Source organism: Flavobacterium chungangense LMG 26729, assembly GCF_000735715.2.
Lineage (GTDB): Bacteria > Bacteroidota > Bacteroidia > Flavobacteriales > Flavobacteriaceae > Flavobacterium > Flavobacterium chungangense.
Map to the genome: position 1 here is coordinate 1 of NZ_JASY01000016.1, position 57,671 is coordinate 57,671.

The window sequence follows — 57,671 nt, forward strand, 5'->3', positions numbered from 1 at the left end:
TAGTACATCGTATATGTGCCTGTATTAGAGATAACAAAACATTTGAGGTTAGAAAATCAGCATAAATCTTATCAGGGACAACCCTTATTATCAACGAGTAAGATATAAAACCTTTTGTTGAATTCTTATTCGCAAACTTGCTGTGTCTTAAAATAAAACTAATTTAAATTTAAAAAAAAAGATTTATTAACTTGTTTATGTCATAGTAATCGGGGCTAAGACATTAGGTTTTATAAGAAGTTTACGTTTATTCTCCATATATCAGGCTGAGCGGATTCGAAGCCCCTTTTAAACGACTAAGTCCTCGACTCTGATGGGTCAAAGTAAGGTTGAATTTCATTTTATTCTTCCAATATAATCGAAGGCAAATTCTCATTAAGCCATTTGTATTTATTCAGAATCATAATATGAGTTCCGCCTTTTACAACAATACAGCTATTGATATATTTTATTGGAAAAACATCATCCTGATCGCCGTGAATATGAATTACTTTTTCATCAATCTCATTCCGGTTCCAACATATAACAGATTCTACAGCCCATTGCAGGTAATTCAAATCTCTAACAGCAAGAAATTTTTCATACAACTTAATCCGCTTATTGATTTTTTCACCAAAAGAAAACTTAGCCAGATTCTCTATATTCAAAATCAACTTCATCGGAATCAGCTTGTACGCTTTTGTGGTCTTACCAATTTTCATTCTTCTAGGAAATTCCATACTACTTCTCACACTCGAAATAATAATCACTTTTCGGGCATCGATATGTTTTGCCATTTCCTGAACCAGAATTCCCCCAAAAGAAACACCAATTAAAACAGGATTTTCATGTTTAATTTTTTTTGTAATTCGAAGCGCATAATCAGATAACGATTCTTTTAACTGAGGGATTTCCCATTCCAGCAAACAAACTTCAAAAACAGCTTCATCTAACTGGATTCTTTCAAAAATGGCCGGACTAGCAGCCAAACCAGGCATAAAATAAACAGGAATTTTACTCATTGCTAGAAAAGGAATTTAATTACAAAAGCTAAAATTACTTTTTTTACCAATATACACAGCAAATCTTACGCTTTAAATTGAATATCAAAATAAACAAAAACATAAAATCATTTCTAAGTTAACTTTAGAGCAGTCATTAAAAAATAATTTCATATTGAAAATCAAATGATTAACTTTACAGTCCAAATCATTCGTGTTTACTATTTTCCTATGATTTTTTTAAACCGAATCATCACCCTAAATCTATATTATATTTTTAAACCTGCTAAAAAATGATAAATTATGGAACCTATTGAAACTATTATGGCGGTCAAAGACAACACTTTTGCAAGACAATTTGAAACCATAGTTCCGGAAGGAATGCTTTCAGTTGAATATTCATTTCAGGAGAAAAAGATTTTCCTAACAAAAATAAACACTCCGGAAGATTTTAAAAATCAACTGCTAATAGACACATTACTTAAAAACATCATGGAGATTGTCATTGAAAAAAAAATGAAAGTAATGCCAATCCATCCGAAAATTGTATTGTTCATTAAAAAAAATCCGGAATATAAAGAATTGCTTCCACCTGGAATTCGAATTTAGAATTGTATTTATAAGAAAAAGAGATGTTCAATTTTGAACATCTCTTTTTCTTACTTCTCCTATATCAGGAATTATTTCTCAATCTCCCTCATAGAATCCATTTTTTTATGCGCCAGAAAACCTGCTACATCTTCAAAATGTTCTTTCACACGTTTATTTCCAAATTCAAAAACTTTAGTTGCCAATCCGTCAAGGAAATCACGATCATGAGAAACCAGAATCAATGTTCCGTCAAAATCACGCAAAGCATCCTTTATAATATCTTTGGTTTTCATATCCAGGTGATTTGAAGGCTCATCCAGAATCAACAAGTTTACCGGCTCAAGCAATAATTTGATCATTGCCAAACGGGTTTTTTCTCCACCCGAAAGCACTTTTACTTTTTTGGTAATGTCATCCCCCTGAAACATAAACGCCCCTAATATATTTTTAATCTGCGTACGAATATCTCCGACCGCAATAGCATCAATAGTTTCAAAAATTGTTGCATTTTCATCTAACAAAGAAGCCTGATTCTGAGCAAAATACCCAATTTGCGAGTTATGACCAATTTCTACACTTCCTTCATCAATACCAATTTCCTTCATAATGGCTTTGATCATAGTTGATTTTCCTTCACCATTCTTTCCAACAAAAGCAACTTTCTGACCGCGTTCGATTACAATATTAGCATCTTTAAAAACGACATGATCGCCGTAAGATTTAGAAAGATCTTTTACCACAACAGGATATTGTCCTGAACGTGCAGCCGGCGGAAATTTTAATTTTAGCGCAGAATTATCAACCTCATCAACCTGAACAATAACTAATTTTTCCAACATCTTAACACGCGACTGAACCGCATCTGTTTTAGAAAACGTTCCTTTAAAACGATCAATGAAAGCTCTGTTATCTGCAATCATTTTTTGCTGTTCGTCGTATGCTTTTTGCTGATGAACGCGACGGTCTTTTCTCAACTCTAAATAATGAGAATATTTGGCTTTATAATCGTAAATTCTTCCCATTGTCACTTCAATGGTACGATTTGTAATATTATCTACAAAAGCTCTGTCATGGGAAATCACCACAACTGCTTTAGCCTGATTAATTAAAAACTCTTCTAACCACTGAATACTTTCAATATCCATATGATTGGTAGGCTCATCCAACAAAATCAAATCAGGTTTTTGTAATAAAATTTTAGCCAATTCAATACGCATTCGCCATCCTCCTGAAAACTCAGAAGTTTGTCTTGCGAAATCTTCACGTTCAAAACCTAAACCAACTAAAATTTTCTCAACTTCAGCCTCATAATTTACCTCTTCAATTGCATAATACTTCTCACTTAAATCCGAAACCCTTTCGATCAGCTTCATGTAAGCATCACTTTCATAATCGGTACGAACGGTCAACTGCTCATTGATTTCATCAATCTCAGCTTTCATTTTAAAAACTTCACCAAATGCTTTTGACGCCTCTTCCATTACTGTTGAACCATCCTGAGTCAATAAATGCTGAGGCAGATAAGCTACAACAGCATCTTTTGGAGTTGAGATACTTCCGGTTGAAGGTTTGCTTTGACCTGCAATTATTTTTAAAAGTGTCGATTTTCCCGCGCCATTTTTACCCATAAGGGCAATTTTGTCATTTTCATTTATAGCAAAAGAAACATCGCTAAAAAGTGTAGTTCCACCAAACTGAACCGAAATATCGTTAACTGTAATCATTTAGATTTTTAGATTTTAGACTGCTTAGATTATTAGACATCTTAGCAAGTATTTTTTGAAGGTGCAAAGATAGATTTAATTAGAGAATGTGGCAATTAGATAATTAGATAATTTTTAAATTCACAAAAAGCAAAACCCGACAGTTTTTTTGAAACTTATCGGGTTTGCTAAAATTGTCTCATTGACTAATTATATTATTGACACATTAATCCTTTCGCCATTTTTTAGTTTCTTCAAAAACATGTTCTAAGATTGCGGCTTCAGTCTCATCAAACTCAATATTTCTTCTACCCATAACCAGCTTAGCAGTTTCAAAAGCTTTTTTGGTAATGTATGTCGTAAAACCGGCAGCTCCTCCCCAGGAGAAACTCGGAACAAAATTACGAGGAAAACCGCTTCCAAAAATATTAGCACTCACTCCTACTACCGTTCCGGTGTTAAACATCGTATTGATTCCGCATTTACTGTGATCCCCCATCATCAAACCGCAAAACTGAAGCCCTGTTTTTGCAAAACCTTCTGTTTCATAGCTCCATAATTTAACTTCTTCATAGTTATTTTTCAGATTCGAATTATTACTATCTGCACCAATATTACACCATTCACCCAAAACAGAATCACCTAAAAATCCGTCATGCCCTTTATTTGAATTAGCAAAAAGAACAGCACTCTTCACCTCTCCTCCTATCCTTGACCCCGGACCAACGGTTGTAGGACCGTACACTTTTGCATTTAGTTTTACCTGCGCATTTTCGCATAAAGCAAAAGGGCCACGAATTACGGTTCCTTCCATAATTTCGGCATTCTTACCTATATATATAGGACCAGTCGATGCATTCAGGGTAACAAACTCTAATTTAGCTCCCTCTTCAATAAAAATATTTTCTGGCGCAATAACATTTACACTTTTCGGAATTGGCTGTGATTTTCTGTCTTCTGTCAAATATGCAAAATCAGCACGAATAGCAGCATCATTTTTTGAGAAAATATCCCAGGTATGCTCAACTGTTAAACAATCATCGTTGTACTGAATAATTTCATACAAATCAAAATCAACTTCTTCCTGATTTTCAGTCGTAAAAAAGGCAATTACATCCTCGCCTTTAAAAATGGCCTGATTTTCCTTTAAATCAGAAACCATTTCGACAAGTGTATCATTTGGTAAATACGCAGCATTTATCATAACATTCTCTTCCATTTCCACCATCGGAAATTTAGCAGATAAATAATCTTCGGTAATGGTAGTAATAGTAGAGCCTAAACGAGCTTCCCACTTTTGACGAATCGTCATGATTCCGATTAGAATATCAGCCACAGGCCTTGTAAAAGTAAAAGGTAATAAAGCATTTCGAACGGGCCCGTCAAAAAGAATATAGTTCATAAAAAATAAATTTGGCGCTTGTTAAAATCTTGATTTGGTTATCAGGTTCAAAGTTACAAATATTTTATTTGTATCAGTAAACATGTTTTTCCGCGAAAGACACAGCCCTTTTCTATTCAAAATTAAGAACCAAATTTAGTTCCTATACCGCTCTTTAAGAGCGGGTTGTTTAAAATATTGAATCATTTCTAACGAATAAATTACACTTGTAATTTTCCATTTCCCATCTCTTTTTATGAGATTTAAATACTTGCTGCCCCAATTTGTCATTTTACCATCTGCCCAAAAACTGTAATCCATTGTTACAGAAGCCACAGTTCCATCTTCGATAACTTTAATATTATCAAACTTATCTTCAGTAGATTGGTGCCTGAACAAACTTCTCATAAAGCCTTTATACGATCCGGAGAAATAATTACTACCTGCTTTCACCTTCCCTTTTGCTTCAATTTCTTTGGCCTGAGTCCGATCTTTATAGCCTGCGCACCAGGTTACATTTCCATCATTAAATAAACCATAAAACACAACTGAATCTTTTGCAATGACACTTTTCGAATAGTCGTCAATCATGGCAAATATTATTTTTTTATCGTCTGTTTTTTGCTGCCCATAAAATGGCAAGATTACCAAAAGTAAAATCGCCGTTATTTTCAATTTTTCCATTTCTGTTTTATTTAAAGGTTATCTTCTTTTTTGAAATTTGAAATTTTATTGCTGATAATTTTATACTCAATAGTAAGACCTTCATAACCGTAAGCATCAGCTTTCATTTCTTCGATTGCTGAATAACTTACCGGATGAACATTTCCAAGTAGCTCTGACAGCAAATTATGCAAAGCCTCTATATATTTTGCCTTGTCGTCTTTGAGGTTGGTTGAGTCTGAAATTTTGATCGTCAAAAAGAAACTGTTCTTTTTTAATTCAGCTAAAGATTCTGAATTTACAAACCATAAATAATCCGGAATAAAAGATACGGTTACAACTGTAACTTCAGGCTTTTTATGCAGGATTTGATTTGTGAGACTACTAATCGTTTTTACGAGTTCTTTTGCTAAAGCAGGATTTTCTTTACCGCTGACTTTAAGATGAATTGCTGGCATACTTCAAATATTTATTGATTATTGAAGTACAAAATTCAATCTAAAAACACACTTATTTATTGATGTATGTTAAGAGTTTAATGCGGCTTAAAGATTCCGGTTTTATTCCTAAATAAGATGCAATATGGTATTGCGAAATTTCCTGTTCAATTCCGGGATAGGCTTTACAAAGGAGCTCAAACCTTTCTGTTGCAGAGTTTTTCAAAAATGAAGTTTCGCGTTTACATTTTTTAATGAAAAAAACATCTGAGATGTATTTTGCTAATTTCAAAAAATGGACATCTTCTTCAATCAACGCATTAAATTTTTCATAAGTAATACAGATGATTTCTGTATCAGCCAAAGCTTCAATATTGCAATTTGTTGGATTCTGGGTTAGATAGCTTGTATAGGCCGTAACCAGACTATTCTGCAGATAAAAATCATTATTGAATTCTACACTATCATTTTGAACATAAGACCTAAGTTTCCCGGAAACAACAAATCCTATGAATTCACAAACAGTTCCTTCCTGAATCAGAAATTCTTTTTTCTTTAAGGTTTTAATTTTAGTTAAGCTAATAAACTTTTCAAGATGGTGAATTTCCAGTCCGAGTTTATCTATAAAAATATCTTTAAGAAATTCCATTGCATTTTGATTTAGATAATTCTTTCAAAGATAAAGATTATTTGCATAGTCAAAACAGACAATTGGCTTTGAAGAATTTTAAAATTACGGCATAAAAAAACCTTCCGATTGGAAGGCTTTATATATAATTTAAAACAGCTATTATTTTTTAGCGTGTTTTGCATATTTAGTTTTGAACTTGTCAATACGTCCTGCAGTATCAATAAGTTTAGATTTACCAGTATAAAAAGGGTGAGATGTTCTTGAAATCTCCATTTTTACAACAGGATACTCAACTCCGTCAACTTCAATTGTTTCTCTTGTATCTGCAGTAGATTTAGTAATAAAAACGTCATCATTTGACATGTCTTTAAATGCAACTAATCTGTAATTTTCCGGGTGGATTCCTTTTTTCATCTTTTCTTTTTATTTATTGTTTCAGAGCACTTTTATTTTGAAGCTTTTTCATGGCTAGAAAAAGGTGTAAACAAAGGATACTCTTTTTTGTTTAAAACTTTTAATTATTTTGAGTTTGCAAATTTACAATTATTTTTTAATAAACAAATCTTTGTGTCTCTTTTTTTATATAATTGTAAAAACCAATTTTAATAGGGGAATAATATGGGAATTGTTATATTTGTAGATTATTTCGAAATCACCTCTAATGACAGGCATAATTAAAAAGACAGGATTTAAAATTGGCATTTATTTGGGCTTCCTTTTAATCCTTTTTATAAGTTACATTTATTTTCAGAATTTACAATTAATAACAAATGTCTGGGCAGGTGTTTTTACATTGGCTATTACAGTCTTTTTCGGAATAATTTCGATTGGATATACAAAAAAGAAATTAAACGGCTTTATTACTTTTAAAGAAGCATTTTCAGCTTATTTTTTCGCAATATTAATAGGAAGCATTATTTCTTGCCTCTACCTAATCTTGCTTTATAATTTTGTTCTTCCTCCAGAAACAAAAGAAATTATTCGACAAACAATGATTGATTTCAATATTAAACTAATGAAACAAGACCCCTCAGCAACTCAGAAAAAAATTGAGGAGGCCTTAAAATCATATAAAACATTTAATCCATTCAATCCTGTAGAAGTTATAACAACCTCAACAAAATACCTTTTAAGAGACTCTCTAATTGGTTTTTTAGTTGCTTTAATTTTTAGAAATAAGAGAATACAATAAAATGAATTTATCTATACTTATACCGCTTCTAAACGAGGAGGAATCACTGAAAGAACTCTACTCATGGATTATTAAAGTGATGCAGTCTAACAATTATTCTTATGAAATCATTTTTGTGGATGATGGCAGTACAGATGATTCGTGGAACATTATCGAAAGCTTTTCTAACAAAAATCCGAATGTAAAAGGAATTCGTTTTATGAAAAACTTTGGAAAATCGCAGGCACTACATGCTGGTTTTGCAAAAGCACAAGGTGATGTTATTATTACTATGGATGCCGATTTACAAGATAGTCCTGATGAAATTCCGGGACTGTACGAAATGATCACGACTCAGAAATATGATTTGGTTTCGGGCTGGAAAAAGAAACGTTACGACTCTGTTGTAGCCAAAAACCTTCCCTCTAAATTGTTTAACTGGGCAGCAAGAAAGACTTCCGGAGTTGAATTAAATGATTTTAACTGTGGATTAAAGGCTTACAAAAATGCCGTCGTAAAAAACGTTGAAGTTTCGGGCGAAATGCACAGATACATTCCGGTTTTGGCGAAAAATGCCGGATTTAACAAAATTGGCGAAAAAGTCGTAATTCACCAAGCCAGAAAATACGGTCAAACAAAATTTGGAATGGAGCGTTTCGTTAACGGATTCCTTGATTTGATTACGATTTGGTTTTTGTCACGATTCGGAAAAAGACCTATGCATTTGTTTGGCGCAATTGGCTCTTTAATGTTTATCATCGGATTTTTATTGGCCGGTTATATAGGGATCTCTAAATTATACCATATGTATAATGGAATGAAATATAGTTTAATTACCAGTAATCCCTGGTTTTTTATTGCGCTGACAACAATGATTTTAGGAACACAGTTATTTTTGGCAGGTTTTCTGGGAGAAATTATTTTGCGGACTAAAAACAACGAATCACGTTATAAAGTAGCACGGGAAGTTAATTTTTAACCTGAAGTCATAGCCCTGATGGGAACGGCATCCTTTTGTGGTTCCGTTTGTAACGGGATCACAAAAGATATAGTGTACAGCAGGATTAGCTCCTAAAAAAAATTATCTTTAATTTAAACATTAAAAAAAATTACATGAATATAGCTCCTAACATATTGAATGCTGTAAACGAATGGCTAACACCTACGTTTGATAAAGAAACACAAGCTTCCGTTAAGGAATTAATGACAACATCGCCGAAAGAACTTGAGGAAAGTTTTTATAAAAACCTGGAATTTGGAACTGGAGGAATGCGTGGTGTTATGGGGGTTGGAAACAACCGAATCAATAAATATACTCTTGGAAAAAACACGCAGGGACTTTCAGATTATTTGCATACAGTTTTTCCAAATCAGCCTATAAAAGTAGTAATTGCTTATGATTGTCGTCATAACAGTAATACTCTGGCCAAAGTTGTTGCCGATGTTTTTTCTGCAAACGGAATTCAGGTTTATTTGTTTTCAGATTTACGACCTACTCCTGAGTTGTCTTTTGCCCTTAAGTATTTAGGCTGTCAATGCGGAATCGTCCTTACTGCTTCGCACAATCCACCGGAATATAACGGATATAAAGTATATTGGGAAGATGGCGGACAAATTGTTCCCCCGGAAGATACTGCTATCATTAGCGTTATTGAAAGTTTAGATTATGACAAAATCAAATTCAACGCAAACGAAAGCCTGATTCAGTATATCGATACCGAAATCGACAAAGCTTTTGTAAAATCATCTATCGAAAATGCCAGTTTTAATACTCCGGCGGCTGCCAAAGATAATTTACAAATTGTTTTTACCTCTTTGCACGGAACTTCTATAAAATCAGTACCTGATACTTTATCACAAGCAGGCTACACAAATGTTCATATTGTTCCTGAACAAGCGATTCCTGATGGAAATTTCCCTACTGTAAAATCTCCAAATCCGGAAGAACCCGAAGCATTAACTATGGCTTTGGCATTGGCAGACAAAACCAATTCAGATATTGTAGTCGGAACAGATCCTGATTGTGATCGTTTGGGTGTTGCTGTTAGAAATAATGATGGAAAAATGATTTTGCTTAACGGAAATCAGACTATGGTTTTGATGACTTCTTTCCTTTTGAAACAATGGAAAAAAGCAGGCAAAATTAACGGAAAACAATTTGTGGGATCCACTATTGTTTCAACTCCGATGATTATGGAACTGGCAACTAATTATGGCGTAGAATGTAAAGTTGGTCTGACTGGCTTTAAATGGATTGCCAAAATGATTAAAGATTTTCCTGAACTTCAATTTATTGGTGGAGGAGAAGAAAGTTTTGGTTTTATGGTTGGAGATGCCGTTAGGGATAAAGATGCTGTTGCTGCTACTTTATTAATATGTGAAGTTGCCGCTCAGGCAAAAGCTGCCGGCAGTTCTGTCTATAAAGAACTTTTACAGTTGTATGTCGAAAATGGCTTTTATAAAGAATATTTAGTTTCATTAACCAAAAAAGGAATTGAAGGCTTAGAAGAAATTAATCAGATGATGATTAATTTAAGAGAAAATCCATTGAAAGAAATCAACGGGCAAAGAGTAATCATGGTTGAAGATTATCAATCATCTGTTGCTTTGAATTTATTGAGTGGTGAAGAATCTGTAATGGACATGCCAAAATCAAACGTTTTGATTTATTATACCGAAGATGGTTCTAAAATCTGTGCAAGACCAAGCGGAACAGAACCAAAAATTAAATTCTATATAAGTGTGAATGCACAAATTGAATCGGTTTTGGATTTTGATGAAGCAGAAAAATTCTTAGATCAAAAAATACAAAATATCATTGCAGACATGCAATTGAATTAATAAATATACATTTTTTTCAAAACCCGGTAGTTTCATAAACTGTCGGGTTTTAATGGTAAAAAACACCTAAATGAGTAATTTCAAAAAAATACTTCCTTTTTTATATCCGTATAAAAGATATGCTTACTTAAATATCTTTTTTAATGTTTTGTATGCTTTATTTGGAACACTTTCGTTTGTTTCTTTAATGCCTATGATGGATGTATTGTTCGGGCAATCCAAGAAAACTTATATTATTCCGGTTTACAAAGGAATTTGGAAACTAAAAAAATATTTATCAGATTATCTAAGTTATTATTTAACTTCAATTACTGATACCAACGGCATTGGATACACGTTATCAATATTGGTAACCGGAATTATCGTAATCTTTTTATTAAAAAACATCTCTGATTATCTTGCCATGTTTTTTATTACACATTTAAGAAATGGTATCCTAAGAGATATTCGAAATGCAATGTATAAAAAAACATTAGAATTACCATTAGCATTTTTCTCAGAAAAAAGAAAAGGTGATGTAATTTCGAGAATCTCTGCAGATGTAAATGAGGTGCAATCATCCTTTTTAGCCATTCTTGAACTTATTGTAAAAGAGCCGCTAACTATTATTTTTACTATAGTTGCCATGTTTACAATAAGTGTAAAACTGACTATTTTTGTATTTGTTTTTATTCCTATTTCAGGATATATAATCTCTTTAATAGGGAAACAATTAAAAAGAAAATCCACCAAAGCACAACAAGAACAAGGCACCTTTCTATCCACTATCGAGGAAACGCTTGGAGGACTAAAAGTAGTAAAAGGGTATAACTCTGAAAATTACTTTAATCGTGTATTCCAAAATTCAACTGATCGCTTTTTTAAATTATCAAACAGTATTGGAAATCGCCAAAACCTGGCTTCTCCCGCGAGCGAATTTATGGGTATTATGGTTATCGCCATTTTGCTTTGGTATGGAGGACAAATGGTTTTGATTGAACACACTTTAAAAGGTGCTGAATTTATTACCTATATGGGATTAGCATATAACATCCTTACACCTGCAAAATCAATATCTAAAGCCTCTTACGCTGTAAAAAGAGGAAATGCTGCTGCTGAACGTGTTTTAGAAATCCTGGACCAGGAAAACCCAATTACATCTAAACCGAAAGCTTTTGAAAAAGAAACCTTTGACAATAATATAAACATTGAGCATATTAACTTTAAATATGAAAATGAAACGGTTTTAAAAGACTTTTCGCTTCAAATTAAAAAAGGCCAGACTGTCGCGCTTGTGGGGCAATCCGGAAGTGGAAAAAGTACAATTGCAAATTTACTGACACGCTTTTATGATGTAACTGACGGAACAATTTCTATTGATGGGGTAAATATTAAAGAAATGAATCTACAATCTCTTCGAAGCCTAATGGGATTGGTAACTCAGGACAGTATTTTATTTAATGACACCATTAAGGCTAATATTGCACTAGGAAAATTAGATGCAACAGATGATGAAATTATTGAAGCCCTTAAAATCGCAAATGCATATGAATTTATAAAAGAACTACCTTTAGGAATTTACACAAACATTGGTGATAGCGGAAATAAATTATCCGGAGGCCAAAAACAACGCTTATCGATTGCACGTGCAGTGCTTAAAAATCCTCCAATTATGATTTTGGACGAAGCAACATCAGCATTAGATACCGAAAGCGAAAAATTTGTTCAGGTTGCCCTTGAGAACATGATGCAAAACAGAACTTCGATTGTGATCGCACACCGTCTTTCTACGATACAAAAAGCTGATGTAATTGTTGTGATGCAAAAAGGAAAAATTGTAGAACAAGGAACTCACGACGAATTAATTTCTCACAACGGAACTTATAATAAGCTTGTAACTATGCAGTCATTCGAATCTTAAGATTTACTTGTTCTAACAGCAAACATTTACACAGATTAAGGAAATATTAAAACTGCATTTAATTTTCTTTAATCTGTGTTTATTTTTATAACTTTAGGTTAGTTAAAGACAATCCTTTAATTCTTCCTGAAAATGTATCTTAACAACACAAACATAAAACTGCCGGAAGATCCTGATACTGTTGTTTGGAAATATCTTGATTTATCTAAATTTCTTGATTTACTGCTTTCAAACAAACTATTCATGTCCAGATCTGACAAGTTTGAAGATCAGTATGAAGGTACTTTCAGCGAACCTACTTTTGAGGAAATTAAAAAATTGGCTATTGACAATCCGGAGTTTTTAAATTATTACAAAACACATAGGGAAAAAGTCGCTGTCAGCAGCTGGCATATCAACGAGTATGAATCGTTTGCGATGTGGCAGATATTTACCCAAAACAGCGAAGGACTCGCTATTCAGTCTACAATTGGGAGGTTGCAAAAAGCAGTTAACCCTGAGAAAAATTTTGATCAATATATTGGCGAAGTAAATTACATTGATTACAAAAAAGAATACATACCCTTTGATGATTCATTTTTTCCTTTTTTATTCAAACGAAAAAGCTTTCAGTACGAGCGAGAGGTCCGAATCATTACAGACACTTCTCAAAGTAATTTAAAATTGAATGAAGGATTAAAAATTAACGTTGACATCAATGAGTTAATTGAAAAGATTTACATTCATCCCAAATCAGAAAACTGGTACAAAAAACTCATAATTGAATTGGTAGAACGTTTAGGTTTTGGATTAGAAATAGAAAAATCAGATTTAGAAAGTGATATTTTAATTTAAATTTTTTCTTTCCGCAGACAAAAAAAATGATATCCAAATAACACTAAACGCATTTAAAAAAAATAATTTTTTAAATGCGTTTAGTGTTAAATTGTTAATCTATTGCTAATCATTTTTAAATAGGCTTATAACTTACAGCTTCCCATTTTTTAGAAGTCAAATCAATATAATAATAATGCAAAACATCATTTTTATCAAACTGTCCATTTTGATTAGTATCTTCAATTGTTCTAAAATACAAACGCTTTTTGGATTCAATTAAACTCCAGTCAACCAACTCCTGCATATCTGTTGAAACTTTAGTGAAATTTTCTCCGCTAATATCACTTAAGTAAAGAGTCTTAATATCTCCAGTATCAATTTTCCCGTCTTTATTCGTATCTGAATCTGTCAAAGTATAAACCATAATTTGACTAAGGTTTTTATCTGCAAGTGCCTTTAAATAAGTCGCTGTTAAAATTAAAACTGGCTTATCAGATAATGGTCGGATAGAATCTGAATCTATTTTTTGAAATTTCAAATTTTGCAGATAACCTGTGATTTCAAATTCGCCTAAATTAGAAATTGTAAAACTTACATCATTTACACTCGATGATCCGTAACGTACCTTAGTTCCTTTTTCAAAGACTCTTAAATCTCCAACAGGATGAATCAAATAATCTGTACCTTCCATTTGGATAGGCAAATCAGCTATTTCAATTTGAGTTGAATCTGTTTTAGTTAAAGCACTTGTTTTATTTGATGTATCATAAGTCACTTTTGGTTTTTGAGCTTCTTCTTTACAGCTCGCTAAAGATCCAATAATTACTAAGGCTATATATTTAAAATAATTTTTCATCTGCATCAATTATATTCGATTATCAAATATAGCGTTTTTGGTGATAATATTTATTTTTATTGAATTTTACTAAGGCAAAAATGTTAATAAATGCAATTCCTAAATAGCCTAAAGAAATTGAAATCCATTTACCTTTAAAAAAAGAAGCTTCAAAAATACGAGCTTCTTCATCTTTTTTATTTTTTTGCTCCCAATAAGCACGTTCCGCCATTACTGCCATCGTACCACAATTCATACGATGAGAAATACTTTCTTTCTTGACTTTCTTTGGTGTATTACGACTTGCCAATATATAAATATCATCACCTTCTATTGCCCAGGTTGGAGCCTTTTCGATATTGGCAATATCAATAGTCCTGATAAAAACATCATAATCTGTTTTTGAATCGTAGTGCACTTTAATTCCGTTAACGGTATCCTTATTTGCTATCAGCTTTCTAAGATATAATTTCATCTCGTTAAGATTCTTTCTTTCAGATAACTCACTTTTACTAAAATTAAAAACCTTATAATTTCTGAGAGTTGGAACTTTATATTTTTCAAAATCTCCTTTGTTTGGCATACCTAATTGAATTACACCATAAACTTTAAAAGAGTCTGTTTTAAAAAAGTAAATTATACATATTAATGGAATCAAAACCAGAGAAATCATTCCCGGAACATAAAAAATCTTTTTTCTGGTTTTATACCACGCCATTACAGTCTCGCATTCAGTTTTATATTAAAAACCCGTGAAGTCATATAATTTGGAATTGCATACTGATTTTTTGAATAAGCATCTCTAACCCAGGTATTGGTAATAGCATTTTGATTATTAAAAATATTAAATATTTCCACTCCCAAAGACAATTCCTTAAAGTTTTTCAGCCAGCCAGACTTTGCTGCACTACTCTGATCAATAAAAACCTTAGCAAAACCAACATCTGCCCTTCTGTAATCATTTAATCTGTTTTGATACAGATAAGGATCAGAATAAGAAGGCGAACCTCCTGGTAAACCGGTATTATAAACTAAATTCAGGTACAATTTTATACTTGGAATATTGGGCATATAATCCTGAAATAACATTGCAAATTTCAATCTTTGGTCAGTTGGCCTGGCTATAAATCCTTTATTATTATAATTTTCTTCCGTTTTAAGATAACCGAAACTTATCCATGATTCAGTTCCCGGAACAAATTCACCATTTAACCTAAAATCCAGTCCCTGAGCATAAGCTTTGGCATTATTATCAGCAACATAGCGAATTCGTACATTATCAATTGAATACACATTCACATCTGAAAGTGATTTATAATACAATTCCGTAACCCATTTAAAAGGGCGGTTCCACATTTTAAAATTATAATCGTTACTTAAAACAAAATGTATCGATTGTTGTGCTTTTACATCCGGATTAACTTCTCCTTCAGCATCACGAAGTTCCCTATAAAATGGCGGCTGATAATATAGTCCTCCTGAAATCCTAAAAATCATATCCCTATCCCAATCTGGTTTTAAAGCAAATTGTACGCGTGGACTAAAGGCTGTTTGATTTTTTCCTTCAACAGTTGCTCCTGAAACTTGCCAGCTTTGAAAACGTGTCCCAATAGTATACCAAAATTGATTAGAACCCAACTCTGTTTTATTATTCCATTGTACATAACCTGAAAACCTGTTTATATCATTGAAATTGGTCGCACGGATATTTTGATACGGCAAAAGAGGTCCGATATAAGGTTCATATGGCTGATTGTTTTTCGGCAGATTTAAAATACGTGGATTTAATGAAAATCCTGCAGAATCAATCATCTCCCACTCTACAATTCTGTCCCGTATCGATTCTCTTGTATATTTTAAACCAAATTCCAGCTGACTGTCATTCCATTCTTTAAACCCTTTAATTTCAACATTTGCTATCAAAGCATCCAAATCGTTTCTGGCATGATTAAGCTGAGTACCAATTCCTCTGGTAAAATCGACATCATCAGGATTTATGTTTCCATTATCATCAACATTTCCCAATCGGTATTGTGCCAAAATATCAAAATGCTCCTTCTCTATTGTATGAAACAAGGATCCTATCAATTTTAAAGTAAAAGTTGGCGAAGCTTTATAAGTTGTTTTTAATGCTCCAAAATAAGTATCATACTGATCTTTTTCCTGACCTTCATAAAAAACAGCAAGTGCCATGGGCTGATCGATAGTTCCAAATTTTGTTTCGCGGGTTAAAGGCTGGTATAAATATTTATTTTGCGAAATATTTCCCAGAAAACTCAATTGCCATTTTTGAGAAACATCATAGTTAATATTGGTTTGAATATCTGCAAATGTTGGCGTATAATTTGTCTGTGTATCCTGACTGTTTACCAGCAGACTATTATTACGATAACGGACTCCGGTCACTGCAGACCATTTTTTGTTTCTAGAAACAGCATCAACAGAAATGCTTCCGCCAAGAAAACTGGCCTCCAAAGAAGCTCCAAATTGTGTAGGTTTTCTGTAACTGATATCTAATACTGAAGAAAGTTTATCTCCATACTTTGCCTGAAACCCTCCGGCAGAAAAATCTATGTTCTGCACCAAATCGGTATTGGTAAAACTTAATCCTTCCTGTTGTCCGGAACGAATTAAAAATGGGCGATAAACTTCAATTTCATTTACATAAACCAGATTTTCATCATAATTTCCTCCACGAACTGCATATTGAGTACTTAATTCGTTGTTTGAATTTACTCCTGGCAATGTTTTTAATATATTTTCTATTCCGGCATTCGCTCCGGGTACTTTTTTTATGGTAGCCTGATCAATAACTGTAATACCCTGTACACGTTTTTTATTTTTTGAAGTAACAAAAACTTCCCCCATCTGTTCTTCTGAATTGTTCATCACAGGATTAAAAACGAAAGTTTCGTAAGGTTTCAGGTTGACTGTTAATGTCATCATTTTTAAGGAAATGTGCGTAAAAACCAAAACCACCTTTTTGTTTGAAGGTACAAAAATCTGAAAATAACCTTTTGCATCAGATTTTGCCGCTTTGTCTCCTGTCGTAACATTTACATCTGCAACCGGATGATTTTCACTATCTAAAATAACTCCCTTAACGCGAGCACTTTGAGCAGATGAAGCATAACCAATCCATAAAAAAAGAAAAACAATTATTAATTTAAAATTATTCAAACGCTTAGATTTTATTTTTGTTGACTTCTAAAAAAATGAGTTTCAAAGATAGCAGAATTCCCCACATTATCAACTACTTCAATTTTTAAATCATTCGCACCTTCAGCAACTATAGCATCATCAAATGTGTGGGTTATTTTTCTCGTTTTATTATCATATTCAAACAAAACCCAGTTCCCATTCAAATAACCATTATAGGATCTAACTCCGGATAAGGCATCACCAATTGTAAACTGAACATTTTTAATACCGGTAATCCATTTATCCTGAATCACTTTATTGATTTTTATAACAGGAGCAATAGTATCTAAAACCAAACCATATTGCCCTAAAGTTTTTGATTTGATGGTAAAGACATCATTTTTTCTTGTGGTAGCGTTATAACTTTTACTATTACCACTAAGTCTTGCAATAAAAAGTTTATCACGCAAGGTTTCAGAATAAGTACTGTCTTTTATCGTAACCGTAAAATTTGAATGCACAGGAACAACATCTTCATGAATATAAATCTGATTATTTTTTACATCAAAATTTAAATTAAAATCTTCATAAAAGGTACCTGCTGGAAAAAAAACAGACATATTCTCTTTCTCAAAATTCGAATCCTTATTGTATCGAACTAAATACTTTGATGTCAATGGCTCTGCATTAATGATTGGTGCTTCCGAATCATATTCAACCGGAACAGTAATCGAATTCAAATTTCCAAAATAATCAGAAACTTCAATTCTGTAAGTAGAAGCTAAATTAGGTTCAGCAGGAACTATTCCGTTGAGCGAATCTGTTTTTATAATACTTAGGGCATAAGGGCTTTTCATAAATAGCTTTTGCACACGCTGACCCGTTTTTTTATATCTTGAATAATCAATAAACGCATTTATAAAACGCATTTCATCAAAAGAATAGGTATTGAACTGGTAATTATAATTTTGATTTCCATTTAAAAAAGTACTCACATTAAAAACACCATTTCTATTGTTGGAAACATCATCAAAATCGACAGCATTAATTCCGAAACCTATCTTTCCGTTAGCTTTCACTTTACCAGCCAGATAAGTTCCGTCTTTTTGGAGGGAAAGATTCAATAATAGAGGCTGTTTCGATTGGTTTACAGTTGTATTATCCATCGGATAAACAAATAAACCGGAAATCGTGGGTTTTTTAGTATCCTTTAAATATTGGTCAAATCCAAAAAACATAGGATTTATAACAAACTCTGTTTTGGTGTCACGAAATTCAAAATGCAAATGTGGTCCTTCTGAAGAACCCGTATTCCCTGAGAGTGCAATTATCTGTCCCTTTGTAACAGGAAGGTCTTCCGGCTTTGGAAACATTTCAATTTCAAAAGATTTTTCGCTATAATGTGTTTTATGAATATATTCCTGAATTGGCCCAACAGCTGTTTGCAAATGTCCGTAAACCGTAGTATAGCCGTTTGGATGTGTTATATAAATACATTTTCCGTTTCCAAAAGTTGAGATTTTTATTCTGGAAACATAACCATCAGCAACAGCATAAACATTCAGTCCTTCCCTTTGATTGGTTTTTAAATCGAATCCGGCATGAAAATGATTGGGTCTCAACTCACCAAAATTCCCGGAAAGCTGCATCGGAATATCTAATGGTGCACGAAAATAATCCTTTGGATACTGGTTCTGTCCAAAAATAAAATTGCAAACAAATAAAAAAAACAAATAAAATCTCATAGGGAACATTTTTGCTAAGATAAAAAATTAAGGAGCTAAAACCGAAAGATTAAACAGCAAAAACACAATTAACTGAATTTCATTAATTTGTCTATTTTTAATGTAAAAAAATCGATAAAAAATTGCATTAATAAAAAGGAATATTAACTTTGTAGGATTAAGTAATGAAAAGGATTTATAATGAGTGTAATTGCTGAAATAATTGATACTCTTGAATATAAAGTCGAAAAGCTTTTTGCAAAATCAAAAACTTTAGAGAAGAACAATCAGGATTTACGATTAGAACTAAACAAAGCTGTGCAAATTATCCAGAAACAATCTGAAGAAATTGAAGCTTTGAATAAGCAATATGAAACACTTAAGATAGCCAATTCGTTGCTCGGCAGCGACAATAACAAGAGAGAGACAAAGCTTAAAATAAATTCATTAATTCGCGAAATTGATTACTGTATTGCACAACTATCAGATTAGTAAAATATGGACGGAAAGCTTAAAATTAAAATATCAGTTGCAGACAGAATTTACCCGTTAACGGTTGAGCCTGCTCAGGAAGAAGGACTTAGAAGTGCTTCTAAAAAAATTGATGCTATGATTAAGCAGTTCGAAGAAAATTACGCAGTTCGCGACAAACAAGATGTATTGGCTATGTGTGCCCTGCAATTTGCATCACAAGTAGAACAAAAACAAATTGACAATACTATTGATGGCGAAGAAACTATCAAAAGAATTAAAAGATTAAATTCGCTTTTAGATCAATATCTCGAAAATTAAACGTTCTTTACACGAAACTAAGATACTGCCTACATTAGTTCACAATTGGTAAACTCAACACTAACAATTTAGAATGAGCAAATCGTCGCTACTATAGTATGCCATGCTTCAGCTTGGAAACTTGAACAGTGAGTTAGCTCAAAACTTGTCTTTACGAGTTTATTCAAGCAATTAATGTAGGCTTTTTTATATATAAATTTTAACAAATATGGACATCATAACGATCATTATTTCAGGTATTGTTGGCATTGCAGCTGGTTTTGCGATAGCTAAAATTATCGAAAAAAGCAATATTTCTAACTTAATCAAAAATGCTAAAAAAGAAGCTGCATCTATTTTAAAAGACGCTAATTTAGAAGCTGAAAATATTAAAAAAGATAAAATTCTTCAGGCAAAAGAAAAATTTATCGAATTAAAAGCAGAACACGAGCAGGTAATTTTATCCAGAGACAAAAAAGTAGCTGAAGTTGAAAAAAGAGTTCGTGATAAAGAATCACAGGTTTCAAATGAATTATCAAAAGCTAAAAAAGTAAATGATGATTTTGAAGCTAAAACAGCAGAATATAATAACAAAATTGAACTTCTCGACAAAAAACAAACTGAAGTTGATAAACTACACAAAAGTCAGCTACAGCAATTGGAAGTAATTTCGGGGCTTTCTGCCGAAGAAGCAAAAGAGCAATTAGTAGAAGGCCTGAAAGCTGAAGCTAAAAGCAAAGCAATGTCTCACATTCAGGATACAATTGAAGAGGCAAAACTTACTGCTCAGCAAGAAGCTAAAAAAATCATCATCAATACTATCCAAAGAGTTGGAACAGAGGAGGCTGTTGAAAACTGTGTTTCTGTTTTCAACATTGAATCCGATGATGTAAAAGGTAGAATTATCGGTCGTGAAGGGCGTAATATTAGAGCTCTTGAAGCTGCAACCGGCGTTGAAATCATTGTTGATGACACACCTGAAGCTATTATTCTTTCATGTTTTGATCCGGTACGTAGAGAAATTGCCCGTTTGTCATTACACAAATTAGTTACTGACGGACGTATTCACCCAGCCAGAATCGAAGAAGTTGTTGCTAAAACTGCAAAACAAATCGACGACGAAATTATTGAAGTTGGAAAACGTACTGTTATCGACTTAGGAATTCACGGTTTACACCCTGAATTGATTAAAGTTGTCGGAAGAATGAAATACCGCTCTTCTTATGGACAAAACCTACTGCAACACTCCAGAGAAGTTTCTAAACTTTGTGGTATAATGGCAGCTGAACTGGGTCTGAATGTTAAATTAGCTAAAAGAGCAGGTTTACTTCATGATATTGGTAAAGTTCCAGATACTGAAAGCGATTTACCACACGCCTTATTAGGTATGCAATGGGCAGAGAAATACGGTGAAAAAGAAGAGGTTTGCAACGCTATTGGAGCTCACCACGACGAAATCGAAATGAAATCATTACTTTCCCCAATTATTCAGGTTTGTGATGCTATTTCCGGTGCGAGACCAGGCGCAAGACGTCAGGTTTTAGATTCATACATTCAGCGTTTGAAAGATCTTGAAGAAGTAGCTTACGGATTCAGCGGTGTTAAAAATGCTTATGCCATTCAGGCCGGTAGAGAACTTCGTGTAATTGTAGAAAGCGAAAAAGTATCTGATGAAAATGCAGCTAATTTGTCTTTCGAAATTTCACAGAAAATTCAAACAGAAATGACATATCCTGGTCAGGTAAAAGTAACTGTTATTCGTGAAACCCGAGCAGTAAACATTGCTAAATAAATTCACAAAACATATTTAAAATAAAAAAACTTCTCATCACTGAGAAGTTTTTTTTTATTTCTGATTTAGCCTTAAATCACAACTCATCATTAAAAACAATTTTAAACACAGTTCCCACTCCAACCTCACTTTCAACAAAGACTTTTCCGTTCATGGCTTCTATTTGATTTTTGGTAATATGCAAGCCTATACCCCTGGCATCTTTATGTTTATGGAAAGTTCTATACATTCCAAACAACAAGTCACCATATGCATCTAAATCAATCCCCAGACCATTATCTTTTATTTTTAGAACTTTATGCCCCTCTTTTTCTATAGTATAATCGAAAATAATTATTGGACTCCTGTCTGGATGGGCATATCTGATCGCATTGGTTACAAAATTTAAAAGCACACTTTCAAGATAGGCCGGATTAAAAGTTATCGTTACGTATTCGGGTACGTTGTTTATAATATTTGCATTTGTTTCGGAATTAAAATTCTTAATAGTTGAAATTGTTTTATTGATGTATTCTACCAAATTCAATGGTCTGATAATTATACTCATATTGCTCTGAATCTGAACAATTTGATTCAAGTTCAAAATAGTATCATTCAAATCATTAGAAACTGTTCTAAGATGTATTAACATCTCTTTTATCGTTTCTTTTTTCTCATCAATATCAATAAAATCCAATATAGATTTAATATTACCGGCCTGTGTACTTAAATTATGCGAAACAATGTGTGAAAAATTTAGCAATCGACTATTTTGATCACTATATAATTTCATCGTTTTTATAAGCTCCAACTCTTTTTCTTTTTGCACAGATATATCAGTATGGGTTCCTATAACACGCAAAGGCTTTCCTTGTTCATCTCGTTCAATTACTTTTCCTCTGTCTAATATCCATTTATAATTTCCGCTTGAGGTCATTACGCGATGATAATTTTCGTAATAAGGAATCTTATTCTCAAAGTGATCCTGAATATCCGAATAATATTTCGGCAAATCATCAGGATGCACAATCTGATCCCAACGTTCAGGATCATCAAGTACATCTGCCGATTCAAGCTCTAAAATCTTCAAAGACAAAGAGGAATAAAACACTTTATTAGTAAGCATATTCCAATCCCAAACACCGGTTGTAGAAGCTTCTAAAGCAAATTGAAACCGTTCTTCAGAAATACGCAGTTTCAATTCTTTATCTTTTAACTCTGTAATATCCGAAAGATGCCCAAAAAAACTCACCTTGCCATCTGAAGACAATTCGGATTTAGATGAGATTTTAAACCATCTTAAGCCTTTTTCAGGCAATATTCCCCGAAATTCAACTTCCCATCTGGAAACTTGCTTTCTAGCTTTTACAAATGACTGAAAAAACAAATCACGATCTGAGGGATGGATTCTTTCAGAAATAGCAGATTTGATATTATTTAAAAAATCACTCGTACTTAATTCAAATATTTCTTCAATTGATTTACTAAATAATGGAAATGAATAATTATTATCAACATCGATAATAAACTGAAAAATCAAATCAGGAATTTCAGCAAACAATTTTTTATAAAAATCATTAACATTATTACAATCTGTATTTTCATCTAAATCAAAAACCATAGTTACTTGTGTAAGTTTAAATTAATTTAAATTTGAGGCTACAACTTTCCGCAAAAAAGAAACCTTAATATTTCAAAATATTCCTTTTTAAAAAAGTCACTAATAATAACTAATTTTTCTTTAAAAAATTATCTTCGGGGATGAAAAGCATGCATTACATCTTTTAAGAAACTTCTGTCTAAATGAACATAAATCTCAGTTGTTGTTATTGATTCATGTCCGAGCATGAGCTGAATAGATCTTAAATCGGCACCGTTTTCTAATAAATGTGTCGCAAAAGAATGTCTAAAAGTATGCGGACTGATATTTTTGTTTAGGCCAATTTTTACAGCTAAGTCTTTAATGATGGTAAAAATCATCGCACGTGTAAGCTGATTTCCTCTACGATTCAAAAACAAAGTATCTTCATTTCCTTTTTTTATTTTCAAATTTACCCGAACTTCTTTTTGATAAATGTTAATATATTTTTGGGTTAAATTACCAATAGGAACAAAACGTTCCTTATTTCCTTTTCCGGTAATTTTTATAAATCCTTCTTCAAAAAAAAGGTCTGAAATTTTTAAGGTCACCAATTCCGAAACACGAAGTCCGCAACCATACAACGTTTCCAACATCGCTCTGTTTCTTTCCCCTTCGTTCGAACTTAAATCTATAGCCGCAATCAGATTATCTATTTCCTGAACTGACAACGTATCCGGCAATTTACGCCCTGTTTTGGGAGCTTCTATTAATTCCAGCGGGTTATCTGTTCTGTAATCTTCAAAAACCAAATAATTAAAAAAACTTTTTAAGCCTGAAATAATTCGGGCCTGAGATCTCGGATTAACTTCTCTTGAAACTGAATAAATAAATTGTTGAACCGTTTCATCTGAGATTTTTATTGGAGACACTTCTATTTGATTGGATTCTAAAAAAAGACATAAGCGTTCAATATCGAAACCATAATTTTCGATTGTATTTTTTGACAAACCTCTTTCTATTCGCAAATACGACTGATAATCTTTAATATAGGTATTCCATTTCATCTTTACAAAGTAAACACATTTTTGAGCATAAAAAAACCTTCCGGTTAGGGAAGGTTTTCATATAAGTTTAAATACAAATTAGAATTTGTAAAGAAGACCAAAGTTGATTGAACTTAAATCAGCACCTAAACCAAAAGAATTAGTTTTGTCTGCTCCGTCTCCACCATTATCATTTGTAGTGTAACCTAATCCAGCCCAAGTAGCTTCGATAGCAAAATTACTAGATACGAAATAGCTTAAACCTAAACCTAAGTTAGCACCAATTTCATTTGCTTTAAAATCATTTAATTTGTCATCAACAGAACTGTAATCAACACCTAGCTCACCAAATAAAGAAAAATCAGAAGAAGGTGTAAAGTAATATCTACCAAAAGCACCAACTGTTAATCTTGCCTCGTCTTGAGTATCAGTAATTGCATTTTCTGCTTTATCAGAAGAAAAACCTAATTTTCCACCAATAGCAATATTTTCAGTAACAAAAAAGCCAACTTTTGGCGCAATTTCAAATCCAGTAGACTTATTATCTCCTTCTTTTTCAGAATTAATTCCAAATGATCCAGAAATAAAAATATCTCCTTTAGAGAATCCTTTTCCTGTAGATTCTTGTGCATTTGCAAATCCAAATGCTAAAACAGCAACCATTGATAAAACAATTTTTTTCATTTTTTTTTTAAATTAAAATTAATTAATGGCGCAAATCTATGTTATAAAAACTCAATAAACCAAATTAAATTGTAAAATAATTATTATATTTTGTTATAAATAATCTTGTTAAAAGAATCAAAATGTTATTTTTCAAATAATTAGCTATTTAAAAATCACTAAAATTAGTGATATAAAAAAAGAGACGAAATTGTGAGTAATTTTCGTTCAATTAGTAAAAAAAAGATTTTTTTTCTCACAATTTTTCTAAAATGGAAATTATGAAATCCAAAAAACAATAAATATAAAAATACTGAGTTTTTATTTGTGTTATTTTGTATTAATCAAAAACTTAAAATTAATAATATGAAAAAGATAATTTTAGCGATAACATTTGTGATCGCATCATCAGCTTCAATTCAGGCACAATTATTAAAAATCGGGGTAAAAGCCGGGGTAAACTTTGCAAATCAAACCGGAGATGCAACTTTTGAAGGTGAGGACTTTAATAAAGAAGGCATCACAAGCTACCATGCAGGACTTGTTGCAGAAATTAAATTACTGGATAGATTTGCTGTACAGCCTGAGCTTTTATACTCTACACAAGGTGCAAGCTATAAAAATGCAGTAACTGAATTTAAAAATGAACTAGGTTATCTATCAATTCCGGTCATGGCAAAAATTTATCTAACTGATTCATTCAGTCTGGAAGTGGGCCCACAAGCTTCTTTTTTATTAAGTGAAAAAAATAATTTTGACGTTGAAGATGCTGAAACATTTGAATTTGGAGTTAATGCCGGTTTAGGATTTAAAATCACAAAGAATCTTTTCATTCAGGGTCGTTATGGTTTAGGATTAACAGAAGCTTCAAAAAATGCTGATGTTAAAAACTCAACAGTACAATTATCTGCCGGATTCTTGTTCTAAAAAAAATATAACATAGTTTATAGAAACCGTTCTGTTTAATTAGAACGGTTTTTTTTATTTTTACCACATTAAATAATAATTGTAAAACGGACCACATTGTCAATTAAATTCAATTTAAATAGTATTGTTAATTGAACTGACAGCATTGACAGTTTTTATAATTTTAAACAAAACTCAAATATGAAAATTGCTATAATAAACGGACCCAACCTGAATCTATTAGGAAAAAGAGAGCCTGAAGTTTACGGGAGCCAGACTTTTGAAGATTATTTTGAAACCCTTCAACAGAAATTCCCTGATATTGAACTTTCCTATTATCAAAGTAATATTGAGGGAGAACTAATTGGCAAAATTCAGGAATATGGGTTTACATACGACGGAATTATTTTAAATGCAGGCGCTTACACTCACACTTCAATTGGTCTGGGCGATGCAATAAAAGCAGTAACAACTCCTGTTATTGAAGTTCATATTTCAAATACCTATGCACGTGAAAGCTTCAGACACCAGTCGTATTTGTCCGGAAATGCAAAAGGTGTTATTTTAGGATTTGGATTAAAAAGCTACGAATTGGCTATCCAGTCATTTTTATCACACATTATTTAACAAATTATTAATAAGTACAGATTCAACTTGTTTTAATTTTGTAAGAGAACCCACTTACATGAAAAACTATATTTTACTCGCCTTTTTATTTTTTTCAATTTCAACTTTTGCCCAAATCAAAGGTACTATAACCGATGAAAAAGGAATTCCTCTGGCTTTTGTATCTGTTTTTGAAGAAAATACATATTCCGGTACAACCTCCAATGAACTTGGACAGTATCAGTTGAATGTAAAAGAACCGGGCAAAAACAAAATCGTTTTTCAGTACATGGGTTATAAAACTCAAAAAATAGCTATTTCTTCAGATTCAAAAGCTGCCGTACTTGATGTTAAAATGTCGGAAGAAAGTTTTGCGTTAAATGAAGTTATAATCGATCCAAAAAACAATCCTGCAACTACTATTATTAAACACGCCATTGCAAACAGAAAAGAAAATTCTGAAAAAACAGCCCGTTTTACTGCTGACTTTTATTCAAAAGGAATTTTAAAAGTTAAAGATCTGCCTAAAAAAATACTAGGGCAAAAAATAGACCTTGGCGCTGATTTGTCTTCTAATCTGGATTCAACCGGTACCGGAATTCTATATTTATCAGAAACCATTTCTAAAATTACTTTTCAAAAGCCTGACAAATTAAAAGAAACAATTGTTGCTTCTAAAATCTCCGGAAACAACAACGGCTTCAGTTATAATACTGCTGCATTATCGACCTACGATTTTTATGACAACACATTAGAATTTGATGTTAACCTTATCTCTCCTATTGCCGGAAATGCTTTGAGCTATTATACCTATAAACTGGAGGGAAGCTTTTATGACGATAATAAACAGCAGATTTATAAAATAAAAGTAATTCCAAAGAGGGATAAAGAACCTGTTTTTGAAGGTTACATTTACATTGTCGATGATAGTTTTGCAATTTATGCAGTTGATTTTGATATAAAAGGCTACCGGGCGAAAAATGAATTTACTGAAGTAATGAATTTAAAACAGACTTTCAGTTATAATTCACAAAATAAAATATGGTCAAAAAACGCACAAACACTTTCTTTTAATGCAGGTGCTTTTGGAATAAAATTTTCAGGTCAGTTTAATTATGTTTACTCTAATTATGAATTTCCGTCTTCTTTTGCCAAGAAGACATTTGGAAACGAAATAGTTGCTTTTGACCTGAATGCTAATAAAAAAGACAATTCGTTCTGGAATGAAATTCGTCCGATTCCTTTAACACTTGAAGAAAGTAATGATTATATCAAAAAAGACAGTCTTCAGACCTTTAGAAAATCCCAAAAATATACAGATTCAGTTGATGCCAAAAACAACAAATTTAAAGTTTGGGATATCCTGAAGGGCTATGATTACAAAAACACGTTCAAAAAGTATTCTTTTAAATATGAAGGTTTACTAAACCTGACTTCTTTAAGTTTCAATACAGTCCAGGGTTTTAATTTAGATTCTGGTTTTTCATTTAAAAAATGGAATGAAGAAAACGGCAAAAGCACTTCAATAAATACAATTTTCAATTATGGATTTTCTGATAAACGTCTTCGTATTATTGGCGAATTCACACATCGGTTTAACACGGTAAATTATGCTACAATTTCGGCTTCGGGAGGAACAAAAACGGCACAGTTTAATGGCGCTGACCCCATAAAGAAAATTGTCAATTCTGTAAGCTCTTTATTTTTTAAAGACAATTATATGAAATTGTATAATTTGGAATTTGCCCAGCTTAACTATACTCAGGATATTGCAAACGGAATCAATCTAAATGGTAAAATAGCCTATGAACAAAGAAAATCACTTTTTAACACAACAGATTATTCTTTTTTCAGTAGAAATGATGTTTATTCATCAAACAACCCTCTCGCGCCGGAAAATTTCACATCCTCTTTTGATCAGCACCATTTATTCAAAACTAACCTTACAGCCAGGATTAACTTTGGAAATAAATATATCTCAAGACCTGACGGAAGATATAACTTTAAAAACGATAAATATCCAACCATTTTTCTTGTACTGGAGAAAGCCTTTGCAGCAAGCGAGAAAAAATATGAATTCGAAAGAATCGGTGCTTCCATTCAGTATGATTTATCACTGGGAAACAAAGGGATTCTGGGGATGAATTTCAGAGCCGGAAAATTCTTTAATGCTAAAAATATTTCTTTTATCGATTACAGGCATTTTAACGGAAACCAGACTCATATTGGCACAACAGATCGTTATCTGAATGTTTTCAACTTAATGCCCTACTACTCAAACAGTACAAATGACCGCTATCTTGAAATACATTTAGAGCACAATGACATGGGATTTTTAACTAATAAAATCCCGCTGATCAATCTTTTAAAATCAACTATGAATATTGGCTTTCATTCATTGGCACTTCCGGACAGAAATCCTTATTCTGAGTTCACAGTTGGTTTAGATAATTTAGGTTTTGGTAAATTTAAATTGTTCCGGGTTGATTATGTTCATTCGTACCAAAGCGGAATCCAGCAGAACGGAGTTATTTTTGGTTTGAAGATTCTGAATGTTTTAGATTAATTTTTTAATAGATTCTTTATTGGCGTTACCTCCGGCCGGGCTGTCCGCTGTATCTTTTTATTTTTAAAGAAAAAAACAAAAAGGATGCCGCTCCCATCCCTAACGCATCAACCCTAAATTCATATTCACGATATTAACAGAAAAAATCGCTTAATTTACCAGATAAACTTGCCCTGACAATTTAAACAGATTAAATTATTTTAGAATTTGACAACATAAGCTTCAATTCCGCGCAGTAAGGAATTTTGCTTTATTTACAGTAACAAGAATTTATAAGAGATTTTACAACTTAAAGCTTAGCCTTACGAAACCTCTCTAATTATAATCATCTGGCTCTACATGAATCAAAACATGGCCAAGTTCCGGAATCTCTCCTCTTAAAGTATCTTTTAATTTATGTGCCAAATCATGTCCCTCTTTTACAGAAATTTTAGCTGATACAATAGCATGAAGATCTACGTGATAACGCATTCCAGCTTTGCGGATAAAACATTTCTCGGTTCCTAAAATACCCTGAACCGTTAATGCTTTTATGCGAATTTCTTCTACAAGATCATCATTAAGATTTTCATCCATGATTTCACCCAGGGCAGGCCTGAAAATTTTATAACTGTTGTATAAGATAAAAAAAGACGCAAAAAGTGCTGCCCAATCATCTGCAGATTCATATCCTTTTCCCATAAACAGCGCAATGGAAATTCCAACAAAAGCTGCTACTGAAGTAATGGCGTCACTGCGATGATGCCAGGCATCTGCAGCCAAAGACGAACTATTGGTTTGTTTACTGCGTTTTATTACCAATCTAAAAGAATATTCTTTCCAGACAATAATTGCACCTAAAACATACAAAGTCCAGGATTTTGGAAGATTATGCGGATTCTGAATATTGGATATACTTTCATACGCGATGATCGTTGCCGAAGTAATTAAAAACCCAACTACCAAAAAAGTGATTAAAGGTTCTGCGCGCCCGTGACCGTAAGGATGGTTTTCATCAGCCGGTTTGTTCGAATATTTGATTCCGAACAAGACCAAAAAGGACGAAAATATATCAGTAGTTGATTCGATCGCATCTGCAATCAGCGCATAAGAATTGCCAAAAAAACCCGCCAAGCCTTTTATAACGGCTAAGCAGGTGTTTCCAGCTATACTAAAATAAGTAGCTTTTATAGCTTTTTGTTCATTTGTCATTGGAGACTTTTTATTCTCTTACGATTTTAGCACCAATTGCTCTCAAACGTTCATCGATACGTTCGTATCCACGGTCGATTTGTTCTATATTTTGAATTGTACTTGTTCCTTTTGCAGATAATGCAGCAATTAATAACGAAATCCCCGCACGAATATCAGGAGACGACATTGTAGTTGCTTTTAACTGAGATTCAAAATTATGTCCCATAACCACAGCTCTATGTGGGTCACATAACATAATTTTTGCCCCCATATCGATTAATTTGTCTACAAAAAATAAACGGCTTTCGAACATTTTCTGGTGAATCAAAACATCGCCCTTAGCCTGTGTTGCCACAACCAAAACAATACTCAATAAGTCAGGTGTAAATCCTGGCCAGGGTGCATCAGCAATAGTTAAGATTGAACCATCAATATCTGTTTTTACTTCATATCCGTCTTTGTGGGCAGGAATATAAATATCGTCGTTGCGTTTTTCTATTGTAATACCCAATTTTCTAAATGTATTCGGTATTAAACCTAAATTATCCCAGCTTACATTTTTGATTGTTATTTCGCTTTTTGTCATAGCTGCAAGACCAATCCAGGAACCAATTTCGATCATATCCGGCAAAATTCTATGCTCACATCCTCTCAGACTTTCAACACCTTCGATGATCAATAAATTAGAGCCAACCCCGGTGATTTTAGCTCCCATTGAGTTCAGCATTTTACACAATTGCTGTAAGTAAGGTTCACAAGCAGCATTGTAAACTGTAGTTCTTCCTTTTGCCAAAACAGCAGCCATTACAATGTTTGCAGTTCCGGTTACAGATGCCTCGTCTAAAAGCATATCTGTTCCCTGAAGGCCTTCTTCAGGAGTCTCTACTCCATAAAAATGATCCTCTCTGTTATATCTGAATTTTGCTCCAAGGTTAATAAACCCTTCAAAGTGTGTATCTAATCTGCGGCGGCCAATTTTATCTCCACCCGGTTTTGGAATATATCCTTTTCCGAAACGAGCCAAAAGAGGTCCAACAATCATAATAGAACCACGAAGCGCTCCTCCTTCTTTTTTGAAAGCTTCGGTTTCTAAGTATCCAACATTAACCTCATCAGCCTGAAACGTAATTGAACCCGGTGCATTGCGCTGAATTTTAACTCCTAAATTACCCAACAAAGTGATTAATTTATTGATGTCAATAATATCGGGAATATTATTAATTGTTACTTTATCTCCCGTAAGAAGTACGGCACATAAAATTTGTAATGCCTCATTTTTTGCTCCTTGCGGAGTGATTTCTCCTTTTAAAGGAATTCCTCCTTCGATTTTAAATACTCCCATATTCTTTTTTTAGGTTCTGAGTTGCTGAGTTCCTAAGATTCTAAGTTTTTTTTAGAGATCAAAACCCATGTTACTTAGCAACTTTATTTATTTCTGATTGTTATTTTTTTGAAAAGGTTTCTGTTTCCCGGGGCCTTTATTATTTTTATTGCTTTGGATTTTTGGTTGACCGGGTGGCGTAATTTTATTTGACATGCGTTTGTTGGTGCGCAATAAATCTGTAGTATTTAAAAGCTCTTCCGTACTCTGCAATAAATTGATTTTTCCTCCTGACAATTCAAATAAATGCTCGAAAATCACATCGTCTTTTACCGTGTCTTTGTTCCAGCTTAAATACGATTTTTTCATATGGTTGGCAATTACCAGAACCAATGCATTTTTCATTTCGCCATCTTCCCATTTGTTCGCAACATCAATCATGTACTTGATATTGTTACCATAAAATCTGTATTTTGGAAAATTTTGCGGATACTGTAAAACATCTGGTTTTAACTGCAGCACATCACGTGACGGAATTGGATATGGAGATTCTACATTTAACTTAAAATCAGACATGATAAAAAGCTGATCCCATAATTTATGCTGAAAATCAGGCACATCGCGCAAATGAGGATTCAGACTTCCCATAACCTGAATAATGTATTTGGCGGCTTTGTTGCGCGTTTCATCATCTTCGATGTGGGTAGCCTGATCGATCAGTTTTTGCAAATGACGACCATATTCCGGAATAAGTAAACGTTGTCTTTCAGAATTATATTCTAAGTTAAAAACAACGTCATTTGCGACTTCTTTTTTATATTTATCGATCATAATTATAATGAAACTATACCTTCTATTGTAGAAACTTCCTTGTATTTGCCAATTACCTGGTCAGCACTATCCATTGTTACATCTATAGAAACACTGGTAAATTTACCTGTTTTAGATTTTGTTGTTTTGATAACCGCACCCATCCTGTCAAAAGCTTTTTCAACGCGCTCTACATTATCGGCTACAGAAGGCACTATAAATTTATACAAATATTCTGCTGGCCAGGTGTTTGAATTGTCCAGCTCAACCTTTAATCTTTCGTAAAATTCGGCGGTGTTTTTTTCTTTATCGTTCTCCATTCGTAATTAAAAATAAACGCAAATATACGTTTTTGATTTTAGATATTTTATATTGGAAAAAGATATTAAATCCGCGTATTTTATTTATCATGAATTTCACTAATTTGTATGAATTATTTTTATTCTAAAAATGCAATTGAATAAATCCGATATTTTAAAATTAGTCAAAGTCAGAAAATAAGATCTTTTTTGGAATCATTTTTTTATGGAATCAAAAAAGATTATTCTGTGAATGGTAAAATTCACAGAAACACTATTAAATGCAGGGTTCGCCATAAAAAGATATAGCTGAAAGCAAGAACTTTGCTAGCTAAATTTGCGAAATCATTCGCTTCTGATAAATATTCTTTTCAAATACGAATAACTTTAGGTAAATTTGCTCTTTATTTTTACGAAAGTGCAAAAAGAAATTATTGTTCTCCTTGGCGGTCCTGGCACAGGAAAATCTACGCTTATAAACGAATTAGTCGCTCGTGGCTATTGTTGCTACCCTGAAATTTCAAGAGAAGTTACACTCGAAGCCCAGAAAAGAGGCATCGAGCAATTGTTTTTGGAACAGCCTTTACTGTTTAGCGAAATGCTGCTTGAAGGCCGTATTCAGCAATTCCGGAGTGCTTTTCAGGAACCTGATAACGTGGTTTTCATTGACCGTGGAATCCCTGATGTTGTGGCTTATATGGATTATATTGGCGACGAGTATCCGGAGTTTTTCACGAAAGCCTGTGAGGATTATAAATATTCTAAAACTTTTATTTTACCTCCCTGGGAAGAAATTTATCAGAGCGACACGGAGCGTTATGAAAATTTTGAACAGGCATTAGAAATTCAGAAACATCTTATTGAAACCTATAAAAAATACGGATACGATTTAATTGAAGTTCCTAAAGACACGGTTGAAAACAGAATTCTTTATATATTAGACAAAATTTAGCTAACGGTTTTAAAGTTGCAAAACTAGAATCTGAGTTCTAAATTTTTAACTTTAATACATTGGCCATGCAGGAAGCACAGGATATTCTTTTAAAATACTGGAAACATAACAGTTTCCGACCACTGCAAAAAGAAATTATTGATTCGGTCTTAGCAGGTCAGGACACTTTTGCGCTGTTGCCTACCGGAGGTGGAAAATCGGTTTGTTTTCAGGTTCCGGCCATGATGCAGGATGGAATTTGTCTGGTTGTTTCGCCTTTGATTGCTTTGATGAAAGATCAGGTGGCAAATCTGCAAAAAAGAGAAATTAAAGCTATTGCCTTAACAGGAGGAATTCATACCGAAGAAATTATAGATCTTCTGGATAATTGCCAATACGGAAATTATAAGTTTCTTTATCTTTCGCCTGAGCGTTTACAATCTGACTGGATTTTGGAACGTATTAAAAATCTGCCTATCAATTTAATTGCTATTGACGAAGCGCATTGTGTTTCGCAATGGGGTCACGATTTCCGTCCGGCTTATTTAAAAATTTCTGAACTTAAAAAATATTTTCCTAAAATTCCGTTTTTGGCTTTGACTGCGACTGCAACACCAAGAGTTGTAGAAGATATTAAGACACAGGCAGGATTAAAAGACCCTAATTTTTTTCAGCAGTCATTTGAAAGAAAGAATATTGCCTATATGGTTTTTGAAATCGAAGACAAACTGTATCGTGTCGAGCAAATTTTAAAGAAAAACCCACAACCTTCTATTATATATGTACGAAACAGAAAATCGTGCTTAAATATATCAACCCAATTACAATCATTAGGATTTAAGGCAACATATTATCACGGTGGCCTTTCGGCAAAAGAAAAAGACAAAAACATGGGATTGTGGATGTCCGAACAAGCACAGGTAATTGTGGCGACCAATGCATTTGGAATGGGGATTGACAAAGACAATGTAAAAACAGTCATTCATACACAATTACCCGAAAACTTAGAAAATTATTATCAGGAATCTGGAAGAGCAGGACGAAATGGTGAGAAAGCGTTTTCGGTTTTACTTTATAACAATTCAGATTCAAACCAAACAGAACAGCAATTTTTGAGTGTTTTGCCAGATAAAAAGTTTCTAAAAACGATGTATGTAAAACTTTGCAATTATTTTCAGATTGCTTATGGCGAAGGTCTGGATGATTCTTTTTCGTTTAAACTTAATCATTTTTGTAATAAATACGACTTCCCTACTTTAAAAACGTATAACTCTTTGCAGTTTTTGAATCAGCAGGGAATCATAACAATGTCACAAGAATTTTCAGAGAAAATTACGATGCAGTTTTTAATTGAATCGAAAGAAGTCATTCGATATATGAGTCTGAATCCAAATGATGAAGAAATCATTTTGGCAATTTTGAGAACGTATCCCGGAATTTACGAAATGAAAACATCTTTTAACATTTCGTTGATTGCCAAAAAATCAAATCATACCGAAGAACAAGTTGCTGCTGTTCTGGAAAAATTGAGAGAAAAAGAAATCATCGAATACAAATCAAAAAATAACGACGCGACGATATTATTTAATGAAGTCCGCGAAGATGATCTTACCATAAACAGAGTTTCAAAATATCTCGAAAAACAAAATCAATTAAAAAAAGAACAGCTTTCATCTGTACTGCATTATATAAAAGAGAATAAGACCTGCAAAAATCGATTAGTTTTAGATTATTTTGGAGAAGAAACAACAGAGAATTGTGGTGTTTGCTCTTATTGTATTACCCAAAAAGGAAAAATAACCGAAGCAGATTCGATTGCTGATAAAATTTTGTATTTATTAAAATCTGCTGCTTTAACTTCGCGAGAAATTCAAAGTCAGATAAAACTGGATGCCAACGATATTATTTTGGTACTTCAGGAGTTATTAGAAAACAATCATATTACCATATTAGCAAACAATAAATACACTTTAAAATCATAATGGAAGAATTGAGAATTATATTTATGGGAACTCCTGAATTTGCTGTCGGCATTTTGGATACCATTATTAAAAACAATTACAATGTTGTTGGCGTGATTACTGCTGCCGATAAACCTGCAGGACGCGGACAAAAACTAAAATATTCGGCAGTAAAAGAATACGCACTGGCCAACAGCCTTACTTTACTACAGCCAACAAATTTAAAAGATGAAGATTTCTTAGCCAAATTAAAGTCTTTGAACGCTAATTTACAAATCGTAGTCGCTTTTAGAATGCTGCCAAAAGTTGTTTGGGAAATGCCGGATTTAGGAACCTTTAACCTGCATGCTTCGTTATTGCCAAATTATCGCGGAGCAGCCCCCATTAACTGGGCTATTATCAATGGAGAAAATACAACCGGCGTTACTACTTTTTTCATAGATGATAAAATTGATACCGGAGCGATGATTTTAAATTCGGAAATTGCTATTGAACCTGAAGAAAGCGCAGGACAATTACATGACCGATTAATGTTATTAGGAAGCAAAACTGTGATCGAAACCTTAAAAGTCATTGAAAATGGAAATGTAACCACAACTATCCAGGAAGATAACGACGATATAAAAACGGCATATAAACTAAACAAGGAAAACTGCAAAATCGACTGGACAAAATCCGGAACAGAAATTAATAATCTGATTCGTGGTTTAAGCCCATATCCTGCTTCCTGGTGTTTTTTGAAGGATAAAAACGAAGAATTAAGTATCAAAATATATGAAGCAAAACTGTTTTTAGAATCGCATTCATATGAAACAGGAAAACTTATTTCCAGTAAAAAAGAAATCAAAATTGCAGTGCAAGGGGGATTTTTACACCTTTTGAGTTTACAATTACCCGGAAAAAAGAGAATGCAAGTGGCAGAATTACTTAACGGGATTACTTTTTCTGATTCAGCCAAGGTCTATTAAGCTCAGTAAAACAAGGGTTTATAACTGTTTTTAGTGATAAAACTAGTTGTTTTATGAACAAAAAAAATAAGTTATTAACAATTATTGCTAAATTTATAGAAAACACTTGCAAGGAACGGATTTCCTACTAAATTTGTGTATTAACAATTTTTTTTAACCAACAATTAATAACTAATTATTATGAACAAATCAGAATTAATCGATGCTATCGCTGCTGATGCAGGAATTACAAAAGCTGCTGCAAAATTAGCTTTAGAATCATTTTTAGGAAACGTAGGTACTACTTTGAAAAAAGGAGGAAGAGTTTCATTGGTAGGTTTCGGATCTTGGTCAGTATCTGCCAGAGCTGCTAGAGATGGTAGAAACCCTCAAACAGGAAAAACTATTCAGATTGCTGCTAAAAATGTAGTAAAATTTAAAGCCGGAGCTGAATTAGAAGGTGCAGTGAACTAAGTAAGAAAGTTCTCTAAACTTATAATATAATTAAAACCCTCCTGATAGAGGGTTTTTTTGTACGGTTTATCGATTTTATTTGGGTTTTTAAAAATTTTATGATTAAATTTAATAAAAATTGTAGCCGTATGATTTCAGAAAAATTAAAAAAAGGACACCTGCTTATTGCCGAGCCTTCTATAATTGGGGATTTATCTTTTAATAGATCGGTAATTTTATTAGCAGACCATAACAAGGAAGGATCAATAGGTTTTATCATTAATAAACCGTTAAAATACACTATTAATGACTTAATTCCTGAAATTGATGCCAATTTCAAAATATACAATGGCGGACCTGTAGAACAGGACAACCTCTATTTCATTCACAATATTCCTGAATTAATCCCAAACAGTGTTGAGATTTCGAATGGTATCTATTGGGGAGGTGATTTTGAATCGACTAAAGACCTAATAAATAACGGATCTATTCATAAAAACAACATTCGTTTTTTCTTAGGATACACAGGTTGGGATGAAAATCAACTTGAGAATGAAATGCAGGGAAACTCCTGGATTATAACCGATAACAGTTATAAAAACAAAATTATCGGAAAATCTACCACTCATTTTTGGAAAGAGCAAATTATAGAGCTTGGAGGTGATTATCTTATTTGGTCAAATGCACCAGAGAATCCATATCTGAATTAATTTTGAGATATGGATTCGTTTAGCTTTTGGACTAACAAATGAGCCAAATTAGCTGTAAATTCCTTTTTTCGGTATTTTGTTATCGACTGTATTCCTGTGATTACATTTGTCAAAAATAATTCATCTGCTTTTTGAAGATCAAAAGGTGAAATTATTTCTTCAAACACTTCTATCCCTTCCATTTTCTTTGCCAAAGCTAAAATTTGCTTACGCATAACACCATTTAAACAACCTTCTGAAACTGGCGGAGTAATTAGTTTTTTTCCCGTAACCATAAATAAATTCCCTTGCAATACCTCAACCACATTCTTCGTATCATTAAGCAAAATACAGTTTTCTAAGCTATTTTCGTGAGCAAAAATACTTCCGGTAACATTTATGAGCTTATTAGTCGTTTTTACAGACGATAATAATTGTTTTGTTACATAGAAGTCTTTATATAAATCCACTTCATATGAAGCTGTATTTAATGCATACAAAGCATTTTCTAAAGGTGTGGCATGAATTAAATAAGAGACTTCATTTGTTTTTGGCAAATACAACCCTCCATCGTTTCTAAAAACAGTTATTCTGGCTCTTGCAGATGATGAAATCTCTTTTTGTTTTACCAGGTTTAAAATCTGCTCCTCAAAATATTCCATTGTGAAATTCATTGGAATTTCCATACGAACAACCCGCATAGAAGCCATTAACCTAAAATAATGATCTTCAAGAAACAGGATTTTACCGTTAACTATTTTTAGTGTTTCAAAAACACCATCACCATACAAAAAAGCACGATTTTGAGTTAACAAATTCTTCTCCTGCTCTAATACATTTCCGTTAAAATTGATCATAAAAAAACCCTGAATTTTGTTCAGGGCAAATATAAGGTATAAAATAGACTTTTACTAAACAGAGCCTATAAGATGTTTCAGATCTGAGATTTGATTCTCCCACAATTGCTTAGCTTCCCCTACTTCTTCTTTTTCAGCAAAATCAATTACCATTAATGACACATCTTTGGTTAATTCATCAACCAATATATGCAGTTCAAAGAAATATTCTGTGTCTTTACTTGCCTCATCGACCCATTTAAATTTTACTTTTTCGCCGGTTTTTTTAGAAGCAAGTCGTGCTTTTTCCTGTGAATCATTCCAGATAAAAGTAAAAAACTCACCTCTTGAATTTACATTGTCGGCAAACCATTCAGACAAACCTGATGGTGTTGATATATATTGATATAATAGTTGTGGCGAAGAATTGATAGGAAACTCTATTTCGTAACGTATTTTTGAATCCATGTGTTGCTTTAAATTTTTTCGAAATATAAGAATATATGTCCGAAAACAATGCATTTTTAAAAATATTTTTTTTTCTTCATTTTATGCTTGTCATTTTTAATATAATTTTTATATTTGCACCCGCAATGAGGAACACGGTTCACATGCAATTCTGGCGAGGTAGCTCAGTTGGTTAGAGCGCAGGATTCATAACCCTGAGGTCACGGGTTCAACTCCCGTCCTCGCTACAAAAGACAAAACCCTTAAACAGAAACGTTTAAGGGTTTTTTATTGCTTTTTGCATTAAAAACTACGACTTTAATTAGCTCAAACTTATTTCTAAATAGCGAAAATTTGTTAAAAGTTACTCCCAAAACTATTCCGGATTTTTGCATTATTTGACAAGGAAGTATTTATAAAGTGAGGCATTATTAGCTGCTATTTTGAATTATTCCCGCCTTTTACATTTTATTTGCTTTTTTATACTAATTCTCGGCTCCAACTTCTAAAATTTTTATCCAATAGCACTCCTATTCTATAAAATTTACTTCACTTCACTCCTAAATCATTGAATACTAAATATCAAAAATAAAATTCAAACAACTTCTTAATGAAATAATTAACTTTTACCACTTCATTTCAGAAAAGCTAACGAACCATCATACCAATAAGTGAACTAGCGAAAATTACTTGTGAAAAACTTACCAGCCCTTTTGCTGATACCTTATTAGAGTATGCAATGCATTATATGTTCTATCTACAGCCCAGGTTTTCATCCGAAACAATTCTTCAGAGAACAATATTATTTTTAACCGCCTTGTAATGCCTGCTTTTGGGAAACAATTTAAGTAGACACTTGATGAAAACTAACGTTGGGAGCGGGAACGATCATTATTTTTATTCGAGCATCCTTCTTTTCTGTTCATTAAACTCTTCTTGAGTTAAAATTCCTTTTTCAAGTAAGTTATGTAACTTTTCTAAGTCATTTGCTAAATTTGATTTAGTTTCATTGTCTGAACTTTCTAACTCTTTTAAAATTGGTTTTGTAGTTTGTTTGTTTAACAATCTTTTTAATTCTGAATATAAACTTGGAATATTTTTACTCTGTTTTATAGAAATATCACATTCATTTCCGTTATTATTTACTATTAATGTCAAATGATTTTCTTTTCTTCTTTTTCCACCGATAGCAGCACCAGCTAATAAGCCAATTCCACCTGTCAAAATTCCTCCAATAATTGCTCCAGTAGCTGCTTTTCCTGCAGACCTGTAAGACTCTTGATTTAGTCCAACTTCTATGATGTCATCTGGTTTAATAATCTTTTTCACTGATGTAAACCCTGTCAGTATTTTAAATTCGACTTCATTTTCTCTGAATTGAATTATAACAGGCTTGTCACCGCTACTAATATCAGGAAACCCCATTTCATATTTTTCCGAAAATCTTGGATACTTAAGTGAATCTTTTAGCGAGTCTAAAAATCCCATTTTTATTTGTTTTTAAAGTTAATTTTTATTTTTAAGAAGAACGTTCTTCATGACGTTTTTGTAATATTACACACAACTTGTATACGCCAAAACAAACATTGATATATCCGCTGCGATTAAGGCAGACTGGCGTAATTTGTTTCGTTTGACATGTTCTCAAAAATAACAAAAAAAGATTACAAACGACCAAAAGAATAATTGGTTGTTTCTTCCCTATTCAATAAAACTAAACTCCCTAAAAAGAGTTATTTAAAGTCTAAAGACATTTAAGGAGTTTGGAATTTACATGGACATTAAAAATATTATGCAAAATCGGACACATTTGTAAAATGTTTGATGTGAAAAACTTCGGAGAGCCAGAGTCGCTTTTCATAAATAACTCTTTTAGAGCGAGGCAATTTTACATGTTTAGTTTGCTTTATTTTCCGGGCTCAGAATGCTATTCTGCGCTAACGTTATGCAGGCCTGCGAGATCGGATTGTATATCCCAAGTCATCTTTTCTAATATTCCTTCGCAGTTAGAAAACAAATAAGTGAAATATGTTTAAAATATCAACACTGAAGATAAGCATAATGCTCTGCCTTAATAAAGCCTAATTAAAGCAACAGCACAACCTGGCTTTCCGTGTTGTACTTATTTATTTAAACTTGTAGTATAATTTTCTTTTACAATTATATCCAATGGTATAAAATGAGTGGGATTTAAATTTTTTTCGTGCAAAATGATTTTTTTGTAAAGATAACTTATTCCCGTATAGCCCTGCTCTTCCGGTTTTTGATTAATTAAAAAATCAATTATACCGGAATTCAAATAGGTTATATTTTCTTTTAAAAGATCATAACCTATTATTCTAATCCCTTTTATGTTTTGCTGTTCTAAAAACTGTGCTACAATGTAGGCACGTGAATTGGGTATGAATATACTGCTGATGTTTTTAAACATTTCCAAAGTAAGCTGATTGACATCAGGATCTTTAACCGTAATTTCAGAAAAATTAAAATTGATCAGTTCTGAATGCTCTTCAAAAAAAGTATAAAATCCTTTTATACGCTGTAAATAAACCGAAGTACTATCAATTTCTTTTGCTATTTTAACAATAAGCACATTCCGTTCATTTTTTACAGCAAAACTAATGAGCCGGCCCGCTAAATATCCACTTTTAAAAGCATCCTGACCAATATAAAAATGAGATATATCGTTATTAATATCCGAATCAATCATTACGACCGGTGTATTTTTATTTTTATACTGTTCTAAAAATAAGAGTGATTCTTCATGGAAAATAGGCGAAAAAAGCAATCCTTCACATTCAAAATCTAATACCTTCGAAAACATTGCCTGAAATGACTCACTATCAAAGTCGTACAGAAAGTAATATAGTTCAATACCAAATTTTCCAAATTCTTCACCCGCCTTTTTAACTCCCGTTAACTGACTTTCCCAATATTCCAATTTCTCAGGCTTTGGTAAAAAAACAGCAATTCTGGATTTTTTATTCGAGGCTAAATTACTTGCAAAAATATTTCGTTTAAAACCATGTTTTTTAATAATGGCATTTACCTTATCAATATTCTCCTGTGATACCTGTCCACGATTGTGAATGATTCTGTCAACTGTTCCCGGAGAAACATTTGCAAGTTCTGCTATTTTTTTTATTGTTATGATATTCTTACGCTTTAAGTTAAATAATTTAAGAGAGTTCCAAAAATAATTTTTTTTATTTAAAAGTTACGTTTTTTATTTAAGTTTTTATATACATTTGCAAAGTACGTGTGCGTACACGTAAATTATAATAGCATGATTATGAAATAAAAACATTTTTAAAAACATTTGTTTTTATGACTATTCAAAATGAATTAAAAATATTTCAATTCATTTTTAGAATAAAATCCGTGTACGCACACGAAAAATAAAGAGATGTCAAAAAAATAAAACTAAAAACGTACTTAGCATACAAAAAATAAAACAAGTAAGTAATCAAAATAAAATAACTAAAATGAATTCGATATTTAACCTAGAAGGAAAAATAGCGCTAATTACAGGCGGTGCAGGTGTATTGGGAAGCAACATGGCTCAGGTTTTAGCCAACCAGGGGGTAACTACAGGAATTGTGGGATTATCAATTGAAGAAGCACAAGTTACTGTTGCAGAAATAGAAAAAAATGGAGGAAAAGCATTTGCTGTAAAAGGAAATGTTTTAAATCAGGAAGAACTTGAAGCGATACGAGATCGTATTATTGAGAAATATGGCCGTTTGGATATTTTAATCAATGCTGCCGGAGGAAATATGCCAGGAGCTACAATTGGACCAGATCAGGCGATTTATGATTTAAAGAAAGATCATTTACAAAAAGTACTTGACCTTAATATCATTGGAACAATTTTGCCTACCCAAGTATTTTCAGAACTTTTTGCAAAACAAAAAAGTGGTATAATCATCAATATTTCATCTGCATCTGCAGAGCGTCCTTTAACAAGAGTAGTTGGTTATTCAGCTTCAAAAGCTGCTATTGATAACTTTACAAAATGGATGTCTGTTGAATTAGCTTCTAAATATGGAGAAGGAATTCGGGTAAATGCTATTGCTCCGGGATTTTTTATTGGAGAACAAAACAGAGCTTTATTACTGACTCCGGAAGGTGAACTAACTCCAAGAGGTCTTAAAATAATTGAACATACTCCAATGGGACGTTTTGGGATTCCTGAAGACCTGGATGGAGTATTGCTTTTCTTATGCAGCGATATGTCTAAATTTGTAACGGGAACAATAATTAAAGTTGATGGAGGTTTTGGAGCTTCAAGTATTTAAATAATCGAAAATTTGATAGTCCTAAAAGTAAAATAACTAATAAATAAAGTGATTGCTGATTTTTGACTAACGATTTTTGATTTCAGATTTGTGTTGATAAAATAGATGAGATTGACGATTTTACGAAATTCTTTACATCTTAAATCTAAAAATTTTTAAATTAAAACAAAAAATATAAAATTATGGAACAAACATGGAGATGGTACGGTCCAAATGACCCTGTACAATTAGCTGATGCCAGACAAGCCGGTGCAACCGGAATTGTAACTGCTTTACACCACATTAAAAATGGACAGGTGTGGGAAGTGGAAGAAATTATGAAACGAAAAAATGAAGTTGAAGCTGCAGGATTGACTTTTTCAGTTGTAGAAAGTATTCCTGTACATGAAGACATCAAAAAACAATCGGGAGATTATTTAAAATACATAGAAAACTACAAGCAAAGCATCAAAAATCTTGCATCATGTGGCGTTCATATCGTTTGCTATAATTTCATGCCTGTATTAGACTGGTCAAGAACCGATTTGTCATACGAAATGCCGGATGGTTCAAAAGCATTACGTTTTGACATCAATGAATTTGCTGCTTTTGAATTGTTTATTTTAAAACGTCCGGGTGCAGAAAACACTTATACTGAAGCACAGCAAGTAAAAGCGAAAGCAACTTTTGAAAAGTTATCTGATGCAGATAAAGTAAAATTACAGCAAAATATCATCGCCGGTTTGCCTGGTGCCGAGGAGTCGTATAGTGTTGAAGATTTCCTAAAAGTACTTCAGGGTTACGACAGCATAGATGCTGCTAAATTAAAAGAAAACCTATATTATTTCCTACGTGAAATTGTACCTGTAGCTGAAAGTGTAGGGGTAAAAATGGCTATTCATCCTGACGATCCTCCTTATCCAATTTTAGGATTACCAAGAGTTGTGAGTACAGAAGCTGATTTAGTACAATTACTAAATGCTATTGATTCGCCTTCTAATGGATTTTGCATGTGTACAGGGTCTTATGGCGTAATTGCCAAAAATGATTTGTCAGGAATGATTGATCGTAATGGAGAGAAAATGAATTTTATCCACCTGAGAAGCACACAACGCGATGAAGAAGGTAATTTTTACGAGGCTAACCATTTAGAAGGAAATGTTGACATGTATGAAGTGGTAAAATCTATTGTAAAAATGGAAAAACAAACCGGAAGGATTATTCCGATGCGCCCTGATCACGGACACCAAATGTTAGACGATTTAAAGAAAAAAACAAATCCAGGATATTCAGCAATAGGTCGCTTAAGAGGTCTGGCCGAATTACGCGGATTGGAATTAGGGATTAAAAGAAGTTTATAATAATGATATTCCACCTTCACATTTTTGCAAACAAATTGGTGCAAGGTGGCGATTTTTAATAGTATAACAATTGATACCAAATATGAAATAGTATTAAGTTGCATCTCAGGTGGCTCGGATATTTCAACACAAAGATGGCGTGGAAATTCTTTCCTTGCCCGCAACCACAAAACAAACACGAACATAATCAAAAAAAAAGTGACTATTAACCGGTTGCTTTTTTTTGTATCTAAAAAAGACCAAACAATAAACACTCAAAATCATAATTATAAATCAATACAGTCAAATTTAAAATTGCATCAAAAACTATTTATTACACATCAATTGATTAAGTTTTTTTTATTGGAATTAATTCTATTAAAAGCTAATTTTACACTATTATAAAGAACAATATTTTCTTTGATTATTTAAAAAGTACAAAATAATGGAGCTAATATCGTTAAAACAGGCAAACTTATAACAACATGGATATAGTCAAATTTAAAATCACATCAAAAACGATAAAAGTAGAAGTACGCAATTCGAATAATTATGTTTTTAATTTTAATACGGCTTTAGAAATTGCTAAAGAAGACAAGGATGTTTTATTAAAACTATACAATGCCTTAGATATTCTTTTTAAGAAAGAAACCCCCAGCGAAGTAAAAAACTATATTTCACCTAACCAAACCAATATCCTGGATCAGATTTCTGCAGTAGACAATTTAGAAGAGCAGCAATAAAGTTCTAAATTGGAACAACTTTTCGGCCTTACCGGCATTTAAAAGTATTTTATTTATTTTTGTACAGATACAAATATCACTAAATGAAACGTTCAGGCACAGCAGATCTTCCCTTACATTATGGACATGTTCCATTATGGCTTGCCGAACGAATGTCTAAACTTGGTTTTGCAATTGTAGAAACGATTGCTATGGAATTTTCTAGTTCTGAAGTAATAAGCAAATTAAGCAATCCGTTTTGGTTTCAAAGTTTTGGAGCTGTGATGGGAATGGACTGGCATTCATCCGGAATTACAACTTCAGTGCTTGGAGCCTTAAAAAAGTCTGTAAACCCACATTCGAGAGAATTAGGTATATACATTTGTGGCGGCAAAGGCAAACATTCCATGTTAACACCACAGGAGCTTTTATCTGTTGGTGAAAAAACAGGTCTTGACGGTAATAATCTTGCGAATTGCAGCAGACTTACCGCCAAAGTTGACAATACCGCTATTCAGGACGGATTTCAATTGTACCAGCATAATTTTATTGTTGACAATAAAGGGCAATGGACCGTTATTCAACAGGGAATGAATCCCAAATCTAAAACAGCGAGACGATATCATTGGCATTCGCAAGATTTAAAATCTTTTATAAATGAACCGCACACTTTTATTTATGGCGAAAATCAAGGTACTATCTTAAATCTTACCGCTCATGCAGCGACAAAATCCAGAGAAGGCATCCTGGAATTATCGAAAGAATCTCCAACAAAAATTATGAAAGAGATGCAGTACCTTTCTATGCCTGCACATCATGATGTAAGAATGGAAGATGTAAACATGAAAAGACTTGGCGCAATGCTCTGGACAACACATGAAAACAAGCCCGAAGATTTTGAAGAACTGCTGCTTTTAAAAGGAATGGGACCAAGAGCTTTACAATCATTAGCATTGGTTAGTGAAATCATTTACGGCACTCCTACCCGATTTGAAGATCCGGCACGTTTTTCATTCGCCCACGGTGGAAAAGACGGACATCCGTTTCCTGTTCCGGTAAAAATATACGATGAAACAATTGATACTTTGCAAAGAGCTATTAATCGTGCTAAAATAGGCAATAGCGATAAAATACAAGCGATTCAAAAATTGTCCGAAATCTCAAGAAAGGCTGAAGAAAGTTTTACGCCCAATTCCAATTTTGATGCACTGATTCAAAGAGAAAGAGACGAATCGCACCAATATGGCGGAAGAACTGTTTTTGGAGATGCTAAATCTCCTAAAAACAAGCCTATTCATCAAAACAATCAACTGGAATTGTTTTAAACTGATTAGATAGCGGGATTTAATTTTACATCAATTATTACTTTCCTGAAATCAATTTTTCAATTTCACCAAAAGAAATAACCGGATTTGCGCCAGGCGATGCAGCAACTAATGCCCCAACAGCACAAGCAAAATCAATAGAGTCCTCAGGTAGTTTTCCTGTAAGCAAAGAAGTTATTAATGATGCTAAAAATGAATCTCCTGCGCCTACTGTATCGGAAACCTGAACCAAATAACCGTCGTTTTTATACAATTTCCCTTCCCATAACAACAAAGCTCCATCTTTTCCTTTTGTTACACAAATAGACGATGTATTTGTTCTGGAAGATATAAACTCAATATTATCTTCGAGTGTTGTAAAAGGAGACTGCAAAGCTGTAGCAATTTCAAGAATTTCATCATCATTGAATTTGATAAAATTGGCAGACATCATTAATCTTTCAAGAATTTCATATGAATAATGTGGCTTTCTTAAATTAACATCAAATACTTTATAAATTTCATGTTGCAATAATGATTCTAAAGATTTTCGGGATACTTCATCCCTGCAAACCAAACTTCCGTAAATTAAAACATCTGAATTGTTTACCAAATTTTGACCCAAATCGTTTATTTCAATTTTATCCCAGGCTGCCGGGTAATGAATATCATAAGTTGCAGAGCCCTTTTTATCGAGAGTTACGTTTACCAAACCTGTTGGAAACGTTTCCGATTGCAATATTAAATCCGTCCCCACCCCTAATTTTTTTACTTCATTAAGAATAGCAACTCCATCTTCATCATTTCCCACACTGCTTATGACAGCGACCTCACACCCCAGACTTTTCATACGCAAAGCAACATTTAAAGGAGCTCCTCCAATCTTTTTTTCGTTATCAAAGACATCCCAAAGAATTTCTCCGAAGGCTGTGGCTTTAAGTTTTTTGTTATTACTCATCTATATTTTTTTCTAAAATTACAATTTCAAATAAAAACAATCAACCTTATAGCAAATCTATAAACAAATTAGCTATCTGTATTCTACAAAAAAAGGGAATATTCGTTTTCCGAATATTCCCTTTTAATATTATAGTTTAGCTTATTTCACTAAAACTTTTACTGTTTTTGTACCTTCTTCAGATTCTGCTTTTACAATATATACACCACTATTAACAGATAAACTTACATCTTCAGTAGTTTCAGTAGATTTAACCAATGCACCTGTTACGCTATACACACTAACTTTAGCAGCTTCAGTGACATTTGCAACATTGATTTTTCCATCTACACCAAATATAGTTACTTTAGAATCTGCTTGAAAATTATTAGTTGAAAGTGTTGCTCCAGAAACTTCAATCTTATAAACTGCAAAAGAACTATCCCCATAAATATAAACCAAACCAGAATTTGTAACATTAACGGTAACTACATTAGATAAATTAGCAGTTACGTCATTAGTAACTGAACCGCTTCCATAAAGAGCCGCTCCATCTGACACATAAAGAGTACGTGTTGTAGGTGCTGTACCATTAGTAGGTATCGCTGTTGTATGTTTTATCCAAGCTTTAACTGTACATGGACCACTTACATTGAAAGAAAAATAACGAATAGTAGGTAAAAAAGTCCCTGTTGCCGCTGCACTTGAACCTCCAGTACTTGCTCTATTTGCACCAACATATCCATCAGAAAAAGTTTGGCTATTCCCTGATATAGCAGCAAAAGCTGAAGCACCAACAGCAGTATGTCCATATAAATTCAAACCACCAACGTTTATAGTATTTGGTGAAGTTCCTGCAGTACTACCCGAAGCGCTTGTAAGAACCCCTGCAGTAGGAAACGCTGGACTTGCAACTGTAACGGTACCACTAACAGTATTGTCGCTAAAATTCCAAGTTGTAGTTTGTGCATTAATAGATCCTACTGAAAAAAGCAAAACAGCAGTTAAATAAAGTAATTTTCTTTTCATAATTTATGGTTTTAATAGTTTAATAATCACAATTGTAATCGATTATCTAAGTTAATATTTTTTCATTAAAATGTAAAAAAATATGTGTTTATTTTAAAATTTTTATTATACAATCCATTTCATACATCCTGGCAGGAAAAGAATAAACCTAAAACAAAAAAAGCATGCCTAAAATAATAGGCATGCTTTAAATAAATTGAAACTTGAAATTAATGTGTAATAACTTTCATAGATTTTTGACCATCTGCTGCTTTAATTACTACAATCCAGACTCCGTTTTGAAATTCAAAATCAACATCCTGAGTTGTTTTGAATGTTTTTACCTTAGCTCCTGTAATACTGTAAACAGCCACAGCCGTTTCTGATTTTACATTTGAAATTGCAATTCTGTTTTTATAGCCCGATATCTGAACTGCCGAAGTTGGCATATTATCTTTAACGCCTAAACTTTCATTAGCAATTAATTGTGGTAAAGGATCCCAATTATCGCTTCCTTTTGTAAAATTAAAAGTTGTAATGGCGGTATTATCTGATAAAGTTGGCGAAGACAATGTAGTAGCCCAAGAGGCACGAACAGCCTGATTATTGACACCTGAATTTTCGATCGTACCATACTCATACATTTTAGGCGAAGTACCAGACAAAGAACTATTCCAAGCAATAGGTGTTATTAAAGATTCATCTATATTTCCTGGATAATCCGAAGTTTCAATAGTGGTGTTGTAAAAAACAGCTTCTGATGTATTAGCTGCCCAAGGACGACCGAAGAAACCTGGTTTAGCACGATAAACTGATGCTGTTTCTGTACTAGGTATTGCAGAAGTTACTGTACATTCATAAAAAAGAAAACCTCTTCCTGTAGACTGTTGTGGCGCCGTTATGTAAGAAGCATCACCAGCAGTATCACTTACATTCATTGCTAATTGAGTTTTATAGAAAGTGGCATTCATTCCTCCGAATATATAATCTACCGCCCCCATCATAACACCTTTGTAAACCACAACTCTAGCAGTAGTACCACCAAAAAAACTATCTTGACGCCCCACTACTCTACAATTGTTTAAAACTGTTTTATCAATTGCGTTTTTGATTGCAATTGCAGCAGCTCTTTCTACAAAAGATCTGTTTTGAACAGATGTGTTTCCATAATTTGTTGGTCTTGTACCTTTGGTTAAACCTACCACTTCTACCAAAACATCATTGGCTTCTTTGGCAGAAATATATTGATTGAATGAGTTTTCGATAATGATATTTTCAGCTTCAAAACCGTTGGCGCTTACAATAAGTGTAGCATTCCAATAAGAGTTATTGGTGGTTCCACTAACATTGGCATAAGGTTGCGATCCATTGTCTTTGTTTACTCTCAAAATGTCGGCATCCCATTTTTGATTATTTTTCATACTATAATAATCATACCCTAAACCATAGTAAGAAGTGATACGTACAGCTTGTGGGGCAATATCAACCCCTTTATTAGCCAAAGCAATACTAGGTGCGGCCGAAGCATTTTTAATGGTAATGTTTGGAATTGTTATATCTAACATTTCTTCATAATTTCCAGGATCTACTACAATAATTACTCTTTCGTTACTCGGACGAACCATTTTACCAGCGGCTGTTAATGCGTCATTAATAGTTGCATAATTTTTTCCAACACCAACTGTAATTGGAGAAGTATAAGTAATGCTACCTCCTATTTTTATTTCTGTAAAATAAGAAGTCAATGCAGTACCTAAAAGTGTTATGGTAACAAAACCGTCTGCCGACCCTGGATAGGTATATTCAGTATTAACAACATTGGCAGTACTTCCTGATGTATTTACAATTGCTGTTCCTCCATCAATAGAAAAATTAGCTGCAAAATAATGCGAAACTGTTATTTTATCTCCAACTTTTACTGGTATTTGCATTGTTCCACCCGTTTTGGCTGTTAAATCTGCCTGAGGAGAACGACTTGCAAAAGAATTTGCTGTCCCTCCAAATAAAATTCCTTTGTACCCTGTAGAAGCATTGGTTATAACTCTGTCGTCAAAAGACCAAATCGTAGCGGGTTTAAACGCTAAAGTTTTAGAATTAGATGCTCCGGCAATTTTTAAATTTGAAGTTAAACCCAATTCTACTTGATGATTATCTAAGCCTGAATAATCAATACTATAAGTTCCTGAACGTAGTGAAACAGCAGTATTAGGAGCAAAATTATACACATATCCAGCTTCATTCAAGTTTGTAAATTTAAGACTCAATAATCCAATTTGTGTAGCATTCAATCCTGTAGTGTTTATTGCAACATTATACAAAGGCTTAGCTGTAAAGGCAACATTTGAAGTTGTTGAACTAGTTACTGAAATGGTATTTGCTAAAATCTCAGAATCATTTACCCCTGTTGCACTAATAGTATAAATTGTATTAGCTTCCAAATCTACAGTATAAGCACCCGTTGTAGTATTTATTACAGGTACTGGAACATAAGTTTTACCAGTTGTAACATAGTTCAAACCTACTTTTGTTAAATCAGAAGCACTTAATCCTGTTATATTACCTGAAACAGTGTGCAAATCTACTTTAACAACGGTAATATTTTGAGTAGTTGCAGCAGCAGTAACAGTCATGTTTTCTCCGCTACCAATAATATAGCCATTAGCACCTACTAAACTCATTTTATAGGTATATCCAATTGGCAACGAAACTGAATAAGTACCTGATGTAACAAGGGCATCTTTGGTCTTACCATTTGGATAGGTAAATCGAACCGAATATACGGCCGGGATACCTGCTGCTGCTGTTTCATCCATAGTTCCTGTAACGGTTGAATAGCTCGCTGGTTTTCTTAAAATTCTGTAATAACTCGCTCTGGCTGTTGCATTATCAAAACAAGAAATTTTGAATGAACCTGCTGCTTTTGCCATAAACTTAGCTTCGGTAACGGCTGAAGTACTTGTAGTAAGCGGAATATTTTCTGTTTGCGCATTAGTTGTAGTATTAACAATGTTTAAATTAGCAGCCGCATTGTCAACTCTAGCCACAAAAGTTACCTCATCATCCTCATTCAAAGCCATTGTAAAAAAACGAACCGTTGTACTAGCATTTCCATTGCAAAAAATTCGAGAAGTATAAGCTGTTCCGCTTACGCCAAGATTATTGTCTCCATAGCGAGTAATAGTAGTCGGAGTATTAACATAAAGTCTGTCATTTGTATTAGGTCTAAAAGTAAGTCCGCCTGTCAAATCGAAAGCATTAGTATTCCCAGCAACTCCGCCATGTGTCAATACATTACTCGTATTAGCAGCACCTGGAGCAGCTGGAGTAGTAAATGCATAAAAATTACTATTGATAACAGTCGGTGTAAGCATATTATTATACAAATTAGTATCTGTCATGGCGACACCTCCAAAATCCCAAACATCAGTTTTTTGGGCATGAGTAAACGATACTGAAAGCAATATCGTAAAAAAGAGTAATCGTAGTTTTGTTTTCATAAGTGGTATTAATTGGTTAGTAAAATTTTAATTTTAATCTTTATTTTTAGAATTCGTTGGATGTCATTAATAACCTAACTAATCCAACGAATTATCTTTATTCTCATTTCATTCAAATTAAGTTTTCTTAATAATATATCTTCTACTAAAAAAGGCATGCAAAAATGTTTAAATTCAGCATGCCTTTTATAATTAACAAATAAGTTTTTTATTTAATCCAACGTGGATCTCCTACTTTATTATCTTTTAAGGTTTGATTACTAATTGTAAAGTCACCAGCAGACGCATTAGTAAAACCTGGATTTAAAGCCGTACCTGTTACATTTGCAGAATTAAGCGTAGCTGCATTATAATAGTTATTATTTAAATATGTTGGAGCAACAGTTGCAGAGTTATTAGTAAATCTAGCAACAGTTTCAGCAAAAATACAATTACGTATTGTAGTGGCATTTGACGCAAAACGAACATAAATAATATTATAACCACTTGCAGCAATTGTATTGGTAACACCATACAAAGTACAACTATCAATTAAAATATTTGATGTAAGACCTGTACCAGTACCAGATCCTGCACCAGCATCTTCACGAATGAAAGCTCTTACGGTCGCACAATTATTAAAAGTACTAGTTTTTAAAGCAATTAATCCAACATAAGATGTTCTAAAATCAATAAAATCTCCTGTTGCACCTGCAATACCAACATTTGTTACAATAGAATTTTCAACTGTTATTGATTCAATCTTAGCGTTTACAGCTGTAGCCGCTCCTACTAATGTTTTATCATAACCATGAATTGTACAACCATTAATCAACAAGTTGCCATAAGTTGAAGAACCTGTATAATCAACAAGCTGAGGCTTAAGAGCAGCTGTATTAGTATTACCAGATAAATCCAGATCAATCAAACTCACATTAGAAGACCCTGACGGAAGTATAAAAGCAACATTTAATTTTGGTTTATCATAACTTCTTAAACCACGTAAAGTAGCAGCTCCAGCCGGAAGAGTAATATTTACCCCCTGAGAGGTATAATCACCGGGTTCAAATACATATTCAGTATAACCACCAGCTTCAATAATAGCTTTAATATCATCTGAAGTAGTAAGCAAAATTGCTCCTGCAGCTAAATCATAAGCCGTTTGGAAAGTTTTAGCTCCTCTTTTCTTGGCACCGTTATATAAAGTTGCCTGATAATTTACTTCTGCAGTTAATCCTTCAATAGTTGCGATACCTACAGCTTTTTCCTGAGCTGTAATTACATGCGTTATGTCACCAGGAGTTAAAACTATGTTAGTTACATTAATCCCTGGAGTCCATCTTAAAGTAACCTTTTTTGCCTGAATATCACCATCCTGAAATGGTAAAAATGATTCTTCTGATAATGTAGTAGCAGTTGTCACAGTCCATTTAGAATCTTCCAACCCCGTTGTTACAGCTTTCACTCTTATAGAATAAAGTGTTTCACCTTCTAAAGCAACCTGCACTGGTAATTGAGCTCCGGTAACTTCAACAGTTTTAGCAATGGTACCAAAATTAGGATCGTCTGCACTAAATTCAATCACATAATGATCTACTACTTCATTTGCAGTCCAATTTAATTCAACAGTAGTTTGATTTCTTACCGTTGCCTTAAGTGCAACCGGAGAAAATTCCCTTGTATTCCCAACTCCGTCTGCTATGGCTTCATTGTAACTATCACAACTTACTGCAAGTGTTAATAATAAAAAAGCAGCAACCAGACCTTTTATTGTATATTTTACTTTCATAATGATTAATATTTTTCTAATTAACTTTAATTACTTCCGTATCCATAATCGTTAACTAACATATTATTACTAGTCTCGATAAACACTTGCCAAATTGGCCAAAACTGTCTAAGATCAGGATTAACTCCTGCTTTATAAAGAGAAGCAATTTTAGTATCTTCTAGTTTAGTCCATGTTGCAGCAGTGTAATCTGCTCCTGGGCTTACATTTTCTCCACGGTTCAAACCATATATAATTAATGATACATTATCTGCTGCATACTTATAGTACAAAGTAGATGGAACATCAGCATATGATCCAGTACGAGCTTTTAAATCGGTCATTTTTGCTTTTGCCTCATCCAATTTCACTTTAAGCAGATTCCAACGAATCAATGATTGTTTACGCTCCATTTCTCCAGTAAATTCATATTTATTTTCGTCAACAATAGCATTAAACATTGATTGTTTATCTGTTAAAGCATTTACATAAGCATCAACTTTTACAGCTTGCGCAGCAGCAGGGAAAGCTCTTCTTCTAATTTCTTTCAAATATGAAGCAGCAGCAGCAGGTCCTTCTAATTCATTGGCAGCTTCAGCAGCAATTAAAAGCACTTCAGCATAACGCATATATATTTTATTAACACCATCATCATTAGTAGAAGTAACTCTACGTGTCATCCATTCATAACGGTATTTACCAAAATACCATGTATCCAAAGTGTTCAACTCTTGTTTAGCAATGTTATTTACTGCCGTTCCATATTTATAAGGAACACAAGTCACATCTCTACGCGTATCAGCCTGATCATAATCATAAAATACGAAAGGCAATGGACCAGCAACACCACCACGATTGGCTCCGTTAGCCTGAAATTGGTCGCTAGCAGAAGTGTGACGAACAGCAAAAGTAAACAACATTCTACCTCTACCATCAGCAAAAGGAATTTCCCAAAGAGATTCACCACCAGCAGTAATAACTTCCTGATTGTATTTTTTCCATAATCCTTCAAAAGTTGTCTCCAATTTTGCTGATCCATTTGCAATAACCTCGCGACATTCTTTTAATGCCAATGCATACATTTTATCAACTGAAAGATCCGGATCTGTACTTCTTCTAACACCACCAAAATTACCAGGATATTGCTGATAACCACTTGCTGCCATTGCTAAACGAGCTCTAAATGCTTTTACAAAAGCTTTATTTACGTGTTCTACAGTACTGGTATAAGCTGTTTCATTAGGCCATGCAACCAATGTTGATGCCTCGCCCAAATCTGCAATTAATTGTTTATAAATTTCATCTCTATTTGTTTTAGCTAAATACAAAGTTTCCGGAGTAATAGGCTCAAAACGGTAAGGAACATCTCCCCATGTTTTTACTAAATCAGCATAGTAAATAGCTCTTAACGTTAACGCTTCTCCTAACAATTGTCCAAGCTCTGTACCCGGTAAAGGATTTCCGTATTTACGCAAACCTCTGATACAAATATTAGCACGTTCTATACCCTGATACATCATTGCATACGCATTATTAGTTGTATTCATCTCCGAATTAGCCGGTTTAGCATCATAAACACACAAATCAGCTTTATCGCCATCTGTTTGAGAAGTATTGTGCCATTCAACATCCGTATTTAATCCATAATATGGTAAAAAACGTCCTCTGTATGAATTAGTTTCACCAAATGGAACTTTTATTCCATCGATAGCTCCCTTAGCAAGTCCTGCATTAGAAAAAAGCAAAGCTTCATCTGTTGTTGATGGTGCCTCAGCATCTAAATAATCATCTTCAAATTGTTGACAAGAACTGAATAGACTAGAAACAATCAATCCTGCTATTATTATTATTTTATATTTCATTTTGTAATATTTTAAAATTAGAAATTAAGATTCAGCCCAAAAACAACTTGTCTGCTTCTTGGATAAGGGCTAGAATCAACCCCAGGTGTCATTGGATTTTTTCTTTTTGTCGAAACTTCCGGATCAGAACCTGAGTATTTTGTCCACACAAAAACATTACTTGCAGTCAAATAAAATCTCAATTTAGAAACTCCAATTTTAGATATTAAAGATTCAGGAGTTGTGTATCCTAATGTTAATGTATTCAATCTTAAAAACGATGCATCTTCAACTGCCCAGTCAGTAAATAAAACCCTTGTCATATAAGGCGACCACATAGTTGTATTAGCATTCAAAGCTGTTAAACCATCAGGATCTGTTACCAATTGACCTGAAACAGGATCTAAATTTGTCCATCTATTACCATCTGACATAACATTACTTAAATTTTTATACTGTCCTGTTGAACCCTGTACAGCTGAACTATATTCTATTTTATCAGCATTATATACTTCATTACCGATACTCCAGTTGAAAGCTGCCATTAAATCAAATCCATAGGCATTACCATTGATAACAAAACCACCTGTGCTTTTAGGATTAACATCTCCAATAACCGTTCGGTCTGCTGCAGTCACAAGACCATCACCAGTAAGATCTTTTAATTTCATATCCCCTGGTTTAACAGTATCACCAGTTCCAACAAGTTTACCACCATTTGCTATTCCACTTTTTAAGATATATTTTCCTCCAACATAGTCAAAGTCTGAAACTTCATATCTGCCATCACTTTTATATCCATACATAGCACCTAATGAAGAACCTTTCTCCAACAAATAATCACTTGTTATTTGTGAAGTCCAACCTGAATTTTGTGTAAACCCACTATCCATCAATCCCAATGAGTTAATCGTGTTTTTATTAACTCCCATGTTGAATGAAAAACTCAATCCATATTTAGCTCTTTCGATAGCAACAACATTTAAAGTAGCTTCAATCCCTTCATTTTGAGTTTCTCCCATGTTACGATACTGAGAATCATACCCTGTACCCGGAGTTAAAAAGTTGATTAACAAATCACTTGTTACGTTTCTGTATACATCTACATTACCATTTAAGCGGTTTTTGAAAAAACCAAAATCTAAACCAAGGTTTTGTGTAACAGTAGTTTCCCATTTCAAATCAGGGTTCGCCATTATTTTTGAAGCCGAAGTTATACTTGTAACTCCATTAATCCATGTTGCCCCAGTTGTACCTGAACTCTCATACGTTTGAACTTGCTGCCCTACAGGAATATTGTTATTACCTGCTTCACCATAACTTGCTCTCACTTTAAGAAGATCTATCCAAGAAACATCTTTTAGGAAACTTTCTTCTGAAATTTTCCATGCTGCTGCTGCTGCCGGAAAATATCCCCAACGATTATCTGGTAAAAATTTACTTGAACCATCTGCACGAAATGTAGCTGTTAATAAATAACGCCCTTTGTAATCATAATTTGCACTTCCAAAAAATGATAATAATCTATCATCAGGACTATAATAATTATTTACAGATTGAGGAACTCCTAATGATGTTAAAGTTTTTGCCTTATTAAAATCAAAAAATACCGGAAGGCCATGAATCGTACTTGTAACAGCATTAGATGTATACGTAATACTCTCTTGTCCTAAAAGAGCAGTCAAATGATGATCCTCTCCTAATATTTTTTTGAAATCGTAAGCTAAGGTATTGGCATTTCTAAAACGTTTATCTTTAGTATCGGTCATAATCAAAGCTGGCATACCTTGCAACGTAGCAGATGGTGCATTTTTCACATAGTAAGTGCTTGTACCATAGAAACGATAATCTTGATTATTAAAATTATCCAAACCTAAGTCAACTTTCAATTTTAAATTTTCTGCAAGTTCCCATCCAAAACTTCCTAACATATTATAGTTTTTACGTAGCTGTGTACGATCATTATCATAAACAGATGTAAATGGATTTACCAATACATCACCTTCATTTGTATCATCTGTCGACGAAGTCAGACCAGGTACCGAAATTGGAGAATAACCAACAATTGTACGCAAACGAGAATCTGTTGAAGATTTTTCGTTTTGCTCGTTCACTCCTCCTCCATTAATCTCGGTATCAGAATAACGCATAGTAAAAGAAAGATCTATTTTATCATTTACTTTACTTTTTAATGCCAAAGACAAATTATTTCTTCTATAATTTGAACCTATCATAATGGCTTTCTCATCAAAGCGAGTATAATTAAAATTATAATTTATCTTATCACTTCCTCCTCTAACACTTAAATCATAATTTTGCACCTCACCTCTTCTGCCAAAAATCTGTTTTTGCCAATCATTACCTTTTAGATTTTTGTACATATCCTGATCCTGCCAGTTACCAAAATAC

The 57,671-nt window shown here is 33.2% G+C and carries 49 protein-coding genes and 1 tRNA gene (1 of these 50 running past the window's edge); 22 read left to right on the forward strand and 28 right to left on the reverse strand.

Annotated elements, in window-relative coordinates:
* Positions 1-341: 341 nt before the first annotated feature.
* Positions 342-1,001 carry an alpha/beta hydrolase family protein gene (locus JE46_RS19480; protein ID WP_031456961.1) on the reverse strand — a complete coding sequence of 220 codons (660 nt, stop codon included), beginning with the start codon at positions 999-1,001 and terminating at the stop codon, positions 342-344.
* 282 nt (positions 1,002-1,283) lie between these two features.
* Between JE46_RS19480 and JE46_RS19485 the strand changes: the two genes are divergently transcribed.
* Positions 1,284-1,589, forward strand: a complete 306-nt coding sequence (locus tag JE46_RS19485; protein ID WP_236010723.1) for a GNAT family N-acetyltransferase — start codon at positions 1,284-1,286, stop codon at positions 1,587-1,589.
* Positions 1,590-1,660: 71 nt separating this feature from the next.
* Here JE46_RS19485 and JE46_RS19490 read toward each other — a convergent pair whose 3' ends face one another.
* The 6 genes from JE46_RS19490 to JE46_RS19515 all read right to left on the reverse strand — a co-directional run bounded on the left by JE46_RS19490 (position 1,661) and on the right by JE46_RS19515 (position 6,800).
* The gene (locus JE46_RS19490; protein ID WP_031456963.1) at positions 1,661-3,295 is read right to left on the reverse strand and encodes an ABC-F family ATP-binding cassette domain-containing protein; all 1,635 of its coding nucleotides are present in this window, start codon (positions 3,293-3,295) and stop codon (positions 1,661-1,663) included.
* Positions 3,296-3,500: 205 nt separating this feature from the next.
* The gene (locus JE46_RS19495; RefSeq protein WP_031456964.1) at positions 3,501-4,676 is read right to left on the reverse strand and encodes a GlmU family protein; all 1,176 of its coding nucleotides are present in this window, start codon (positions 4,674-4,676) and stop codon (positions 3,501-3,503) included.
* A gap of 135 nt (positions 4,677-4,811) precedes the next feature.
* Positions 4,812-5,339 (reverse strand): Cif family virulence factor, encoded by a 528-nt coding sequence (locus tag JE46_RS19500; RefSeq protein WP_031456965.1) that lies wholly within the window; start codon positions 5,337-5,339, stop codon positions 4,812-4,814.
* A gap of 11 nt (positions 5,340-5,350) precedes the next feature.
* Complete coding sequence (locus JE46_RS19505) at positions 5,351-5,776, reverse strand: tautomerase family protein (RefSeq protein ID WP_031456966.1); 426 nt, start codon at positions 5,774-5,776, stop codon at positions 5,351-5,353.
* Positions 5,777-5,828: 52 nt separating this feature from the next.
* Positions 5,829-6,404: a Crp/Fnr family transcriptional regulator gene (locus JE46_RS19510; RefSeq protein WP_031456967.1), complete on the reverse strand. Its 576-nt coding sequence runs from the start codon at positions 6,402-6,404 to the stop codon at positions 5,829-5,831.
* Between the two features lie 141 nt (positions 6,405-6,545).
* Entirely contained in the window at positions 6,546-6,800 is a 255-nt protein-coding gene (locus tag JE46_RS19515) for a type B 50S ribosomal protein L31 (protein ID WP_031456968.1), read from the reverse strand.
* A gap of 247 nt (positions 6,801-7,047) precedes the next feature.
* On the opposite strand from JE46_RS19515, the gene JE46_RS19520 reads away from it, so the two are divergent.
* From JE46_RS19520 to JE46_RS19540, 5 genes are all read left to right on the forward strand, one after another.
* Complete coding sequence (locus JE46_RS19520) at positions 7,048-7,578, forward strand: DUF4199 domain-containing protein (RefSeq protein ID WP_031456969.1); 531 nt, start codon at positions 7,048-7,050, stop codon at positions 7,576-7,578.
* Between the two features lies 1 nt (position 7,579).
* Positions 7,580-8,536, forward strand: coding sequence for a glycosyltransferase family 2 protein (locus JE46_RS19525; RefSeq protein ID WP_031456970.1), 957 nt, complete (start codon positions 7,580-7,582; stop codon positions 8,534-8,536).
* A gap of 134 nt (positions 8,537-8,670) precedes the next feature.
* Positions 8,671-10,398, forward strand: coding sequence for a phospho-sugar mutase (locus tag JE46_RS19530; protein ID WP_031456971.1), 1,728 nt, complete (start codon positions 8,671-8,673; stop codon positions 10,396-10,398).
* A gap of 70 nt (positions 10,399-10,468) precedes the next feature.
* Entirely contained in the window at positions 10,469-12,298 is a 1,830-nt protein-coding gene (locus JE46_RS19535) for an ABC transporter ATP-binding protein (protein ID WP_031456972.1), read from the forward strand.
* Between the two features lie 132 nt (positions 12,299-12,430).
* Positions 12,431-13,132, forward strand: a complete 702-nt coding sequence (locus JE46_RS19540) for a DUF2971 domain-containing protein (RefSeq protein ID WP_031456973.1) — start codon at positions 12,431-12,433, stop codon at positions 13,130-13,132.
* A 115-nt stretch (positions 13,133-13,247) separates the two neighbouring features.
* On the opposite strand, the gene JE46_RS19545 is transcribed toward JE46_RS19540, so the two are convergent.
* The 4 genes from JE46_RS19545 to JE46_RS19560 are packed head-to-tail and all read right to left on the reverse strand — an operon-like array spanning position 13,248 to position 18,835.
* The gene (locus JE46_RS19545; RefSeq protein WP_031456974.1) at positions 13,248-13,970 is read right to left on the reverse strand and encodes a CREC-EF hand family protein; all 723 of its coding nucleotides are present in this window, start codon (positions 13,968-13,970) and stop codon (positions 13,248-13,250) included.
* 22 nt (positions 13,971-13,992) lie between these two features.
* Entirely contained in the window at positions 13,993-14,667 is a 675-nt protein-coding gene (locus JE46_RS19550) for a hypothetical protein (protein ID WP_031456975.1), read from the reverse strand.
* Positions 14,667-17,129, reverse strand: coding sequence for a TonB-dependent receptor (locus JE46_RS19555; RefSeq protein WP_031456976.1), 2,463 nt, complete (start codon positions 17,127-17,129; stop codon positions 14,667-14,669). Before JE46_RS19555 ends, JE46_RS19550 begins: the two co-directional genes overlap by 1 nt.
* Positions 17,130-17,140: 11 nt before the next feature.
* A complete protein-coding gene (locus JE46_RS19560) occupies positions 17,141-18,835 on the reverse strand; it encodes a M23 family metallopeptidase (RefSeq protein WP_031456977.1) in 1,695 nt (564 codons plus the stop codon).
* 180 nt (positions 18,836-19,015) lie between these two features.
* Here JE46_RS19560 and JE46_RS19565 point away from each other — a divergent pair, with 180 nt between their 5' ends.
* The 3 genes from JE46_RS19565 (at position 19,016) to rny (ending at position 21,377) form a co-directional block, all read left to right on the forward strand.
* Positions 19,016-19,306, forward strand: a complete 291-nt coding sequence (locus JE46_RS19565) for a hypothetical protein (protein ID WP_031456978.1) — start codon at positions 19,016-19,018, stop codon at positions 19,304-19,306.
* Between the two features lie 6 nt (positions 19,307-19,312).
* The gene (locus tag JE46_RS19570; protein ID WP_031456979.1) at positions 19,313-19,606 is read left to right on the forward strand and encodes a cell division protein ZapA; all 294 of its coding nucleotides are present in this window, start codon (positions 19,313-19,315) and stop codon (positions 19,604-19,606) included.
* A gap of 208 nt (positions 19,607-19,814) precedes the next feature.
* Entirely contained in the window at positions 19,815-21,377 is a 1,563-nt protein-coding gene (gene rny / locus JE46_RS19575; RefSeq protein ID WP_031456980.1) for a ribonuclease Y, read from the forward strand.
* A 76-nt stretch (positions 21,378-21,453) separates the two neighbouring features.
* Here the strand turns inward: rny and JE46_RS19580 are convergent, their stop codons facing one another.
* The 3 genes from JE46_RS19580 to JE46_RS19590 form a co-directional block, all read right to left on the reverse strand.
* On the reverse strand, positions 21,454-22,977 hold the full coding sequence (locus tag JE46_RS19580) for a sensor histidine kinase (RefSeq protein ID WP_031456981.1): 1,524 nt from the start codon (positions 22,975-22,977) through the stop codon (positions 21,454-21,456).
* Positions 22,978-23,105: 128 nt separating this feature from the next.
* Positions 23,106-24,002 (reverse strand): site-specific tyrosine recombinase XerD, encoded by an 897-nt coding sequence (xerD, locus tag JE46_RS19585; RefSeq protein ID WP_031456982.1) that lies wholly within the window; start codon positions 24,000-24,002, stop codon positions 23,106-23,108.
* 78 nt (positions 24,003-24,080) lie between these two features.
* Positions 24,081-24,665: an outer membrane beta-barrel protein gene (locus JE46_RS19590; RefSeq protein WP_031456983.1), complete on the reverse strand. Its 585-nt coding sequence runs from the start codon at positions 24,663-24,665 to the stop codon at positions 24,081-24,083.
* Positions 24,666-25,010: 345 nt separating this feature from the next.
* Here JE46_RS19590 and JE46_RS19595 point away from each other — a divergent pair, with 345 nt between their 5' ends.
* From JE46_RS19595 to JE46_RS19605, 3 genes are all read left to right on the forward strand, one after another.
* The gene (locus JE46_RS19595; protein ID WP_031456984.1) at positions 25,011-25,571 is read left to right on the forward strand and encodes a porin family protein; all 561 of its coding nucleotides are present in this window, start codon (positions 25,011-25,013) and stop codon (positions 25,569-25,571) included.
* Positions 25,572-25,751: 180 nt separating this feature from the next.
* The gene (gene aroQ, locus JE46_RS19600) at positions 25,752-26,177 is read left to right on the forward strand and encodes a type II 3-dehydroquinate dehydratase (RefSeq protein ID WP_031456985.1); all 426 of its coding nucleotides are present in this window, start codon (positions 25,752-25,754) and stop codon (positions 26,175-26,177) included.
* Between the two features lie 58 nt (positions 26,178-26,235).
* Positions 26,236-28,722, forward strand: a complete 2,487-nt coding sequence (locus tag JE46_RS19605; RefSeq protein WP_031456986.1) for a DUF5686 and carboxypeptidase regulatory-like domain-containing protein — start codon at positions 26,236-26,238, stop codon at positions 28,720-28,722.
* A gap of 315 nt (positions 28,723-29,037) precedes the next feature.
* On the opposite strand, the gene JE46_RS19610 is transcribed toward JE46_RS19605, so the two are convergent.
* From JE46_RS19610 to JE46_RS19625, 4 genes are all read right to left on the reverse strand, one after another.
* Entirely contained in the window at positions 29,038-29,913 is an 876-nt protein-coding gene (locus JE46_RS19610) for a cation diffusion facilitator family transporter (protein ID WP_031456987.1), read from the reverse strand.
* A gap of 10 nt (positions 29,914-29,923) precedes the next feature.
* Positions 29,924-31,237, reverse strand: a complete 1,314-nt coding sequence (murA, locus tag JE46_RS19615; protein WP_031456988.1) for a UDP-N-acetylglucosamine 1-carboxyvinyltransferase — start codon at positions 31,235-31,237, stop codon at positions 29,924-29,926.
* 87 nt (positions 31,238-31,324) lie between these two features.
* Positions 31,325-32,047, reverse strand: a complete 723-nt coding sequence (locus JE46_RS19620) for a DUF4290 domain-containing protein (RefSeq protein WP_031456989.1) — start codon at positions 32,045-32,047, stop codon at positions 31,325-31,327.
* A 2-nt stretch (positions 32,048-32,049) separates the two neighbouring features.
* Positions 32,050-32,346, reverse strand: coding sequence for a DUF493 family protein (locus JE46_RS19625; protein WP_031456990.1), 297 nt, complete (start codon positions 32,344-32,346; stop codon positions 32,050-32,052).
* A gap of 397 nt (positions 32,347-32,743) precedes the next feature.
* Between JE46_RS19625 and JE46_RS19630 the strand changes: the two genes are divergently transcribed.
* The 5 genes from JE46_RS19630 (at position 32,744) to JE46_RS19650 (ending at position 37,327) form a co-directional block, all read left to right on the forward strand.
* Entirely contained in the window at positions 32,744-33,277 is a 534-nt protein-coding gene (locus JE46_RS19630) for an AAA family ATPase (RefSeq protein ID WP_031456991.1), read from the forward strand.
* 65 nt (positions 33,278-33,342) lie between these two features.
* Positions 33,343-35,238, forward strand: a complete 1,896-nt coding sequence (locus JE46_RS19635) for a RecQ family ATP-dependent DNA helicase (RefSeq protein ID WP_031456992.1) — start codon at positions 33,343-33,345, stop codon at positions 35,236-35,238.
* Positions 35,238-36,185 (forward strand): methionyl-tRNA formyltransferase, encoded by a 948-nt coding sequence (gene fmt / locus JE46_RS19640; protein WP_031456993.1) that lies wholly within the window; start codon positions 35,238-35,240, stop codon positions 36,183-36,185. Before JE46_RS19635 ends, fmt begins: the two co-directional genes overlap by 1 nt.
* 180 nt (positions 36,186-36,365) lie before the next feature.
* Positions 36,366-36,638: an HU family DNA-binding protein gene (locus JE46_RS19645; protein ID WP_031456994.1), complete on the forward strand. Its 273-nt coding sequence runs from the start codon at positions 36,366-36,368 to the stop codon at positions 36,636-36,638.
* Positions 36,639-36,766: 128 nt separating this feature from the next.
* Entirely contained in the window at positions 36,767-37,327 is a 561-nt protein-coding gene (locus tag JE46_RS19650; protein WP_031456995.1) for a YqgE/AlgH family protein, read from the forward strand.
* Here JE46_RS19650 and JE46_RS19655 read toward each other — a convergent pair.
* Positions 37,324-38,163, reverse strand: coding sequence for an aminotransferase class IV (locus JE46_RS19655; protein WP_031456996.1), 840 nt, complete (start codon positions 38,161-38,163; stop codon positions 37,324-37,326). The two genes, JE46_RS19650 and JE46_RS19655, sit on opposite strands and share 4 nt — an antisense overlap.
* A 54-nt stretch (positions 38,164-38,217) precedes the next feature.
* Complete coding sequence (locus JE46_RS19660) at positions 38,218-38,610, reverse strand: START-like domain-containing protein (RefSeq protein WP_007804463.1); 393 nt, start codon at positions 38,608-38,610, stop codon at positions 38,218-38,220.
* Between the two features lie 153 nt (positions 38,611-38,763).
* Here JE46_RS19660 and JE46_RS19665 point away from each other — a divergent pair.
* Positions 38,764-38,837, forward strand: a tRNA-Met gene (locus JE46_RS19665).
* Positions 38,838-39,486: 649 nt separating this feature from the next.
* On the opposite strand, the gene JE46_RS19670 is transcribed toward JE46_RS19665, so the two are convergent.
* Positions 39,487-40,077: an SHOCT domain-containing protein gene (locus JE46_RS19670; RefSeq protein ID WP_051872949.1), complete on the reverse strand. Its 591-nt coding sequence runs from the start codon at positions 40,075-40,077 to the stop codon at positions 39,487-39,489.
* Positions 40,078-40,711: 634 nt separating this feature from the next.
* On the reverse strand, positions 40,712-41,743 hold the full coding sequence (locus JE46_RS19675) for a substrate-binding domain-containing protein (protein ID WP_031456998.1): 1,032 nt from the start codon (positions 41,741-41,743) through the stop codon (positions 40,712-40,714).
* Between the two features lie 331 nt (positions 41,744-42,074).
* On the opposite strand from JE46_RS19675, the gene JE46_RS19680 reads away from it, so the two are divergent.
* From JE46_RS19680 to JE46_RS19700, 4 genes are all read left to right on the forward strand, one after another.
* A complete protein-coding gene (locus tag JE46_RS19680) occupies positions 42,075-42,887 on the forward strand; it encodes an SDR family oxidoreductase (RefSeq protein ID WP_031456999.1) in 813 nt (270 codons plus the stop codon).
* A 182-nt stretch (positions 42,888-43,069) separates the two neighbouring features.
* Entirely contained in the window at positions 43,070-44,227 is a 1,158-nt protein-coding gene (gene uxuA / locus JE46_RS19685; protein ID WP_031457000.1) for a mannonate dehydratase, read from the forward strand.
* Positions 44,228-44,691: 464 nt separating this feature from the next.
* The gene (locus JE46_RS19695; protein ID WP_031457002.1) at positions 44,692-44,949 is read left to right on the forward strand and encodes a hypothetical protein; all 258 of its coding nucleotides are present in this window, start codon (positions 44,692-44,694) and stop codon (positions 44,947-44,949) included.
* 83 nt (positions 44,950-45,032) lie between these two features.
* Positions 45,033-46,253 (forward strand): DUF763 domain-containing protein, encoded by a 1,221-nt coding sequence (locus tag JE46_RS19700; protein ID WP_031457003.1) that lies wholly within the window; start codon positions 45,033-45,035, stop codon positions 46,251-46,253.
* Between the two features lie 37 nt (positions 46,254-46,290).
* Here the strand turns inward: JE46_RS19700 and JE46_RS19705 are convergent, their stop codons facing one another.
* The 6 genes from JE46_RS19705 to JE46_RS19730 all read right to left on the reverse strand — a co-directional run.
* Positions 46,291-47,190 (reverse strand): carbohydrate kinase family protein, encoded by a 900-nt coding sequence (locus tag JE46_RS19705; RefSeq protein ID WP_031457004.1) that lies wholly within the window; start codon positions 47,188-47,190, stop codon positions 46,291-46,293.
* Between the two features lie 141 nt (positions 47,191-47,331).
* Complete coding sequence (locus JE46_RS19710; RefSeq protein WP_031457005.1) at positions 47,332-48,198, reverse strand: T9SS type A sorting domain-containing protein; 867 nt, start codon at positions 48,196-48,198, stop codon at positions 47,332-47,334.
* A 209-nt stretch (positions 48,199-48,407) separates the two neighbouring features.
* Positions 48,408-51,674, reverse strand: a complete 3,267-nt coding sequence (locus JE46_RS19715; RefSeq protein ID WP_051872951.1) for a PemB family protein — start codon at positions 51,672-51,674, stop codon at positions 48,408-48,410.
* A 208-nt stretch (positions 51,675-51,882) separates the two neighbouring features.
* Complete coding sequence (locus tag JE46_RS19720; RefSeq protein ID WP_031457007.1) at positions 51,883-53,442, reverse strand: DUF5123 domain-containing protein; 1,560 nt, start codon at positions 53,440-53,442, stop codon at positions 51,883-51,885.
* 26 nt (positions 53,443-53,468) lie between these two features.
* Entirely contained in the window at positions 53,469-55,283 is a 1,815-nt protein-coding gene (locus tag JE46_RS19725; RefSeq protein ID WP_031457008.1) for a RagB/SusD family nutrient uptake outer membrane protein, read from the reverse strand.
* A gap of 17 nt (positions 55,284-55,300) precedes the next feature.
* Positions 55,301-57,671, reverse strand: partial view of a SusC/RagA family TonB-linked outer membrane protein gene (locus JE46_RS19730; RefSeq protein WP_031457009.1) — the 3' portion only. 884 nt of this gene lie beyond the right edge of the window; the window shows 2,371 of its 3,255 coding nt (coding positions 885-3,255); the start codon falls outside the window, past its right edge — the gene reads right to left on this strand; it ends in the stop codon at positions 55,301-55,303.

Excerpts from the sequence above, each read along its gene's own strand:
- JE46_RS19480 (WP_031456961.1), bottom strand. The coding sequence starts at position 1,001 with ATGAGTAAAATTCCTGTTTATTTTATGCCTGGTTTGGCTGCTAGTCCG.
- JE46_RS19485 (WP_236010723.1), top strand. The coding sequence starts at position 1,284 with ATGGAACCTATTGAAACTATTATGGCGGTCAAAGACAACACTTTTGCA.
- JE46_RS19490 (WP_031456963.1), bottom strand. The coding sequence starts at position 3,295 with ATGATTACAGTTAACGATATTTCGGTTCAGTTTGGTGGAACTACACTT.
- JE46_RS19495 (WP_031456964.1), bottom strand. The coding sequence starts at position 4,676 with ATGAACTATATTCTTTTTGACGGGCCCGTTCGAAATGCTTTATTACCT.
- JE46_RS19500 (WP_031456965.1), bottom strand. The coding sequence starts at position 5,339 with ATGGAAAAATTGAAAATAACGGCGATTTTACTTTTGGTAATCTTGCCA.
- JE46_RS19505 (WP_031456966.1), bottom strand. The coding sequence starts at position 5,776 with ATGCCAGCAATTCATCTTAAAGTCAGCGGTAAAGAAAATCCTGCTTTA.
- JE46_RS19510 (WP_031456967.1), bottom strand. The coding sequence starts at position 6,404 with ATGGAATTTCTTAAAGATATTTTTATAGATAAACTCGGACTGGAAATT.
- JE46_RS19515 (WP_031456968.1), bottom strand. The coding sequence starts at position 6,800 with ATGAAAAAAGGAATCCACCCGGAAAATTACAGATTAGTTGCATTTAAA.
- JE46_RS19520 (WP_031456969.1), top strand. The coding sequence starts at position 7,048 with ATGACAGGCATAATTAAAAAGACAGGATTTAAAATTGGCATTTATTTG.
- JE46_RS19525 (WP_031456970.1), top strand. The coding sequence starts at position 7,580 with ATGAATTTATCTATACTTATACCGCTTCTAAACGAGGAGGAATCACTG.
- JE46_RS19530 (WP_031456971.1), top strand. The coding sequence starts at position 8,671 with ATGAATATAGCTCCTAACATATTGAATGCTGTAAACGAATGGCTAACA.
- JE46_RS19535 (WP_031456972.1), top strand. The coding sequence starts at position 10,469 with ATGAGTAATTTCAAAAAAATACTTCCTTTTTTATATCCGTATAAAAGA.
- JE46_RS19540 (WP_031456973.1), top strand. The coding sequence starts at position 12,431 with ATGTATCTTAACAACACAAACATAAAACTGCCGGAAGATCCTGATACT.
- JE46_RS19545 (WP_031456974.1), bottom strand. The coding sequence starts at position 13,970 with ATGAAAAATTATTTTAAATATATAGCCTTAGTAATTATTGGATCTTTA.
- JE46_RS19550 (WP_031456975.1), bottom strand. The coding sequence starts at position 14,667 with ATGGCGTGGTATAAAACCAGAAAAAAGATTTTTTATGTTCCGGGAATG.
- JE46_RS19560 (WP_031456977.1), bottom strand. The coding sequence starts at position 18,835 with ATGAGATTTTATTTGTTTTTTTTATTTGTTTGCAATTTTATTTTTGGA.
- JE46_RS19565 (WP_031456978.1), top strand. The coding sequence starts at position 19,016 with ATGAGTGTAATTGCTGAAATAATTGATACTCTTGAATATAAAGTCGAA.
- JE46_RS19570 (WP_031456979.1), top strand. The coding sequence starts at position 19,313 with ATGGACGGAAAGCTTAAAATTAAAATATCAGTTGCAGACAGAATTTAC.
- rny (WP_031456980.1), top strand. The coding sequence starts at position 19,815 with ATGGACATCATAACGATCATTATTTCAGGTATTGTTGGCATTGCAGCT.
- JE46_RS19580 (WP_031456981.1), bottom strand. The coding sequence starts at position 22,977 with ATGGTTTTTGATTTAGATGAAAATACAGATTGTAATAATGTTAATGAT.
- xerD (WP_031456982.1), bottom strand. The coding sequence starts at position 24,002 with ATGAAATGGAATACCTATATTAAAGATTATCAGTCGTATTTGCGAATA.
- JE46_RS19590 (WP_031456983.1), bottom strand. The coding sequence starts at position 24,665 with ATGAAAAAAATTGTTTTATCAATGGTTGCTGTTTTAGCATTTGGATTT.
- JE46_RS19595 (WP_031456984.1), top strand. The coding sequence starts at position 25,011 with ATGAAAAAGATAATTTTAGCGATAACATTTGTGATCGCATCATCAGCT.
- aroQ (WP_031456985.1), top strand. The coding sequence starts at position 25,752 with ATGAAAATTGCTATAATAAACGGACCCAACCTGAATCTATTAGGAAAA.
- JE46_RS19605 (WP_031456986.1), top strand. The coding sequence starts at position 26,236 with ATGAAAAACTATATTTTACTCGCCTTTTTATTTTTTTCAATTTCAACT.
- JE46_RS19610 (WP_031456987.1), bottom strand. The coding sequence starts at position 29,913 with ATGACAAATGAACAAAAAGCTATAAAAGCTACTTATTTTAGTATAGCT.
- murA (WP_031456988.1), bottom strand. The coding sequence starts at position 31,237 with ATGGGAGTATTTAAAATCGAAGGAGGAATTCCTTTAAAAGGAGAAATC.
- JE46_RS19620 (WP_031456989.1), bottom strand. The coding sequence starts at position 32,047 with ATGATCGATAAATATAAAAAAGAAGTCGCAAATGACGTTGTTTTTAAC.
- JE46_RS19625 (WP_031456990.1), bottom strand. The coding sequence starts at position 32,346 with ATGGAGAACGATAAAGAAAAAAACACCGCCGAATTTTACGAAAGATTA.
- JE46_RS19635 (WP_031456992.1), top strand. The coding sequence starts at position 33,343 with ATGCAGGAAGCACAGGATATTCTTTTAAAATACTGGAAACATAACAGT.
- fmt (WP_031456993.1), top strand. The coding sequence starts at position 35,238 with ATGGAAGAATTGAGAATTATATTTATGGGAACTCCTGAATTTGCTGTC.
- JE46_RS19645 (WP_031456994.1), top strand. The coding sequence starts at position 36,366 with ATGAACAAATCAGAATTAATCGATGCTATCGCTGCTGATGCAGGAATT.
- JE46_RS19650 (WP_031456995.1), top strand. The coding sequence starts at position 36,767 with ATGATTTCAGAAAAATTAAAAAAAGGACACCTGCTTATTGCCGAGCCT.
- JE46_RS19655 (WP_031456996.1), bottom strand. The coding sequence starts at position 38,163 with ATGATCAATTTTAACGGAAATGTATTAGAGCAGGAGAAGAATTTGTTA.
- JE46_RS19660 (WP_007804463.1), bottom strand. The coding sequence starts at position 38,610 with ATGGATTCAAAAATACGTTACGAAATAGAGTTTCCTATCAATTCTTCG.
- JE46_RS19670 (WP_051872949.1), bottom strand. The coding sequence starts at position 40,077 with ATGGGATTTTTAGACTCGCTAAAAGATTCACTTAAGTATCCAAGATTT.
- JE46_RS19680 (WP_031456999.1), top strand. The coding sequence starts at position 42,075 with ATGAATTCGATATTTAACCTAGAAGGAAAAATAGCGCTAATTACAGGC.
- uxuA (WP_031457000.1), top strand. The coding sequence starts at position 43,070 with ATGGAACAAACATGGAGATGGTACGGTCCAAATGACCCTGTACAATTA.
- JE46_RS19695 (WP_031457002.1), top strand. The coding sequence starts at position 44,692 with ATGGATATAGTCAAATTTAAAATCACATCAAAAACGATAAAAGTAGAA.
- JE46_RS19700 (WP_031457003.1), top strand. The coding sequence starts at position 45,033 with ATGAAACGTTCAGGCACAGCAGATCTTCCCTTACATTATGGACATGTT.
- JE46_RS19705 (WP_031457004.1), bottom strand. The coding sequence starts at position 47,190 with ATGAGTAATAACAAAAAACTTAAAGCCACAGCCTTCGGAGAAATTCTT.
- JE46_RS19710 (WP_031457005.1), bottom strand. The coding sequence starts at position 48,198 with ATGAAAAGAAAATTACTTTATTTAACTGCTGTTTTGCTTTTTTCAGTA.
- JE46_RS19715 (WP_051872951.1), bottom strand. The coding sequence starts at position 51,674 with ATGAAAACAAAACTACGATTACTCTTTTTTACGATATTGCTTTCAGTA.
- JE46_RS19720 (WP_031457007.1), bottom strand. The coding sequence starts at position 53,442 with ATGAAAGTAAAATATACAATAAAAGGTCTGGTTGCTGCTTTTTTATTA.
- JE46_RS19725 (WP_031457008.1), bottom strand. The coding sequence starts at position 55,283 with ATGAAATATAAAATAATAATAATAGCAGGATTGATTGTTTCTAGTCTA.